The 56,906-nt window shown below is 61.9% G+C and carries 50 protein-coding genes (1 of these 50 only partly in view); 23 read left to right on the plus strand and 27 right to left on the minus strand.

Features of this window, described 5'->3' with window-relative positions:
- Positions 1-783: the 5' portion of a substrate-binding periplasmic protein gene (locus KZO34_RS11005; protein ID WP_308318801.1), read on the minus strand. The gene continues 42 nt to the left of window position 1, outside the view; 783 of the gene's 825 nt are visible here — the first part of the coding sequence; its start codon is at positions 781-783; its stop codon lies beyond the left edge, outside the window.
- Between the two features lie 106 nt (positions 784-889).
- On the opposite strand from KZO34_RS11005, the gene yfbR reads away from it, so the two are divergent.
- Positions 890-1,483: a 5'-deoxynucleotidase gene (gene yfbR, locus KZO34_RS11010; protein ID WP_219476394.1), complete on the plus strand. Its 594-nt coding sequence runs from the start codon at positions 890-892 to the stop codon at positions 1,481-1,483.
- Positions 1,484-1,508: 25 nt separating this feature from the next.
- Here yfbR and KZO34_RS11015 read toward each other — a convergent pair whose 3' ends face one another.
- Positions 1,509-2,543, minus strand: a complete 1,035-nt coding sequence (locus tag KZO34_RS11015) for an SPFH domain-containing protein (protein WP_219476395.1) — start codon at positions 2,541-2,543, stop codon at positions 1,509-1,511.
- Positions 2,544-2,545: 2 nt separating this feature from the next.
- Positions 2,546-3,004, minus strand: coding sequence for an NfeD family protein (locus KZO34_RS11020; protein ID WP_219476396.1), 459 nt, complete (start codon positions 3,002-3,004; stop codon positions 2,546-2,548).
- Between the two features lie 199 nt (positions 3,005-3,203).
- Here KZO34_RS11020 and KZO34_RS11025 point away from each other — a divergent pair, with 199 nt between their 5' ends.
- The 3 genes from KZO34_RS11025 to KZO34_RS11035 all read left to right on the plus strand — a co-directional run bounded on the left by KZO34_RS11025 (position 3,204) and on the right by KZO34_RS11035 (position 6,065).
- A complete protein-coding gene (locus tag KZO34_RS11025; RefSeq protein WP_219476397.1) occupies positions 3,204-4,019 on the plus strand; it encodes an SDR family NAD(P)-dependent oxidoreductase in 816 nt (271 codons plus the stop codon).
- A 104-nt stretch (positions 4,020-4,123) separates the two neighbouring features.
- The gene (locus KZO34_RS11030; RefSeq protein WP_219476398.1) at positions 4,124-5,230 is read left to right on the plus strand and encodes a GGDEF domain-containing protein; all 1,107 of its coding nucleotides are present in this window, start codon (positions 4,124-4,126) and stop codon (positions 5,228-5,230) included.
- Between the two features lie 52 nt (positions 5,231-5,282).
- Positions 5,283-6,065, plus strand: a complete 783-nt coding sequence (locus KZO34_RS11035) for a class II glutamine amidotransferase (RefSeq protein WP_219476399.1) — start codon at positions 5,283-5,285, stop codon at positions 6,063-6,065.
- A 47-nt stretch (positions 6,066-6,112) separates the two neighbouring features.
- Here KZO34_RS11035 and KZO34_RS11040 read toward each other — a convergent pair whose 3' ends face one another.
- Positions 6,113-7,018 carry a metal-dependent hydrolase gene (locus KZO34_RS11040; protein WP_219476400.1) on the minus strand — a complete coding sequence of 302 codons (906 nt, stop codon included), beginning with the start codon at positions 7,016-7,018 and terminating at the stop codon, positions 6,113-6,115.
- A 224-nt stretch (positions 7,019-7,242) separates the two neighbouring features.
- On the opposite strand from KZO34_RS11040, the gene KZO34_RS11045 reads away from it, so the two are divergent.
- Positions 7,243-8,349, plus strand: a complete 1,107-nt coding sequence (locus tag KZO34_RS11045; RefSeq protein WP_219476402.1) for an AraC family transcriptional regulator — start codon at positions 7,243-7,245, stop codon at positions 8,347-8,349.
- A 155-nt stretch (positions 8,350-8,504) separates the two neighbouring features.
- Positions 8,505-8,912 (plus strand): NINE protein, encoded by a 408-nt coding sequence (locus tag KZO34_RS11050; RefSeq protein ID WP_219476403.1) that lies wholly within the window; start codon positions 8,505-8,507, stop codon positions 8,910-8,912.
- Here the strand turns inward: KZO34_RS11050 and KZO34_RS11055 are convergent, their stop codons facing one another.
- A complete protein-coding gene (locus KZO34_RS11055) occupies positions 8,913-10,280 on the minus strand; it encodes a WS/DGAT/MGAT family O-acyltransferase (RefSeq protein WP_219476404.1) in 1,368 nt (455 codons plus the stop codon).
- 186 nt (positions 10,281-10,466) lie between these two features.
- Here KZO34_RS11055 and KZO34_RS11060 point away from each other — a divergent pair, with 186 nt between their 5' ends.
- On the plus strand, positions 10,467-11,546 hold the full coding sequence (locus KZO34_RS11060; protein ID WP_308318802.1) for an efflux RND transporter periplasmic adaptor subunit: 1,080 nt from the start codon (positions 10,467-10,469) through the stop codon (positions 11,544-11,546).
- Positions 11,546-14,722, plus strand: coding sequence for an efflux RND transporter permease subunit (locus KZO34_RS11065; RefSeq protein ID WP_219476405.1), 3,177 nt, complete (start codon positions 11,546-11,548; stop codon positions 14,720-14,722). Before KZO34_RS11060 ends, KZO34_RS11065 begins: the two co-directional genes overlap by 1 nt.
- Here the strand turns inward: KZO34_RS11065 and nirD are convergent.
- The 3 genes from nirD to KZO34_RS11080 all read right to left on the minus strand — a co-directional run bounded on the left by nirD (position 14,702) and on the right by KZO34_RS11080 (position 19,003).
- On the minus strand, positions 14,702-15,070 hold the full coding sequence (gene nirD, locus KZO34_RS11070; protein WP_219476406.1) for a nitrite reductase small subunit NirD: 369 nt from the start codon (positions 15,068-15,070) through the stop codon (positions 14,702-14,704). The genes KZO34_RS11065 and nirD overlap by 21 nt on opposite strands.
- Before the next feature lie 164 nt (positions 15,071-15,234).
- A complete protein-coding gene (gene nirB, locus KZO34_RS11075) occupies positions 15,235-17,742 on the minus strand; it encodes a nitrite reductase large subunit NirB (RefSeq protein WP_219476407.1) in 2,508 nt (835 codons plus the stop codon).
- Between the two features lie 28 nt (positions 17,743-17,770).
- Entirely contained in the window at positions 17,771-19,003 is a 1,233-nt protein-coding gene (locus KZO34_RS11080) for an NAD(P)/FAD-dependent oxidoreductase (protein ID WP_257900257.1), read from the minus strand.
- 344 nt (positions 19,004-19,347) lie between these two features.
- On the opposite strand from KZO34_RS11080, the gene KZO34_RS11085 reads away from it, so the two are divergent.
- Positions 19,348-20,646 carry a nitrate regulatory protein gene (locus KZO34_RS11085; protein WP_219476409.1) on the plus strand — a complete coding sequence of 433 codons (1,299 nt, stop codon included), beginning with the start codon at positions 19,348-19,350 and terminating at the stop codon, positions 20,644-20,646.
- Between the two features lie 9 nt (positions 20,647-20,655).
- On the opposite strand, the gene KZO34_RS11090 is transcribed toward KZO34_RS11085, so the two are convergent.
- From KZO34_RS11090 to KZO34_RS11100, 3 genes are read right to left on the minus strand one after another with little or no spacing between them, the layout of a single operon-like run.
- On the minus strand, positions 20,656-21,522 hold the full coding sequence (locus tag KZO34_RS11090) for an ABC transporter ATP-binding protein (protein ID WP_219476411.1): 867 nt from the start codon (positions 21,520-21,522) through the stop codon (positions 20,656-20,658).
- A gap of 11 nt (positions 21,523-21,533) precedes the next feature.
- The gene (locus tag KZO34_RS11095; protein ID WP_219476414.1) at positions 21,534-22,529 is read right to left on the minus strand and encodes an ABC transporter permease; all 996 of its coding nucleotides are present in this window, start codon (positions 22,527-22,529) and stop codon (positions 21,534-21,536) included.
- A gap of 23 nt (positions 22,530-22,552) precedes the next feature.
- The gene (locus tag KZO34_RS11100) at positions 22,553-23,869 is read right to left on the minus strand and encodes a CmpA/NrtA family ABC transporter substrate-binding protein (RefSeq protein ID WP_257900393.1); all 1,317 of its coding nucleotides are present in this window, start codon (positions 23,867-23,869) and stop codon (positions 22,553-22,555) included.
- Positions 23,870-24,464: 595 nt separating this feature from the next.
- Between KZO34_RS11100 and KZO34_RS11105 the strand changes: the two genes are divergently transcribed.
- Positions 24,465-27,167, plus strand: a complete 2,703-nt coding sequence (locus KZO34_RS11105) for a nitrate reductase (RefSeq protein ID WP_308318803.1) — start codon at positions 24,465-24,467, stop codon at positions 27,165-27,167.
- Positions 27,168-27,176: 9 nt separating this feature from the next.
- Here KZO34_RS11105 and KZO34_RS11110 read toward each other — a convergent pair whose 3' ends face one another.
- From KZO34_RS11110 to KZO34_RS11145, 8 genes are all read right to left on the minus strand, one after another.
- Positions 27,177-27,869, minus strand: a complete 693-nt coding sequence (locus KZO34_RS11110) for a hypothetical protein (RefSeq protein WP_257900258.1) — start codon at positions 27,867-27,869, stop codon at positions 27,177-27,179.
- 118 nt (positions 27,870-27,987) lie between these two features.
- Positions 27,988-28,506, minus strand: a complete 519-nt coding sequence (locus KZO34_RS11115) for an Hcp family type VI secretion system effector (RefSeq protein ID WP_219476417.1) — start codon at positions 28,504-28,506, stop codon at positions 27,988-27,990.
- A 210-nt stretch (positions 28,507-28,716) separates the two neighbouring features.
- On the minus strand, positions 28,717-30,444 hold the full coding sequence (locus KZO34_RS11120) for a bifunctional protein-serine/threonine kinase/phosphatase (RefSeq protein WP_219476419.1): 1,728 nt from the start codon (positions 30,442-30,444) through the stop codon (positions 28,717-28,719).
- A 73-nt stretch (positions 30,445-30,517) separates the two neighbouring features.
- A complete protein-coding gene (locus tag KZO34_RS11125; RefSeq protein ID WP_219476421.1) occupies positions 30,518-31,366 on the minus strand; it encodes a formate/nitrite transporter family protein in 849 nt (282 codons plus the stop codon).
- 320 nt (positions 31,367-31,686) lie between these two features.
- Entirely contained in the window at positions 31,687-32,409 is a 723-nt protein-coding gene (locus KZO34_RS11130; protein WP_219476423.1) for an energy transducer TonB, read from the minus strand.
- Positions 32,406-32,813 carry an ExbD/TolR family protein gene (locus KZO34_RS11135; RefSeq protein ID WP_219476425.1) on the minus strand — a complete coding sequence of 136 codons (408 nt, stop codon included), beginning with the start codon at positions 32,811-32,813 and terminating at the stop codon, positions 32,406-32,408. The genes KZO34_RS11130 and KZO34_RS11135 overlap by 4 nt, the downstream gene beginning before the upstream one ends.
- Entirely contained in the window at positions 32,810-33,160 is a 351-nt protein-coding gene (locus KZO34_RS11140) for an ExbD/TolR family protein (protein ID WP_308318804.1), read from the minus strand. Before KZO34_RS11140 ends, KZO34_RS11135 begins: the two co-directional genes overlap by 4 nt.
- A gap of 31 nt (positions 33,161-33,191) precedes the next feature.
- Entirely contained in the window at positions 33,192-33,998 is an 807-nt protein-coding gene (locus KZO34_RS11145; protein ID WP_219476429.1) for a MotA/TolQ/ExbB proton channel family protein, read from the minus strand.
- A gap of 206 nt (positions 33,999-34,204) precedes the next feature.
- On the opposite strand from KZO34_RS11145, the gene KZO34_RS11150 reads away from it, so the two are divergent.
- Positions 34,205-36,568, plus strand: a complete 2,364-nt coding sequence (locus KZO34_RS11150) for a diguanylate cyclase domain-containing protein (protein ID WP_219476431.1) — start codon at positions 34,205-34,207, stop codon at positions 36,566-36,568.
- A 4-nt stretch (positions 36,569-36,572) separates the two neighbouring features.
- On the opposite strand, the gene KZO34_RS11155 is transcribed toward KZO34_RS11150, so the two are convergent.
- Together KZO34_RS11155 and KZO34_RS11160 are read right to left on the minus strand one after the other, a co-directional pair.
- Positions 36,573-37,340 carry a sulfite exporter TauE/SafE family protein gene (locus KZO34_RS11155; protein ID WP_219476433.1) on the minus strand — a complete coding sequence of 256 codons (768 nt, stop codon included), beginning with the start codon at positions 37,338-37,340 and terminating at the stop codon, positions 36,573-36,575.
- A complete protein-coding gene (locus KZO34_RS11160; RefSeq protein ID WP_308318805.1) occupies positions 37,331-38,443 on the minus strand; it encodes a lysozyme family protein in 1,113 nt (370 codons plus the stop codon). Before KZO34_RS11160 ends, KZO34_RS11155 begins: the two co-directional genes overlap by 10 nt.
- Before the next feature lie 67 nt (positions 38,444-38,510).
- On the opposite strand from KZO34_RS11160, the gene KZO34_RS11165 reads away from it, so the two are divergent.
- Both KZO34_RS11165 and KZO34_RS11170 read left to right on the plus strand, forming a co-directional pair.
- Positions 38,511-40,004, plus strand: coding sequence for an amidase (locus KZO34_RS11165; protein ID WP_219476436.1), 1,494 nt, complete (start codon positions 38,511-38,513; stop codon positions 40,002-40,004).
- Positions 40,005-40,126: 122 nt separating this feature from the next.
- Positions 40,127-40,738 (plus strand): hypothetical protein, encoded by a 612-nt coding sequence (locus KZO34_RS11170; RefSeq protein WP_219476437.1) that lies wholly within the window; start codon positions 40,127-40,129, stop codon positions 40,736-40,738.
- Between the two features lie 85 nt (positions 40,739-40,823).
- On the opposite strand, the gene KZO34_RS18685 is transcribed toward KZO34_RS11170, so the two are convergent.
- On the minus strand, positions 40,824-41,081 hold the full coding sequence (locus KZO34_RS18685) for a DUF4331 domain-containing protein (RefSeq protein ID WP_257900259.1): 258 nt from the start codon (positions 41,079-41,081) through the stop codon (positions 40,824-40,826).
- A 186-nt stretch (positions 41,082-41,267) separates the two neighbouring features.
- Here KZO34_RS18685 and KZO34_RS11180 point away from each other — a divergent pair, with 186 nt between their 5' ends.
- Positions 41,268-41,825, plus strand: coding sequence for a sigma-70 family RNA polymerase sigma factor (locus KZO34_RS11180; protein ID WP_219476438.1), 558 nt, complete (start codon positions 41,268-41,270; stop codon positions 41,823-41,825).
- Complete coding sequence (locus tag KZO34_RS11185; protein WP_219476439.1) at positions 41,822-42,502, plus strand: anti-sigma factor; 681 nt, start codon at positions 41,822-41,824, stop codon at positions 42,500-42,502. Before KZO34_RS11180 ends, KZO34_RS11185 begins: the two co-directional genes overlap by 4 nt.
- A gap of 7 nt (positions 42,503-42,509) precedes the next feature.
- Here KZO34_RS11185 and KZO34_RS11190 read toward each other — a convergent pair whose 3' ends face one another.
- Positions 42,510-43,931, minus strand: coding sequence for an HDOD domain-containing protein (locus KZO34_RS11190; RefSeq protein ID WP_308318806.1), 1,422 nt, complete (start codon positions 43,929-43,931; stop codon positions 42,510-42,512).
- A gap of 201 nt (positions 43,932-44,132) precedes the next feature.
- On the opposite strand from KZO34_RS11190, the gene KZO34_RS11195 reads away from it, so the two are divergent.
- From KZO34_RS11195 to KZO34_RS11205, 3 genes are read left to right on the plus strand one after another with little or no spacing between them, the layout of a single operon-like run.
- Positions 44,133-45,140 carry a methionine ABC transporter ATP-binding protein gene (locus KZO34_RS11195; RefSeq protein WP_219476440.1) on the plus strand — a complete coding sequence of 336 codons (1,008 nt, stop codon included), beginning with the start codon at positions 44,133-44,135 and terminating at the stop codon, positions 45,138-45,140.
- A complete protein-coding gene (locus KZO34_RS11200) occupies positions 45,140-45,817 on the plus strand; it encodes a methionine ABC transporter permease (protein WP_219476441.1) in 678 nt (225 codons plus the stop codon). Before KZO34_RS11195 ends, KZO34_RS11200 begins: the two co-directional genes overlap by 1 nt.
- Positions 45,818-45,837: 20 nt before the next feature.
- Positions 45,838-46,626, plus strand: a complete 789-nt coding sequence (locus KZO34_RS11205; protein WP_219476442.1) for a MetQ/NlpA family ABC transporter substrate-binding protein — start codon at positions 45,838-45,840, stop codon at positions 46,624-46,626.
- 94 nt (positions 46,627-46,720) lie between these two features.
- Here KZO34_RS11205 and KZO34_RS11210 read toward each other — a convergent pair whose 3' ends face one another.
- Positions 46,721-47,374: a peroxiredoxin gene (locus KZO34_RS11210; protein WP_219476444.1), complete on the minus strand. Its 654-nt coding sequence runs from the start codon at positions 47,372-47,374 to the stop codon at positions 46,721-46,723.
- Between the two features lie 118 nt (positions 47,375-47,492).
- On the minus strand, positions 47,493-48,857 hold the full coding sequence (locus tag KZO34_RS11215; protein WP_219476446.1) for an alanine/glycine:cation symporter family protein: 1,365 nt from the start codon (positions 48,855-48,857) through the stop codon (positions 47,493-47,495).
- Between the two features lie 188 nt (positions 48,858-49,045).
- On the opposite strand from KZO34_RS11215, the gene KZO34_RS11220 reads away from it, so the two are divergent.
- Positions 49,046-49,477, plus strand: coding sequence for a CBS domain-containing protein (locus tag KZO34_RS11220; RefSeq protein ID WP_219476447.1), 432 nt, complete (start codon positions 49,046-49,048; stop codon positions 49,475-49,477).
- 29 nt (positions 49,478-49,506) lie between these two features.
- Entirely contained in the window at positions 49,507-50,352 is an 846-nt protein-coding gene (gene fghA / locus KZO34_RS11225) for an S-formylglutathione hydrolase (protein ID WP_219476449.1), read from the plus strand.
- 18 nt (positions 50,353-50,370) lie between these two features.
- Here fghA and KZO34_RS11230 read toward each other — a convergent pair whose 3' ends face one another.
- Positions 50,371-51,495, minus strand: a complete 1,125-nt coding sequence (locus tag KZO34_RS11230) for an HD-GYP domain-containing protein (protein ID WP_219476451.1) — start codon at positions 51,493-51,495, stop codon at positions 50,371-50,373.
- A gap of 264 nt (positions 51,496-51,759) precedes the next feature.
- Here KZO34_RS11230 and KZO34_RS11235 point away from each other — a divergent pair, with 264 nt between their 5' ends.
- On the plus strand, positions 51,760-52,788 hold the full coding sequence (locus KZO34_RS11235; RefSeq protein WP_219476452.1) for a GGDEF domain-containing protein: 1,029 nt from the start codon (positions 51,760-51,762) through the stop codon (positions 52,786-52,788).
- Here the strand turns inward: KZO34_RS11235 and KZO34_RS11240 are convergent.
- On the minus strand, positions 52,718-54,115 hold the full coding sequence (locus tag KZO34_RS11240) for an MATE family efflux transporter (protein WP_219476453.1): 1,398 nt from the start codon (positions 54,113-54,115) through the stop codon (positions 52,718-52,720). The two genes, KZO34_RS11235 and KZO34_RS11240, sit on opposite strands and share 71 nt — an antisense overlap.
- 189 nt (positions 54,116-54,304) lie before the next feature.
- On the opposite strand from KZO34_RS11240, the gene KZO34_RS11245 reads away from it, so the two are divergent.
- Positions 54,305-55,177, plus strand: a complete 873-nt coding sequence (locus tag KZO34_RS11245; RefSeq protein ID WP_219476454.1) for a carboxylate/amino acid/amine transporter — start codon at positions 54,305-54,307, stop codon at positions 55,175-55,177.
- 148 nt (positions 55,178-55,325) lie between these two features.
- A complete protein-coding gene (locus tag KZO34_RS11250) occupies positions 55,326-56,900 on the plus strand; it encodes a methyl-accepting chemotaxis protein (RefSeq protein ID WP_219476455.1) in 1,575 nt (524 codons plus the stop codon).
- Positions 56,901-56,906 lie beyond the last annotated feature (6 nt).

Consider the following 56,906-nt stretch of genomic DNA (forward strand, 5'->3'; position numbering starts at 1 on the left):
CAGGCCCCATTTTTCGACCATCAACCGGTAGGAGCCGTTGGCCACCAGCGGCGCCATGAGGTTAAGCACGTCGGTGGCGGTCACCGGCCCGTCTTTCCGGGCGACAATCCGTAACTGGTAACTCTGGTCAAGCTTGTCGGAGATCAGCAATTTGCGCCAGTCCTCGGGATTTTCCGAAAGGTGCATCTGCAGATAGGAGCGGCTGATGATGGCCACCTCCGCAATCGACGGTCGATCGGCTTTGATCAGTTGAAGATTTCGGCTGTGACTGTCGGAAAACTCAATGTTGAACTTTGCCTGAAGGGCTTGAGTATCGGTTTCCAGCTCGGCAAACCCATAGTGGTAACCGGACATCGCCACAATGTGATGGCGGCTGATGTCTTCGAAAAAGGACAGATCCCGGCCGGGCTTTTTCAGGGCCACATAGAGTTCTTCATCGGTCAGGATGGGCCGGCTCATGGTGACCTCCCGGTCGGACCAGCCCCAGTCGGCGCTTTCAAAGAAGATGACGTCGTAGAGACCTGCTTCGAAGTCCAGGTAGCGACGTTTGGGCGAGGTATAGAAGACCCGGATGTCCAGGTCGTCGTTGGCGGCTTCGAGTCCGTCAATCAGGTCGCCCAGCAACCCCTGGGGTTCATGGTTGTGATTGATGTCGGCAACCGGTGGGAAATAGTAGGCGCCGACGGTGATCTCGGTCTTCGGGAACGCCGCAGGCAGCCAGCACAAGGCGAGAGCGCCGGTGAGCAAAGCCAGTATTCTGGTGGATCGATAAATCGCTGGCACGCTGGATCCTGGATGTGTAAAAACTGAATACCCGTTCAGATTAGCACCGGAATCGGTGCGACTGAACAACTCGATTAAAAACTTCTGCAAAATGGAAGCCCGAACCATGGCCAATGCCGCTAGTCCCTTCTTTGCCTATGTCTCCCGCCTGCGCTGGATCAAACGCTGGGGGCTGATGCGCAACGCCATCGAAGAGAATGTGGCGACGCATTCGTGGGAAGTGGCCACCCTGGCCCACGCCCTGGCGTTGATCCGCAACCGGCACTTTGGTGGTCAGGCCAATGTCGACCGGATCGCGGCGGCGGCCCTGTATCACGATGCCACCGAGGTGATCACCGGGGACATGCCAACGCCGGTGAAGTATCACTCTAAAGTAATGCGGGAAGTCTTTGGGGATATCGAGCACAAGGCCGAGGCCGAATTGCTGGCTTTGTTGCCGGAGGACCTGCGGGACGATTTTTCACCCTATGTGCGGGAATCGAGACTGCCGGCGGAGGACAGGGAGCTGATCAAGGCGGCGGACCGTCTGTCCGCCTGGCTCAAATGCCAGGCGGAAATTCGCGCCGGTAACAAGGAGTTTGAACCGGCGGCGAGACAGATCCGGGCCCGCCTGGACGAGGACGGGCTGCGGGAGGTGGCCTACTTCATGAGCGTCTTTGCGCCCAGTTATGAACAGCCCCTGGATAACCTGCTGGAGTGATACTCGGGCAGGCTGTCGGTTGGGCTCAGGCGTCGGCGGCGGAGCCGACCAGGCCACCCTTCAGGCCATCACGGCGCAGGGCTTGGCGGACCGCATCTTCGGGGCTGCCGGCCAGTTCCCGGAACATGCCCATGGAGCCGAGCAGCGCCGACGATTCGTAGGGCACAAAGACCCGTTCACCGTCCTTCGCCATGGTCGGCAGGACCTTGATGTAGCTCTGGCCCAGCAGGTAACCGATAACGGTCTGTTTGTTGTCTTCGGAGTCGCCCATGGCGCTGAGAACCAGGCGAATGGACTCCTGCTCACCCTGCGCCCGGAGAATGGCCGATTCCTTGTCGCCCTGGGCGTTGAGGATGGCGGATTCACGCTGGCCCTGGGCCATGGCGATGGCGGCGGATTTCTCACCCTCGGCCTCGGTGACCGTGGCCCGGCGCTTACGCTCGGCGGCCATCTGCAGGCGCATGGCCTCCTCGACCTCTTCCGGCATGCTGATGTCCTGAACCTCTACCCGCGTCAGCTTCACACCCCACTTTGACGCCGGCTCTTCCATCTCGGCCTGGATGGCGTTGTTAACCTCGCTGCGGGATTCAAACAGCTTGTCCAGTTCCATCTTGCCCACCACGGAACGCAGGGTGGTCTTGGCCAGGACTTCCACCGCCTGGCTCATGTTGGCGACCTCGTACACCGCGCGACGCGGATCGATGATCTGGTAATACAGAGCGCCGTTGATCTTCACGGTCACGTTGTCGGTGGTCACCACCGGCTGGCCGGGGAAATCCATGACGGTTTCACGGCGATCGATGCGGGTCTCGTCACTGGTGACCGGGTGGTAGTCCTCGCCCATGCGCACGTAGCGAATCATGGTGATCGGTCGGGGCCGCTCGATGAACGGAATGATGATGTTGACGCCGCTTTCCAGGACCCGGTTGAAGGACCCCAGCCGCTCGATGACCATGACCTCGGACTGGCGAACGATAACCAGACCCTTGGCGATGATGAAGATGCCGATAACAACAAAGACGAGACTGAGAACCAGCCCCGGTGTGATGAACGATTCCATGTTTACTGCTCCGTATGAGTGTTCGTTTCGACGACGGCAGTGGTGCCGTCAAACTGCTTGAAGCTAACCTCGGTGCCTTCCGGAAGCTCAGTGGTGCCGGTGCTCTCGACCCTCAGCCGATAGAAATCTCCGTTCACCTTGATGCCGCAGGCGCCGTCAAAATCGCGCTTGAGGGTACGGTAGCACCGCCCGTGCTCAACGCCGGTGCCCGTGGTGCCGTAGGCGACTCCCCGTGGGGAGAAACGGGGCCGGATCCAGCGTATTGCGACCGGAACCAGAACACCGGAAAAAATGCCCATGCCAACCAGTTGCCACTCGAAGGACGCACCAAAGAACGCCAGCAGTGAGGTCAGTGCGGCCGCCACACCCAGGGCCAGCAAGAGCAGGACGCCAGAGGTAAGTTCGGCCAGGCTCAGGACCAGGGCGAGGATCAGCCAGAAATGCGTAAGGCTCCATTCCATATGCAAGTTCCATTGTTCCAGGGTGGTGGTCTGGCGACGGTTGCCGGCCAGCGGAATCGATTGTACCCAAATCCGGCGGCCGCGTCTTAGGGTGGCCGTAATGCCTGGTTGAGATATCGACTGCAGCCATATTCAGGGTCTGAGCAGCTGCTAAAGTGTCTACATTGCAAAACATTCAACAACAAGGGGTCGTGTGACCATGAAAGATCTGAACAACAAGGTTGCGGTTGTCACCGGCGCTGGCTCCGGTATTGGTCGGGCGCTGGCAATGTCACTCGCAAAGCGCGGCTGCCGTCTGGCGGTATCCGATGTCAATGAGGCGGGGCTGGCCGAAACCGTGGCCCTGCTTGAGGGCACGGAGGTGAAAAGCTACCACCTCGATGTGTCAGACCGGGACGCCATTTACGCCCACGCCGACGCCGTCAGGAAGGATTTCGGACAGGTCAATCTGGTGGTCAACAACGCTGGCGTGGCCCTGTCCGCTTCGGTTCGCGAGATGACCGACGAAGATTTCAAGTGGGTCATGGACATCGATTTCTGGGGCGTGGCCCATGGCACACGGGCCTTTCTGCCGCACCTGATCGACTCTGGTGACGGCCATGTGGTGAACATATCCAGCGTCTTTGGCCTGATTGGTGTGCCCAAGCAGAGCGCGTACAACGCCGCCAAGTTTGCGGTCCGCGGATTTACCGAGGCGTTGCGCCAGGAAATGAAGCTGGAGAATCAGCCGGTTGCCATCAGCTGCGTGCATCCGGGGGGAATCCGCACCAATATCGCCAATGCCGCCCGCATGGGCAAATCCGAGAACGCCGCCGCCCAGCGCAAGGGCTTTGACAAGCTGGCGATGACGACACCGGAAAAAGCGGCAGAAACCATCGTCAAAGGTATTCTCAGGGACGAATCCCGGATTCTGGTCGGCCCGGATGCCTGGGGCATCGAGGCCATCAACCGGTTGTTGGGGGCCGCCTACCAGCCGCTGGTGGAACGTTTCTCCCGCAAGAATCTGTATATCTGAGGCCTGACCGGAACGGCGGCAGGCACTATGGAAAGCGCCTGCTGTACATTTTACAGACAGTCAAAACGTCCTATACTTGGTGTTCATACAGGGAAAGAGTCAGCATGGACACGCCTAACCATACGGATCTGGGGGCGGCTCTGGAGCGGAGTCGCTCTGGCCTCAGGGATAGTCATCGTCGCTCGATAATGCGACTTCTGTTTGCCGTGACCGGTTCGGCACTGGTCATTTTTGCCTGCCTGCAGATCCTGAACGGATTCTGGTGGGTGGGTGCCGGAGAGCTGGCCGCCAGCGCGATTCTGTTCTTCGGTGTGTGGCGATTGCGCACCACACGTTACCTTCAAAGCTGGATCTACGCCTATCTGATTGCCCTCTTTTCCTTCTTCCTGGCCATTATGGTGCTGCCGGAAGCGTCCGTTTCGGCCTTTGTCTGGGTCCTGATGATCCCGGTGCTGGCGTACCTGCTGCTTGGCAAGCATGAGGGGATGCGCCTGAGTGTGCCGTTCATGCTTCTGGGTGGTGTGGTCTATTATCTGCACCTTGGCGATGTTGGCAGTCCCCGGGTGATGATTGACCTGCTGAACATGGTTCTTTGCGGTGTGCTTATGCTGTCGTTCATCCACGTCTACGAAATCCTGCGGGAGGAAGCGGAGAAGCGCCTGGTAGCCATGGCGGAGACCGATGCCCTGACGGGGCTGGCCAATCGGAGTAAATTCCAGAGTACACTTGACCGCACCATCGCCGAGAGCGCGCGTAGTGGTAATGAATTTGCCCTGGTGATCATGGATATCGACCACTTCAAGGTGGTTAACGACACTCTGGGCCACGATGCCGGCGACCACGTACTGAAAAACATCGCGCAGCGCCTGAGAGAGCGCCTTCGGACCACGGATTCCGTCGGGCGGCTGGGGGGCGAGGAGTTTGGCCTGATTCTCAGGGACGTGAAACCGGCGGTGGCGTTCGAATTGATGGACGAGTTACGGCAACGAATCGCCGACCGTGACCTGACCTACGGCCAGGCCCACATCCGGGTGACCGCTTCTTTCGGTATTGCCCAGTGGCCAGACGATGGCCGGGATGCCCAGACCCTGTTCTGCATGGCCGATCGCGGACTGTATTCCGGTAAACGCGCTGGCCGCAACCGTGTTGCGCGCCCCGAGGGGGCGGCACCGGCGCGACCACGGGAAATATTGTCTGGTCGGGCCAGTTAAATCCGGTACCCTTGGGGCATGAGCTATTCCCCAGAAGGAACCCCAGCCAGTCATGTGTGAACTCCTGGCCATGAGCGCCAACACCCCCACCGACCTGTGTTTCAGCTTTACCGGTTTGACCCGTCGCGGCGGCGACACTGGGCCTCACCAGGATGGCTGGGGGGTGGCCTTCTATGAGGGGAAAGGGGTCCGGGCCTTCCACGATGTTGACGCCAGTGCCAATTCCCGGATCGCGGAAGTGGTCCAGACCTGCCCGATCAAGAGCGAGGTGGCCATTTGCCACATTCGGCAGGCCAATGTCGGGGAGATCTGCCTGGCCAATACCCACCCGTTTCTGCGGGAGCTCTGGGGTCGCTATTGGGTTTTTGCCCACAATGGCCAGATTTCCGGATTCCGGGCGGGTCCGGGCTTTTACGAACCGGTCGGTAGCACGGACAGCGAGTCACTGTTCTGCGCTATCCTCAACCATCTGCGGCGCGACTGTGACCGCGATACGCCAACCGAAACCATCGTCGAACACCTGGTGGCGCTGGCTCAGGGCTTTGCGCGTCAGGGCGTGTTCAATCTCTTGCTCAGTAACGGCGACTGGCTGTTCACCTACTGCAGCACAAAGATGGCGAGCATCACTCGGCGCGCACCGTTCGGACCGGCGAGGCTGAAAGATGCCGATGTCATCGTTGATTTCGAATCGGAAACCACCCCCGATGATGTCGTCAGTGTCATTGTCACCGAGCCGCTCACGACGGACGAAGTGTGGGATATCTACAATCCCGGCGACTGGCGCCTCTGGCGCAAGGGCGAGGTGGTGATGAACGGTAATGCGGAAGCCGGGTAACATGGATTACCCGGCTGTGTCGGCGCTCACGGACGGTTTGCGCGGGGTTATTGCAGGGTCCGGCGGTTGCCGTTCTGGTACTCCGGTGCGATGTATTGCTGGACCTCGGCCTTGAATTCGGCAATAAGGTCACTGTTGTCCTTGTCCCAGGGGTGGTAATCCGGTTTGAAGTATTCCAGCCACGCGGGAATCAGGCTGGAGAAGGTCCCGTTTTTGCCCCACATGCGCCACAGCCCTTTGGCTGCGTCCTTCACCGAGAAGTTCTTGCGATCGTTGAGCATCATGCGCCCGGTGAACCAGGTCGCGACTACCCCGAGTACGCCGGTGCTCACCAGCTGATAGACCGCGCGTTCGGCGTAGGTGCCACCGGCCTGCTGGAACACATCGTAGGCCACGGCCTTGTGCTCGGTTTCTTCAATGGCGTGCCAGACCCAGAGCGGTCGCATGCTCTCATCCATGTCCTCGCGGATGTCATCCCGTTCCAGCAGCATGTCTGCCATCATGGCGGTGATGTGTTCAAGGGCGCAGGTTACTGCCAGTTGATGGCGTTTGGGCAGCAGGCGGACGGCGTCGAGCAGCACCTTGAGGTCCTTCTCCATGGCCTCAACCGGCATGCCCTGATCCCGCACGTGCCGATTCATGGCAATGTGCTCCAGGGAATGCATGGCCTCCTGGCCGATGAAACCGCGAACCTCATCCTTGAGCTTGGGATCCTGGATCCCGCTCCGGAAGGCACGTACCGAATCCACGAAGAACTGCTCGCCCTCGGGGAACAGCACGGACAGCGCGTTCATGGTGTGACTGATGAGGTAGTTGTTATCGACCCAGTACCGGGGAACGCGAGCGCCGAACTCGAAGCCCATGCGCTGGGGCGTGATGGTGACATGTTTGGGGGTATTGGAGGCCTTGTTGGCCGCTGCGGCCCGTTTTTCCGGTGTTTTGGTGCTCAGCATCTGTGTACTCCTCACTTTGGCTGATGTCATGGCTCAAGTTTGGGAGAGTCAGCGTCGGGAAGGAATGCGCGAAGGGGACGGCCATCGTTCAGGTTGGGCCATCGCGGTGGCAGCAATTGACTATGTTGACGGAGCCACACCTGCCCCCCGTCCCACTGTGGCGGCGGGGACCTTCTGATAGAGTCGGACTGTCGCGTTTGGAAACCTCCCGTTAAGGACCCTCTATGACAACAACCGGACCGGACAACGAGCGGCGGATGCTGGGACTGTTCCTGGTGCCCGGTGTCTACATGCGGGTACTGGCAGAAACCGTCCGGCAGCTTGGCCACAACGATCGCAAGCTGTACGAGGGCCTCAACTTTACCGCCGACGACCTGAAAGCCAATGACAGTCGGGTGTTTGTCACCGACGCCACCCTCATGGCCCGGCGCGCCCTGGACCTGGCGGGCCCCGATGGCCTGAGCTTTGCCCTCGCCCGGGAATTGCGGCTGACCATTCACGGCACGCTTGGCTTTGCCGCACTCACCAGCCCCACCTTTGAGGGGGCGCTGGATTCGGTGCGTCGCTATCTCCAGCTGCGGGCGCCCTTCCTGAGCATGAAGCAGTCCCTGGCTGGCGAACGGGTGCTGGTGCAGCTGTGTACCGAATTCGATGTACCCGAGCTGTACCCTTTCCTGGCCGAAACCGTCAGCGCCACCCTGATTCTTTTGACCGAACAGCTGCTTGACCGCGACGACGCCCAGAGCAAGGGGTTTGCCCTGGAACAGGGAAAACTCCCCGGCGTCACCGTGCGCCTGAGTTCGCCGGAACCCGATTACTACCGTCGGTTTGCCCACCATTTACCGGTTCAGTTCCAGTACGGTCAGCCGGAGGAGTTGCTGGTGTTCCCGCGGCAGCTGCTGGACGTCCGCATGCGCCTGGCGGATGCGGACGCCTCGGACATGGCCCGGGAGCAGTGTGAGTTTGAATTGCAGAAGGCTCTCAAGGAGCAGGGCGACATCACCCTGGCCATTCGCAACATGCTGAGGATGATGCCGGGGCCCTTGCCGTCACTGGAAACCATGGCCGAGCGCTTTTGCGTCTCGTCCCGGACCCTGAAACGGCGGCTGGCGGAGAAAGACACCCACTACCGGGAAATCGTCGAATCGGTGCTCAAGGATCGCGCCATTCAGTTACTGCGGTACACCAATCAGTCGGTCAGCGAGATTGCCTACGAGCTGGGCTATGCGGACTTGTCCAATTTCAGCCGGGCGTTCCGCAAATGGACCGGCAAGTCCGCGAGCGAGTTTCGGGAGGACGGGCCCGATCCGGCGCCGGAATTGGGGCCCTGAGGTTGGGCTTTGGTTCTTGGGGCCGTTAATATGGGAGCGTGGTTGCAGGGTGATTTTTATTTTCTCGAGAAAATAATCCCATCCCTGGCCAGCCACCAAACCCAAAAGGCTGGGGCCTTAACAGGGCGAAAATCAGAAGCCAGAAGGAAAGCACCATGGAAGCCAGAACAGACACCCACAGCAAACTCTTCGGTTACCTCCTCTGGATCTTCGGGTTCCTGGGGTCCCACCGTTTCTACTACGGCAAGCCCATCACCGGCACTATCTGGTTCTTCACCCTGGGCCTGCTCTTCATCGGCTGGATCATCGATCTGTTCCTGATTCCGTCCATGGACCGGGAGGCCGATTTCCGTTTCCGTGAGGGCGAAGTCAGCTATAACATCAGCTGGCTGCTGCTCACCTTCACCGGCGTCTTCGGTCTGCACCGGATGTACATGGGAAAATGGATCAGCGGCATCATCTACCTGCTCACCGGTGGTTTGTTCCTGCTCGGCGTGCTGTACGATTTCTGGACCCTGAACGAGCAGATCTCCGTTCGCAACCAGGAGCACCGGTTCGGCTGATCACAAACCCGCCGCCCGCTCCAGTTCCGCCAGACCATCCTCGAGGTAATCGAGCATACGTTGCAGGCTGGGCAGCGTGCGGCGGCAACCAACCAGGCCGAACTCTACCTGACCGTTATAGCTGGTCAGTGTCATGTTCAGAGCCAGACGATCCATCGCGATGGACACCGGGTACATGCCCTCAAGTCTGGCTCCGTTCCAGTAGCAGGTCTCCTTCGGGCCGGGCACGTTGGAGATCACCACATTGTAGGTCTGCCATTTTGGCGCCATGCCAGTCAGCAGGTGAAACGCCGCAGGGGCCAGCGTCAATGCGGTGTAGTTGATGATTTCTTCCGATGACATCGTGGCATAACGGTCTTTGGCTGTCTGAATCCCTTGGTGTATCCGGGTGAGCCGCACCGCAGCGTCGGGCTCGTCGGTGTGCAGGTTGGCAAGAATGACGCCCACCTGATTGCCTTCTGAACTGTCGTCCTTGCGGAGCGAGACCGGAACCATGGCGATCAGTGGTTTTGCCGGCAATGCATCCTGGTTCATCAGGTAGGTTCTCAGGGCCGTGGCGCACATCGCGGTAACAACGTCATTGACGGTGGTGTGGAAGGCATGACACACCGCCTTGATCCGGTCCAGGGAGTAGGACTGGGCTGCAAAGCGCCGTGACCCGGTAATCTTCTGGTTCAGAATACTGCGCGGCGCATGGAAGATGGAATCGTACGCCGGGTCCTTGCGGGCATCGTTGATGGTGCGAAGCAATTCCCGGGCAACCGTTGGCACCGTACCCAGCTGTTTGCCCGACTCTCCAAGCAGATGGCCAACACTCCGCCACAGGGATGGGCCGTCGTCACCATCGTCCCGGCCGGCCCGGACCGGCAGGTCCCAGATCGGCGGCATGTCCCGCTCGGCAGGGTTGGTGGTGAGCATCTGCTGGATCATCCGCATGGCCGAAATACCATCCACCAGGGCATGGTGGACCTTGATGTAGACCGCAAACTGACGCTCGCCCAGCCCCTCGATCAGATGAAACTCCCACAGTGGCCGCTCCCGGTCCATCAGGTGCGAATGCTCGGCCGAGACAAAGGTCAGCAGCTCCCGAATTCGTCCGGGCGTGGGCAGCGCCTCGAAGCGGAAATGGTGTTCCAGGTCCAGGTGTTCGTCGTGTACCCACACCGGTTGCGCCAACCGGGTGTCCAGACGGCGGTCAAAGGGCGTTGTCACCTGGGTGTGTCGACGCAGTTGTTCGGCCAGTTGGGCCACGTAGTCGTCCGGAGCGCCTTCCGGAAATGAAAACAATTGCAGACCTCCCACGTGCATGGGTTGTTGCCGTTTTTCAAGCCAGAGAAACAGCTGGTCGGTCGGGCTGAGTGGTTTCACGCTGCCATCCTTTTTATTCGTGGTATGCGCTGATAGTAGCGTACTTGTTGGCGGGCTTAATTGACCCATTCGCGAATTCGGAGGTTGCTGCCGGTCAGGTCTGGTCTAAGGTTCAATTCGTAGCACTTGATTCAGGTCATCAACGAGATCGGAGGATTCCGGGTGCGAGAGTCGGGAAGACGGGAAGTGAGCGCTGGCTTTGACTGTGTCCGTTGCTGGGCATTGTTGATGTTGCTGCAGGTCGCCGCCGGGGGGGCGTCGGCGCAGCAGGCGCCCGGGGTCCGGCTCGAAACGGTGTCCACCGAAGCCATCATCCAGGAAGTGTCGCTCAATGGCACCGTCAATCCCTTGCGGGTGTCCTCGATCTCGCCGGCGGTTGCCGGTTTGCTGGATACCGTGCGGGTAGAGGCCGGTGATCGGGTGTCCAGGGGTGACGTGCTGGTCGAGCTTGATGACGAACAGGCGGTGCACGAACTGGCGGCTGCCCGGGCCGAAACCGACCAGGCCCGGGCGTTGCTGGCAGAGGCGGAACGGCGGCTGAAGGAGGCGCGCTCGGTCGGCGCCGGCCGGAACATTGCCGCCACCGAGGTCCGTAGCCGTGAGAGTGAGGTGGTGGCGGCCCGGGCCGCCCTGGCCCGGCTCGAGGCCGTACTCAACCGGATGGACGTACGGGTTCGTCGGCATCACGTGCGAGCGCCGTTCGATGGGGTGATCAGCGAACGCAGCAGTGACCTGGGCGAGTGGGTCACTCCGGGCGATGAACTGCTCCGGCTAGTGGATACCACCAACCTGCGCCTGGACTTCGAGGTGCCACAGGAATATTTCAACCGACTGGATGAGCGTTCGATGCTGCTGGTGCGTCAGGGATCCAGCCTCGCCGAAGCGACCATCAACGCCCGGGTCCCGGTAACCGACCCCCAGTCCCGGACCTTCCTGTTGCGAGCACTGCAGCCGGAGACCGTCGGCTTCTGGCCGGGCATGGCGGTGCAGGCGGTGTTGAGGGTCAGCACGGGCCAGGAGGGGCTGACCGTTTCCCGGGATGCCATCAACCGCTATCCTGAGGGCCGGGTGACGGTGTGGATCGCCGAGGAAGCCGATGGCGACACCTACACGGTCCGTGAGAAACGAATTCGCCTGGGGACCGCCTTCAAGGGGCGGGTCGAGGTGACTGACGGTCTGAGCGGTGGCGAACAGGTGGTGACCCGGGGCAACGAGTCATTGAGCGAGGGCATTACCGTCCGGATCGCCGAGCGGGAGGCCCGTTGATGTTTGCCGGCATCATCCGTCACGGCACCCTCGTTGCTGTCATCGCACTGATTGTCGCGATTCTCGGGACGGCGGCTGCGTTCCGGATACCGGTGCAGATGATTCCGGACCTGGAAGTGCGCACGGTCACCGTGGAAACCCGTTGGCCGGGTGCCACACCCCAGGACATCGAGAAAGAGATCCTGATTGAGCAGGAGCGTTACCTGCGTAATGTGCCGAACCTCAGCCGTATGATGGCGACGGCGCAGAGTGGCTCGGCGGAAATCGAGCTGGAATTTCCGTTTGGCGTCGACATCACCGAGACCCTCATCCAGATCAACAATGCCCTCAGCCAGGTTCCCGATTACCCTCGCAACGTCGATGAGCCCCGCATCGTTGCCGCGTCCTTTTCCTCCAACTCCTTTATGTACCTGCGGGTATCGACCCTGGAGGGGAATCCCCGGGAGCTGGACATCGAGCTCATGCGCGATTTCATTGAGGATCGGGTACGCCCCCGTATGGAGAGCGTGCCCGGGGTTTCCGAGGTGGAAGTCGGTGGTGGCGCAGACCGGCAGATACAGATCATTGTCGACGCCGCGGCACTGGCCCAGCGGGGCCTGAGCCTGGTGGATCTGCGTGATGCCGTGACCGACCGCAACCGTGATATCTCCGGCGGCGAAATTGAGGCTGGCAAGCGTCGCTATCTGCTGCGGACGGTTGGTCGCTTCGACGATATCGAGGCGCTGGAACGGCTCGTGGTGCGACGCCAGGGCGACAGCGTGGTGCGTTTGAGCGATGTCGCCCGGGTGGAGCCCGGGCACTCTCGCATCCGGGAGCTGGCGGTGATCAATGGTCGGCAGGTGATTGGCCTGCAGGTCCGCCGCGAAAGCGGTTCCAACGTTATCGACATCAAGCACGCGATGATGGACGAGGTGGCCGCCATCAACGAGGAGGTGCTCGAACCCGCCGGTATGATCCTGGAGCTGACGGCCGACGATGCCCGTTATGTCGAAGCCTCCATTGCCAACGTCTGGACCAACCTGGGGATAGGTGCGGTGTTTGCCACCCTGGTGATGTACCTGTTCCTTCGTTCCGGGCGGGCCACCCTGGCCGGAGTCTGTGGTATCCCTCTCTGTGCCATTGCCGCCTTCATCGGGCTGCAGGTCACCGGTCGCACCGTCAACGTGATCTCGCTGGCGGGCATCGCCTTCGCCATCGGTATGACCGTGGATAACAGCATCGTGGTGCTGGAGAATATCGAACGTCACCGTCGACTGGGCCTGGATCGTTTCGAGTCGGCCCTCAAGGGGGTAAAGGAAGTCTGGCCGGCCGTGCTGGCCTCGACCGCCACCACCATGCTGGTCTTCCTGCCGATTCTGTTTATTGACGAGGAGGCGGGCCAGCTGTACTCGGACGTCGCCATCGCCATCTCTGCCGCCATTCTCGCGTCCATGCTGGTGGCCATCACGGTGATCCCGACCCTGTGTGCCCGCCTCGATTTTGGCCGCGGGGCGGTCCAGACCGACCAGTACGGCAATGAAACCGCCGGCGGCTGGGCCACCAACGTGATGGTGGCGGTGCGCTGGCTGGTGGACGGCTCGTGGCGGCGGGTTCTGGTGATCGTGATCACGGTGCTCGCCAGCGCCTGGGTGATCCTGTTCCTCACGCCGCCGGCGGAATACCTGCCCGAGGGCGAGGAGCCCAAGACTTTTGCCGCCATGAGCGCACCCCCCGGCTACAACCTGGACGAAATGGCCGCAATCGGGCGGCAGGTGGAGGACCATTTCCTGCCCCACGTGAACGCGGACGGTGCGGCCTACGCCATGGGCGAAACCGGCGTTCCGCCCATGGCCTACCTGAACCTGCAGATCACCCCGACCGGCCTGCGCATCATCGCGGAGACCCTGGAGCCCACGCACATCGAGGCGTTGATGGATGAGATCACCCGGGTCTACGAGCAGTTTCCGGGCATGCGCGCGTTTGCCGCCAAGGGCTCGATCATTTCCAGCAACGACGGCGGCACCCGCAGCATAAACCTGGATATTTCCGGCCCGGACCTGGTCTCGGTCTATCGGGCTGCCAACGCGGCCTACCAGCAGGCCGAGGTCATTTTCGACAACCCCAGGATCCAGAGCCAGCCGTCGACCCTGTCGCTGGCCCAGCCACTGATCCAGATCCGACCGGACTGGGACCGGGCGGCCGAACTGGGTCTGGATACCGAAGCCATTGGTTTCACGGTGGCCTCGCTCACCGAAGGCAGTTACATCGATGACTTCTTCCTGGACGACGACAAGATCGATATCTACCTGTACGGCCGGGAAGGTCGGGGTTCAAAGCTGGCCCGGCTGCCGGATGTCATGGTGCACACGCCGGAAGGATCGACCCTGCCTCTGTCCAGCGTCGCCGCCATTGAGGAGACTGTGGACACCAGCGTGGTCAGGCGGGTGGACGGTCGCCGAACCGTGACGCTCAATGTGATCCCGCCCGGGGATGTCCCGCTGGAGGCCGGGGTCGAACGGGTGCGGACCGAGTTGCTGCAGGCGATGCGGGAAAAAGGCACGCTCCCGGCCAGTGTGAACGTGGATATCTCGGGTGCCAGCGATCAGCTTAACGCCACCCGGGATGCCCTGGCCGGCAACTTCATCATTGCCATCGCGATCGTCTACCTGGTGTTGGTGGCGATCTTTGCGCATTGGGGCTTTCCTCTGCTGATCCTGACCGCCATTCCGCTGGGGGTTGCCGGCGGCATTGTCGGGCTGGCGCTGATGAATCTGGTCGGGGGCCTGCTGCCCCTGCTGGGCTTGCAGCCGCTGCGCCAGCCCTTTGACATGATCACCATGCTGGGTTTTCTGATTCTGATGGGAACGGTGGTGAACAACCCGATTCTGGTGCTGGACCAGGCCCGCCAGAACCTGCGCCACAAGGGCAGCTCGGTGGTGGATGCGGTCACCGACGCGGTCCGCACCCGCCTGCGCCCGATTGCCATGACCACCCTGACCACCCTGTGCGGCCTGTCGCCACTCGTGTTCCTGCCGGGCGAGGGCACGGAGCTCTACCGGGGCGTGGGGGCCATCGTTCTGTTTGGCCTGGTGGGTGCGGCTATCGTCACGGTGACGTTTTTGCCGGCGCTGACCATTGTGGTTCTAGGCTGGCGGGAGCGGTGGCGCTGCCGTTTTTCAGGCGACGGCGGAATCTGATTGGCTGACGGGGACTCCCAGGCGGATGGTGTCGCCGTCCAGCAGGACCGGGTAGGTCTTTACCGACACCGACTCGTCTTCCAGGCATTGGCCGGTGACCAGGCTGAAGTGCTGCTTGTACAGTGGCGACGCCACCACTGGTTCACCCTTCAAATCGCCGGTAATACCCCGGGCCAGAACGTTGGCCCCGCTGAATGGGTCGGTGTGACTGATGGCAAACAGGGCCGGTAGCCTGTGCGGCAGATAAAACAACGCCACCGGCCTATCTTCGGTCCAGACGGCAATACCAGATTCCGGCACCAGGTCCTCAACAGTACAAACGGCCTTCCAGTCAGTTCGAGCTGTCATCAGTAATCTCCTTCAATTTCGATCAGACAATATTCCCGAGCTCCGTGAGCGTGGGGTATGGGGGGTGCTTTTCTGACAGGGAAAAAGATGTCTGAGCGCAGCGAGTTATTTTTCCCAGAAGAAAAGCACCCCCGTGCCGCGCGCTCCAGCACGTCGTCAGCAGGCTAAGCGGACTCCAACACCGGCCTGCGCTGATCCCGCTCGGTCGTCCACTGCTGCACCGGATCTTTCTGCTCTGGCGCATTCACAAACTCCCGGAACCGCTTGCGCTTCTCCGGATCCTCCACCGCGGTCTTCCACTCACACTGGTAGGTGTCGACAATGCCGGCCATGTGCTCGTCCAGCTCCGCACCGATGCCCAGGCTGTCCTCCAGCACCACCTGCTTCAGGTACTCCAGGCCACCCTCGAGGTTCTCCATCCAGACGCTGGTGCGCTGCAGCCGGTCGCCGGTGCGCACGTAGAACATGATCACCCGGTCAATGGTGCGGATCAGCTCCTCGTCGGACAGGTCGGTGGCAAACAGGTCGGCGTGGCGCGGACGCATGCCGCCGTTGCCGCAGACGTAGAGGTTCCAGCCGTTCTCGGTGGCGATCACGCCAAAATCCTTGCTCTGGGCCTCGGCACACTCGCGGGTGCAGCCGGACACCGCCATCTTCACCTTGTGCGGCGCGCGCAGCCCCTTGTAGCGGTTCTCCAGGCGGATCGCCATGCCCACGCTGTCCTGGACGCCATACCGGCACCAGGTGCTGCCGACGCAGGATTTAACCGTTCGCAGCGACTTGCCATAGGCGTGACCGGTCTCGAAGCCGGCCGCGATCAGCTTCTCCCAGATGTCCGGTAACTCACTCAGGGTGGCGCCGAACAGGTCGACCCGCTGGCCGCCGGTGATCTTGGTGTACAGGTTGTACTGCTTGGCTACCTCACCCAGCACAATCAGCTTGTCCGGGGTGATCTCGCCACCGGGAATACGCGGCACGATGGAATAGGTACCGTTTTTCTGCATGTTGGCCATGAAGGTGTCGTTGGTGTCCTGCAGCGGTACGTGGTCGGTGGCCAGGATGTGGTCGTTCCAGCAGGTGGCCAGAATGGAGGCCACCGTGGGCTTGCAGATGTCGCAGCCGTGGCCCCTGCCGTGCTGGCTGATCAGGGTACGGAAGGTGCGAATGCCGTTGACCTTGACGATATGGAACAACTCCTGGCGGCTGTACGGGAAGTGCTCGCACAGATCCTTGCTGACTTCCACGCCGCGCTTTTCCAGTTCGCTGTCCACCACGGTTTTGAGCAGGGCGGTGCAGCCGCCGCAGCCGGTACTGGCCTTGGTCTCGGCCTTGACGCTGCCCAGGTCGCTGCAGCCGGCGTCGATGGCGCCGCAGATATCGCCCTTGCTCACGTTGTGGCAGGAGCAGATCGAGGCGGTTTCCGGCAATGCATCCGGGCCCAGGGCCGGGGCGCCGCCCCGGCTTTCCGGCAGGATCAGGGTTTCCGGGTTGTCCGGCAGGGTGATCCCGTTCAGGGTGTACTGAAGCAGGGTGTCGTAGTGGCTGTTATCGCCCACCAGGATGGCGCCCAGCAGGGTTTTGCCGTCCTCACTGACCACCATCCGGCGGTAGTGCCCCACCTGTTCGTCGTTGAAACGGATGTTGCGGGCGCCCGGCGTCTGGCCGTGGGCATCGCCGATCGAGCCGACATCAACGCCCAGCAGCTTGAGCTTGGTGCTCATGTCGGCGCCGGTGAAGGCCGCGTCGCTGTCGCCGTTGAGGACCGAGGCCAGGGTCCGGGCCATGGTGTAACCGGGGGCCACCAGGCCGAAAATCCGCTGGTCCCAGAGGGCGCATTCGCCAATGGCGTGGATGTGCGGGTCCGAAGTGGTGCACTGGTCGTTGACGACAATACCACCACGTTCGCCGACCTCGAGGCCACTGGATCGGGCCAGGGCGTCCTGGGGCCGGATACCGGCGGAGAACACGATCAGGTCGGTTTCCAGATGGCTTCCGTCGCTGAAGTTCATGCGCAGCCGCGCGTCCTCGCCGTCCACAATGGCGGTGGTGGCCTTTTCGGTATGCACCTGCACACCCAGTTCCTCGATCTTGTGGCGCAGCAGTGCGCCGCCGTCGGTATCCAGCTGCACCGGCATCAGCCGGGGCGCGAATTCCACCACGTGCGCCTGCAGGCCGAGGCTTTTCAGGGCGTTGGCGGCCTCCAGGCCCAGCAGGCCGCCGCCGACGACGACGCCGGATTTGCCGGTCTGGGCGCTGTCGCGGATGGCGTCGAGGTCATCCAGGGTCCGGTACACGAAGCAGTGCGGGTGCTCTCGACCCTCGATCGGTGGCACGAACGGATAGGAACCGGTGGCCAGCACCAGTTCGTCGTAACGGTATTGGCCTTTGGGCGTGGTCACAATGCGCTGGTCGCGGTCGAGGCTGATCACGGCCTCGTTCAGGCGGAGCTGGATGCCCTGCTCGGTGTACCAGTCGGCGGTGCCCATGGCGAGATCCGCGTGGGTGGAGCCGGCGAAATAGTCGGACAGGTGGACCCGGTCGTAGGCCAGCTGCTTCTCTTCACCGAAGACGAGCACGTCGTACTCTGCCGACGCGGGGCTGGCGACAAACTGCTCCAGGAAGTGGTGGCCAACCATGCCGTTGCCAATCACGATCAGGGTTTTCTTGCTCATGGTCATATCCTCTCTCATGGATAGCGGCTCAGGCCGCTACCTCGCAAAATTGTCTGCCAAAAGGCAGCTGGGCCCGGAACCGGGCAATGTTGGCCTGCTCGGTGATCAGCTCCTGATACCAGGTGCCCTGGCCGGTGTCGCCCACCAAAATGGCGCCGACCAGGCGGTTATCGCGGATCATCAGGTGGCTGTACCCGCCGGTCTCGAAGTCCTGCCAGATCAGGGATTCGGTGGTCTCGTCCGGGGTTTGCACGCCGCAGGAGAAGACCGGAACGTCGCTGATCTTGAGGCGGGTGGCGATCACCGAGCTCCGGTAACTGGCGGTACTGGTGTCGTCCGCCAGTACCTGAGCCAGTATCCGGGCCTGCTGATAGCCCGGTTCCACCAGGCCGAAGGTCTCGCTGTTCAGTTCGCAGCATTCCCCCAGGGCGTGGATGTGCGGGTCGCTGGTGCGCAGCTGCCGGTTCACCCGGATGCCGCGACCACAGTCCAGGCCGGCGGCTTCCGCCAGCTCCCTGTTCGGCACAATGCCCGTGGCAACCACCACCAGGTCGGTGCTGAGGACGGTCTGATCGCTCAGCTGAACCGCCCGGACACCGTCCCGGCCCAGAAACTGGACCGGAGAGGTCGAGGTCAGAATGTCCATGCCTTTGGCGGTCAGGGCGTCGGCGAGCAGCTTGCCTCCGGTAGGATCCAATTGACGGTTGAGCAGGTGCCCGCTGCGATGCAGGACGGTCACGGCGACCCCGCGACGCATCAGGCCGGCGGCGGCCTCCAGGCCGAGAAAACCGCCGCCCACAACCACGGCCCGTTGCCGGGTCCGACTTTGCTCAATCAGATGACAGGTGTCGTTGAAATTCCGAAACTGGGTAACACCGGACAGGTCTTCGCCCGGAATACCCAGTTGACCGGGGCGGGATCCGGTAGCAATGACGAGGTGGTCGTATCGCTGGATGCGCCCGGCGCTGGTGGTCACCGTCTGTTCCTGGCGGTCGATGGCGCTGACCGACTCGCCGGAGTGAACCTCAATGCCGTGGCGGGTGAACCAGTCACCGGGTTTCAGGGTCAGGCTACCCGCGTCGGCATCGCCGCTGAGCAGTGCCGACAACTGGATCCGGTTATAGGCCGGACGGGCTTCGCCGTTGAAGACGACGATGTTCAGGTCGGGGGCAGGCTCCCGGGCCATCAGTTCTTCCAGGAACCGTTGCGCCACCATGCCGTGGCCACAGACCACCAGCGTGCGTTCTCTGTACCCGGCCATAGCTGCTCCCCTTACTTTCTGAACCAACAAAAAAAGCCGGAGCATCTCATCCCCGAGGGGAATCGATGGTCCGGCGCCAATGCCAACAACAATGATCTGATGGTCCGGCCGAATCCTTGGCCGGGACGTTCATCCTTACTTAGCTCTTAGCGATCTTCGTGCCACTTTTTCAGTGCCTTTAAAATCAACAACATCCGTCCGTCACGCCGCCGCAGGCGAGGTGCAATTCCGGATTGGCTGCCCCTTGCTGGGGCGGTTTGCACGACTTTGAGGCTTTTGATGGCGCAGTAATTGCTGAGCTATCCGGTATCGAGAAAGTACGGCCACCGGCCCGGAGTATTGCCATGAACACCAGACGAAAGCCGAAGAACCCCACCCCGCCATCTGCCGCGGACTACCTGATTGCCTCGCGACAATGCGAATTGATGAACCTTCAGTATTTTCTGCAGATGGGCAAGGTGGTCCAGAGCATCAGCAACCTGGTTCACGGCCTGCAGCGGGAACGCGGTGCGTCCAACGTGTTTCTCGGGTCCGGCGGCGGAAAGTTTGCGTACGAGCGGCGGGCGATGATCCAAGATTCGGACCGCCTGTCGGGTATCTTTGAGCAGGCCCTGGCGGAGGTACACGAGGCGCTGACAGCGCACCCGGTCAGCAGTCATCTGCTCAACCACATCGCCAGTGCCCTGCACGGGCTGGAAGAGCTGCCATCGATTCGGGCCAGGGTTGAGAATCAGGAGATGTCTGCAGAAGAAGCCACCGACAGCTACAGCAACCTGATCCACGAATTCATCACGGTGGTTTTTGAAGCCGCCGATACCGCGGTGGACCCCTCCATTGCCGGCCTGCTGGTGGCCATGGTGCACCTGATGAACGGCAAGGAATTCTGTGGCCAGGAGCGGGCCGTGGGGTCCGCCGGGTTTTCCAGTGGCGGCTTCGACAGTGCACTGTCGAAGCGCATGATGCACCTCGTTGAGGCGCAGGAACGCTGTTTTGAGGTGTTCGTCGGTTTCGCCGACGACCATAGCCGCGAATTGTGGCAGTCCCTGCGCGCCAACGAGCGGGAGACCGAGATCGAGCGTCTGCGTCAGCTCGGATGCTCGGTGGGCCGTTACAAATCGCTGGACCCGGAACTGGCGGATCACTGGTTTGCCCTGATGTCCGAGCGCATGGACGAGCTCAAGAAAGTGGAAGACGCCGTGGAAGGCAGTTTTCATACCCGCTGTGTCGAGCGCTTTGCCGAGGCGCGTAATTCCCTGGCCCATCAGGAGATCCTGATTGCCTCCCTGGACCAGCCGGACAGTTCCTCGCAGCCCCTGCTGGTATTGTGCGATTCCGCTGATGATGCCCGGGCAGGTGAATCCTGGAGCAGCGAAGGGGTTGGTCAGCAGTTTGGCCGGTCCATTTTCGATCTGGTTCAGGCGCAGACCCGACGGTTGCAGCAGATGAACGACGAGTTGCAGAGTGCCAAGGAAGCGCTGGAAGATCGGAAAACCCAGGAGAAAGCGGTGTTGTTGCTGATGGAGCATCGCAAGATCGGTAACGACGAGGCTCACCGCGTGTTGCGAAAACTGGCCATGGACCAGGGCAAGAAGCTTCCGGACGTTGCCCGGGCCCTGGTCTCTATGGCCGATGTGCTGACGTGAGCCAGTTGCTCAGGCCCTGACGGCCCGGGCGGTGTCCTTCTTCGAGTCGGTCGCAGCGGACTGACTGCCACGACGTGGCGCAATGTTTTCCAGCTTGCGCTGTTTCTCGTAGAGGAACTTCAGCACGTCCTGGCGGTAGTGCACATAGGTGGGATCGTCGGCCAGGGTGACCCGGTTCCGGGGCCTCGGCAGGTCAATGTGCAGGTCTTCGCCGACGGTCGCCGCCGGGCCATTGGTCATCATGATAATGCGATCGGACAGCAGCACCGCTTCGTCGACATCGTGGGTAATCATGATCACCGTATTGTTCAGTTCCTGCTGGATGTCCATCAGTGAGTCCTGCAGATGGGCCCGGGTGAGGGCGTCCAGTGCCCCGAACGGCTCGTCCATCAGCAGCACGCTGGGTTTCATCGCCAGGGCCCGGGCGATGCCCACCCGCTGGGCCATGCCCCCGGAGATCTCCCCCGGCCGCTTGTTCGCGGCGTGGGCCATGTTTACCAGTTCCAGGTTGTGGTGAATCCAGTCCCGGCGTTCCTGCCTGGCCATGGATTTGCGGAACACCTGCTGCACCGCCAGTTCGACGTTCTCGTACACCGTCAGCCAGGGCATCAGGGCATGGTTCTGGAAGACCACCGCCCGCTCCGGACCCGGGGAGTTCACCTCATGGCCGTCCAGTACGCAGCCACCCCGGGTAGCCTGTAACAGCCCGGCGACGATGTTCAGGACCGTGGATTTGCCGCAACCGGAATGGCCGATCAGCGACACAAACTCGCCCTTCTTGATCTTCAGGTCGACGTTGTCCAGGGCGACAAATGAGCCCTTGGGGGTGTCGAAGGCCATTTCGACCCCGGTCAGTTCCAAATGCGCTTTACTCATGATCATCTCCGTTATTCGTTCCAGGCGACTTTCTTCTGGATCAACAGCATGATGCGATCCAGCAGGAAGCCGATAAATCCGATGGCCAGTACCGCCACCATAATCCGGCTCAGGGACTGGCTGCTGCCGTTCTGGAACTCGTCCCAGACAAACTTCCCGAGGCCCGGGCTCTGGGCCAGCATCTCGGCGGCAATCAGCACCATCCAGGCAATGCCCAGGGATACCCGAAGGCCGGTGAAGATCATCGGCACCGAGGATGGCAGCACCACTTTTCTGACGTGGGTCCAGAACGACAGCCGCAGGACCCGGGACACGTTCAGCAGGTCCGGATTCACCGCGGCCACGCCAACGCTGGTGTTGATCAGGGTGGGCCAGAGGCTGCACAGGGTCACCGTGATCATCGAAGTCAGGAACGACTTCTCGAACATCGGATCGTCACTGACGTAGGTGGCCGACACCACCATGGTCACCAACGGCAGCCAGGCCAGGGGCGAAACCGGCTTGAAGATCTGAATCAAGGGGTTCACGGCCGCCTGAAAGTAGCGGTTCAGGCCAAACACGATGCCCAGTGGTACCGCGATGACCGTGGCGAGCAGGAACCCCGCCAGTACCGTGATCAGGCTGGTGACCACCTGGTCGAGGAAGGTCGGGGCACCCGGGTAGGCGCGGATCCTGACCTCTGCCTCCGGATTGTCGGCCAGGATCCGGGCATTCCGCTCCTCCTGCATGGTCACGAACTTGTCCGCCCGGTCACGCTGGTTGCTGTGCTCCTGCCACAGCTGGCCACCCTGCTCCCAGACCTGGGCCGGCCCGGGAAAGGTCCCGAGTGACGTGTCCACCTGGGGCGCGGCCAGATGCCAGAAGCCAAGGAAAATCAGGATGCCGATGGTCGGCAGCAACAGCTGCTTGCCGGTCTGGGCCAGCTCGACGCCGGTAAATCGGTCGGCCAGAGCTTTGAGCCAGCCGGATGCACTGGATCTGGACGTGGGGGTGGTTAACGTACTCATGTCGTTCTCCTGGAGTCTCCCGGTTACGGCGTCTCGGAGCCTTTGAGGCCGATGTCGAAGCTGTCTATGTAGGCATTCGGCTGGCGCGGCGTGAAGGCGATGCCATCAATCAGCTCACCCTGGTCCGGACGGGCGAAGTTTTCCTGGCCGAAGTCGGGGAAATCCTCAGCATTCATCAGGCCATCCTCGATCAGGGACTTGGCCGCCTCGGCATAGATGTCACCCCGGTAGACCCGGGCCGCAGTCTCCATGTACCAGTCGTCCGGCTTGGCTTCGGGAATCTGGCCCCAGCGACGCATTTGTGAGAGGTACCAGATGGCGTCGGACGGGTACGGGTAGGTGGCGTGGTAGCGGAAGAACACATTGAAGTCAGGCACTTCACGAACATCGCCCTTTTCGTACTCGAAGGTACCGGTCATGGAATTGGCAATGACTTCGGCATCGGCGCCGACGTAGCTGGGACGGGCCAGAATCTCGACCGCTTCCTCACGGTTGGCGTTGTTGTTCTCATCCAGCCAGTGGGCGGCGCGGATCAGGGCGCGCAGCAGGTGCAGGTGGGTGTTGGGATTCGCATCGGCCCAGGTCTGGGTAACGCCGAAGACTTTTTCCGGGTTGTTCGGCCAGATCTCGTAGTCGGTGATGACTGGCACCCCGATGCCCTTGAATACGGCCTGCTGGTTCCAGGGTTCGCCCACACAGTAGCCCTGGATGGTGCCGGCTTCCATGGTCGCGGGCATTTGCGGGGGTGGGGTCACCGACAGGTGCACGTCAGCGTCCAGGGTGCCGCTGGTATCGCCCCGCTGGGGCGCGTAGTAACCCGGATTCAGGCCGCCGGCGGCGAGCCAGTAGCGCAGCTCATAGTTGTGGGTGGAGACCGGGAACACCATGCCCATGCGGAAGCGTTCGCCCTGGGCCCGGGATTCCTCCACCACCGGTTTCAGTGCGCTGGCGCTGATCGGATGAACCGGGCTGCCATCCTGATCGGGGATGTGCTGGCTCATGGTTTCCCAGACGTCGTTCGACACGGTGATGCCATTGCCATTCAGGTCCATGCTGAACGCGGTGATGATGTCAGCCTGGGTGCCGTAGCCGATGGAGGCGCCCAGGGGTTGGCCGGCCAGCATGTGGGCACCGTCCAGTTCACCGGTAATCACGCGGTCCAGCAGGACTTTCCAGTTGGCCTGGGCTTCGAGTTCGACAAACAGGCCCTCGTCCATAAAGAAGCCCTGTTCCCAGGCGACGGCCAGGGGTGCCATGTCCGTCAGTTTGATGAAGCCGAGTTTCAGGTCCGGCTTTTCCGGCGCCCCGATTTCGGCCTGTGCCAATCCGGCGCTGGTCATCAGGGCGACCGCGGTGGCCAGCCCGGCCAGCTGTCTGAGTGTTCCGGTGACGGGTGTCAGGGATCTCTTCATGGTTCCTTACCTCTCGATGTTCTTTCAGGCAAAAAAAAGCGCCTGCTCTCCGTTTCCGGACAGCAGGCGCCTATGCCTGTCGAATCTGTGATGTTCTGAAATGTGCACTGGTCTGGTTTGCACAGCCTGTGCCAGTGATTAAAAGCGCTTCAAAAACAATGGGTAGGAAACATTGCCGCTCTCTCGGGTTGTTTTCGAGACGAGTTCGTGGGGTCGTTTTAGTGCGTACTGGTGGATTTTTGCACCATTGTGAATCGGTTGGCCGGGCACGGGAGCCGGCAGTGATCGGAGGCGCCCGAGTCAACAAAGCCCGTGAGCCACAGGTGTCAGGGCATCGAGCCAGAACCGCTGCACTCGGCTCGCGCTGGCCCTGTTATTGCAGAGGCTTCTCTCATTGCAAAGATAACTGCCAGAAAAACTGATCAATCATCGAAACCAGGCAAAGAAGCCCCTCCCCTGCCCAGCGAACTCTCCGCGTGCAGCCGAGGGGCTTTTTGTTTGTGGGCAAAAAAGAGGACGACACGTGGAAACCAAGCTTCACTACGACGCCGGGATTCAGACCACCTGCCCCTATTGTGGCGTCGGCTGCGGTGTCGTTGCCGGTCCCGGTCCCGATGGCGTTGCCGGCGATCAGCGTCACCCGGCGAATCAGGGTCGTCTGTGTGTCAAAGGGTCTGCGTTGCATGAAACCCTCACACCAACGGGCCGGCTGCTGGCGCCCCGGGTGGCGGGCGTGGAGTCCAACTGGCCGGACGCCCTGAAGGCTGTATCGGGCGCCATTCGAGAGGCCGTGGCCAAACACGGGCCCGGCTCGGTGGCCTTCTATCTTTCCGGCCAGCTGCTGACCGAAGACTATTACGTGGCCAACAAACTGGCCAAGGGGTTCATCGGTACACCCCATGTGGATACCAACTCCCGCCTGTGCATGTCGTCGGCGGTGGCGGCTCACAAACGGGCTTTCGGCGAGGATTGCGTGCCCGGCTGCTATGAGGATTTCGAGTTGGCGGATCTTCTGGTGCTGGCCGGCAGCAATGCGGCCTGGGCCCATCCGGTGCTGTATCAGCGGATGAAAGCCGCAAACCGGCCCGGGCGGCGGGTGGTGGTCATTGACCCCCGCCGAACCGCGACCGCCGAACTGGCGGACCTGCACCTGAAGCTGAAGCCGGGTACCGACACGATTCTGTTCAACGGGTTGCTGGTGTGGCTGGCCCGGCACAGGGCCATTGACCATGGTTATGTCGCCCGGCACTGTCACGGTTTCAAAGAAACTTTTGCCTCAGCCCTGGAGGCTGCGCCTTCGGTGGCGTCCGTCGCCGGGCACTGTGACCTTGAGGTCCGCGACGTTGAAAGCTTCTATCACTGGTTTGCGGAGACTGCGCGTACGGTCACGGCTTTTTCCCAGGGCATCAACCAGTCGGTGGCCGGCACGGATAAATGCAACGCGATCATTAATTGTCACCTGGCCACCGGTCGGGTCGGATTGCCCGGTGCCGGTCCCTTTTCGCTCACTGGGCAGCCCAATGCCATGGGTGGACGGGAGGTGGGCGGCCTGGCCAATACCCTGGCCGCACACATGGACTATGACAGCCCGGATGCCCGGGACCAGGTCGGCCGGTTCTGGGGCACGGAGGCCATCCCACAGGGGCCTGGCCTGAAGGCGGTGGATCTGTTTGAAGCGGTCCATCGGGGCGACATCAAGGTGCTCTGGATCATGGGCACCAACCCGGCGGTCAGCCTGCCCCGATCCTCGCGGGTGCGTGAGGCATTGGCCCGCTGCCCCACGGTGATCGTGTCCGACTGCATGGCGGAGACCGACACCACCGCGTTTGCTGACATCCTGCTGCCAGCGGCGGGATGGGGTGAGAAAAACGGGACCGTGACCAATTCGGAGCGCTGTATCTCGCGCCAGCGGTCGTTCTTGCCCCTGCCCGGCGAAGTGCGACCGGACTGGTGGATACTGAGTGCGGTGGCCGGGGCATTGGGCCATGGTCGGGCCTTTGATTACCGGACTCCGGCGGAGATATTCCGGGAGCATGCGGCGTTGTCCGGTCTGGCTGCCCGTGAGGCCTATGGCCAACGGAAGTTTGATATTGGCGCCCTGAGTGACGTGAGCGAATCCGCATACGACCGGATGGTGCCGCTGCAGTGGCCGGTGTCCGCGGACGTGGCGGGAAAGCTGTACGGAACCCGACGGTTGTATGCCGACGGCCATTTTTCAACCGTAGACGGGCGGGCACGGCTGGTCCCGGTGGCCTCGATTGTACCGGGGCAGATGCCGTCGACGGCCCATCCGATCGTGGTCAACGCGGGTCGGGTTCGCGACCAGTGGCACACCATGACCCGGACCGCCCTGGCGCCCCGTCTGCTGGCCCATCGCCCGGAACCGTTCATCGAGGTGCATCCGACGGATGCCCAGCGTCTGGGACTGCGGGAGGGTGAACTGGGTCGACTGACCGGCAGCGACAAGGGGGAGTACGTCGGGCGAGTCCGGATCACCACGGATCAGCGGCCGGGTGAGGCGTTTGTGCCTATCCACTGGAATCAGCAGTTTGCCTCCCAGGGCACGGCGACCAGCCTGATGATGCCAGTGACCGATCCGTTCTCCGGGCAGCCGGAAGGCAAACATGGCGTGGCCAGCCTGCAACCGGTGCCCAGCCGCTGGCATGCGCGATTGATGCGGCGATCGGGCCAGGACTGGCGGCCGGAACAGGCCAGTCCGGACGGTTACTGGAGCCGGCAACCGCTGAGTCACAGTGACAGTTGGTGGCTGGCGGGCAATCAGCCCGTGGACTGGGAACGTGAGGTGGACCTCTGGCTGGGTGGTGCACCGCAGATGCTGATGGGGGACCCGGCCTGCGGGCGCTTCCGTGCGGCCCGGATTCTGAAAGGCCAGCTCCAGGCGATTCTGCTGGTCGATACGGTGGTCACAGCCTTGCCGGATCTGGCCTGGCTGGATCAGTGTTTCGGGGCTGAAGGGTTGAGCCGGGAACAGCGCCAGTGTCTGCTTGCCGCGCGCTCGGTGGAGACGGAAGATACCGGGGCGCTGGTGTGTAGCTGTTTCCAGGTCGGTGAAAAACAGATTGCGACCGCCATCCGTGGCGGTAAAGACAGTGTCGAAGCCCTGGGCAAGGCGTTGAAGTGTGGCACCAACTGCGGCTCCTGTGTCCCGGAACTGCGCAGTCTGTTGAACGAAACCCGACCGCAACAGGCGACCGCAGCCACCTGACCCTGGCCCTCAGTTCAGCTTGCGGAGCATCTGGATCGGCACCCGGTAACGCGCGCTTGGGGCACACCCCGTCGCCCTGACGGTACAGGTCTTGCGGTTGACCCGGAGAATGTTGCCGCGGACCTCCCGGGGCCCCGAGCCAAAGGCGACGGCCTCGCCCACCTGCCAGTGGGATCGCTCCACCACCGGATCCGGCAATTCGAACGCGACATCGGACAATGCCACGCCACACTCGGCGGCCCGGTCAGCCAGTGCCTGCCGGGTCGCATCGGCGCCTCCGCTCTCGTACAAGCCATCCAGAATGCCGTAGAAGTGCCGGTTATGTACCGAGCCCCGGAATCGTTGCCCGGCGCTCTGCTGCAGCAGATGGGCAAATTCATGGCAGCAGGTGTGCGCCAGCAGGTTCAGTGGGCTCAATTGCCCACCGAAATAACCCCGACGCCGGATTTCCCGACTGGATAGCCAGCCACTGGCGGTATGGGGCTGGTGCTTGGCCTCAATCATTCGCACGCCGTAGGTGATGAGGTGTTGTTGCTGCTGCGGGTCAAAGCGATGGTAAGTGGCCTGGCCAGAACCCACCCGACAGATCAGGAAGCTGCCCGGAGTCCGGTCCCGGACCCAGCCAGCGGCGGGTCGCCAGAGCACATCAACGGTGGTGTCGCACATCAGTTGGCCGACTTGCCGGGCCTGGGCACTTTTCATCAAGCGGGTACTTTATTCAACGGCATTGGCCTTCATGATACCCGTTGCCTGTTCCGGGGTAAAAATCAAAACGGCCGGCCCGGAGGCCAGCCGCAGAGTCGTTGTCGCCTCCGAAGAATCAGGCTTCGAACGGCGAACGCCAGTCGTCGGCGCCGGAGGTGCCGGCAACGGCATGCTCCCAGGTTACCTTGCGGTAGGACACGGACACGGTAACCAGCTGGGTGAAATCAGCGTTGCTGGCATCCTGGCAGTGGGGCATGTTGCAGTTGATGTCGATGATGGTGGCATCCTCGAGGATGGTGGAGAAGAAATGCTCCTGCTTGCCTTCAACGGAGGTGCGATACCACTTAAGCTCAACCTTGGGCAGCATTTCGCCAGAGGCCAGGGCGTTGTACATCAGCGGCGTAGCCTTGTTCAGCGCAGAGGTGAATTTGAATGGCTTGTGTACCCGCTGACCGGAGGGCTGGCCCGATTGCGGGTCCGTCGGCACGGTGACCACGTGGCTGAATTCCTGAACCAGGATTTCGTCTTCGTGACCTTCCACGTAGATGTTGCCCACGGAATCGGAAGTGAATGCACCGGCGGTGATGTTGCCCTGAGTCTGGCCTTCGATACTGATGTAACAAGGAGTTGGCATAGTCTGCTCCATGACGTGTGAATAAAAAGCTGTCCCTGAGGTCTGTCCCTGGACGCCGATGCCGGTACAAGTGCTGTGCCAGCTATGGAAAAGGCATATAAATCAATAATAAATGGGCTTCCTGGGTAGGCAGGGACCGGTGCGAGGCAAACCCCTACCCGCGTACCGGGCCAGCGATTGCTGGCCGGGCAACAATTGGCCCGCTGGGTCTCAGTCGAAGGCGAGGGTGGCCAGCAGTGCCAGAAACAGCAGTGCGGACACACTTTGCCAGAAGGTCACCGGGTGTCGCTCCATCAAGGGCGGCCGGCGCCGGGTCTGCCAGTCCGTTCCGGGCTGGCGCAGGTCGTGGAGAAATTCGGACAGGGCCGGATAACGGCGGTGGGGTTCGGGATGCAGGGCCCGGCCGAGGGCGTCATCGACCCACACCGGTACATCCTCGCGGTAGGGTCGGGCGGACTGGTAGGTGAGCCGGCGCTGGTGGCTGCGGTTGCGAATCCGCGGCACTTCGGCCTCGTAGGGCAACCGGCCGGTAAGCAGCTGGTAGGCGATAACCGCGAGTGAGAACTGGTCGGCGCGCCAGCTGGCGGGTTCCCCCAGGAAGGTTTCCGGAGCACTGTACAGGGCCGCGCCCCGGGGATGCGCGGCTTCTTCGTGGTCGTTCAGTTCCTGCAGGCCGGCGACCCGGGTGGCGCCGAAGTCGATCAGGGTAACGGTGCCCTCGGCGTCCACCAGTATGTTCTCCGGTTTCAGGTCCTGATGCACCATTTCCAGTCGGTGGAAGGCTCGCAGCCCCCGCCCGACTTGCTCGATGAGGCCGCGGACGGTTTCCAGATCCGGGGCCGGGTGATCCAGCATCCACTGCTTGAGGGTCCGACCCGCCACAAAGTGCGTCACCAGGTACATACAGCTGCGCGGTCGTTCCGGGGCAAACGGTCGAACCACGTGGGGATTGCTGATGCGCCGGGCAATCCACTCCTCGGCCGCGAACTGTTCCAGGTATTGCGGGTCTTCGCGTAAATCCATGGACGGCGTCTTGATAACCACCGGTGTCTCGCTGGCCTCGTCCACCGCCTGGAAGACGTGACTGCGGCCGCTGGCGTGGATCTGCCGGACAATGCGGTAGCCATCGATGATCTGGCCGGGCGTCAGCTCCGGGGCAAACGGCAACTGACCCAGCTCCCGGTAGAGCTCGCCGGCCTCGCGCGCATCCGGAACGGCATCAATCCGGACAATCTGCACCGTCAGATTGTCGTCGCTGCCGGCTGCCAGGGCGGCCCGGGCAATCGCCTGGGCCGCGGTAGTCAGGTCGTCACCTTCGTGCTGGAGCAGGCGGGTGATCTCGGCTTCCGGCAGGTGCTCGTAGATGCCGTCGGTGGTGAGCAGGAACAGGTCACCGGCGCGCAGTGGTGTCTGGCGGTAATCAATGTCGAGCCGGTGTTCCATGCCCATGGCCCGGGTCAGGCAACTCTCGGTACGGGACAGCCAGAGCCGGTGGTCCGTGCTCAACTGTTCCAGTGCGCGGTTCTGGACCCGGTATACCCGGGAGTCGCCGACATTGAAAATGTGCGCCGTGGTGGACTTCAGGACCATCACGCTCAGGGTGCAGACGTAACCGCGGTCCCGGTCATACCGGTACTGGCTCTGTCGGGTCTGGGCATGTAACCAGGCGTTGGTCGCCCGGAGCACGCGCTGGGCCGACTGCTTCACCGACCAGGTTTCCGGGGTCGAGAAATAGTCGCTGAGGAAGCCTGCCACGGCCGATTCGCTGGCCACCTGGCTGACATTGCTGGAACTGATGCCGTCCGCGATGGCAATGGCGATGCCTTTGGTGACCCGCTGGTGATCATCCGGAATCATCAGGCCGTGGAAATCCTGATTCACGGCTTTCAGGCCCTTGTCAGAATACTGGCCGACCGAAATTTCCAGGGCAGCAGTCATAAATCAGCCCCCGTCCGGCTGTGAACCCGGCGGGGGCAATCCGGCCTGCGCGGCGGCCGGGACAGTGCAAGGATCAGGCACGGTTGGCCAGAGCGGAGTCGTCATAGGCGGCTGGAGCTGGACGCTTCGGAGCTGTGCGTACGTGCGTGGTGTACAGCGTGAGGCCGGTAAAGGCGAGGCCGCCCACCAGGTTGCCCAGTACGGTCGGAATCTCGTTCCACCAGAGGTAGTCCATGACCGAGAATTCACCGCCCATGATGATGGCCGACGGGAACAGGAACATGTTCACGATGGAATGCTCGAAGCCCATGAAGAAGAACAGCATGATCGGCATCCACATGGCCAGCACCTTGCCGCTCACGTTGGTGGAGATCATGGCGCCAACGACACCCATGGAGACCATCCAGTTGCACAGCATGCCGCGGATGAAGATGGTGGCCCAGCCTGCCGCCCCGTACTCAGCGTAACCCAGGGTCCGGGCCTCACCGACGCTGGCGATCTTGGCGCCAACGGCGCCGGGGTCGGTGTTGAAGCCGTAGGTGAAGATGAAGGCCATCATGAAGGCGACGGTCAGGGCGCCACCGAGGTTGCCCAGAAAAACCCAGCCCCAGTTACGCAGGATGGCTTTCGGCGTTACCCCCGGACGTTTGTCGAGCAGCGCCAGCGGGGTCAGCATGAACACCCCGGTCAGCAGGTCGAAGCCCATGAGGTACAACATGCAGAAACCGATCGGGAACAGAATGGCGCCGATCAGGAAGACACCGGTCTCGACGGCAACGGTGATGGCAAACGCGGCCGCCAGGGCCAGGATGGCACCGGCCATGAAGGCCCGGATCAGCGTGTCCCGTGTCGACATGTAGATCTTTGATTCACCGGCGTCCACCATCTTGGTGACGAACTCCGAAGGTAAAATATAAGACATAACTGGTTCCTCTCGCCCACAAAAAAACGGCGCTACCCTCCCCATGCCGCGTTCGAGAGTGCAGGGGGTGAGCAGACGCCGTCGTCTGAAAAGTATTCTGTCGCTGTGAACAGAGCCCACGTTGGCTCCGTTAGCTGAGGATTTGCAGAGACCGTGCCAGAGTAACTGTCGGCTTGTGAAAGGTTTTGTATTTCAGAAGGTTGTCAGAGTTGCTCGGGCGCGATGCGGGCGGTGCCGGGCTGGCGCTCCAACACCGGTCGCACCGGTTCAGTGCGTTAATCATTGCCATGCTGCACGCTGGAACAGATGTTTGAACGGTGTCAGCGAAGCCGGAACCGGACCGGGAGGGCGTAGCTGAAACGTTCGCCCGGCATTTCTGCTGGGACCGCCGGTAGCGGGGCCGCCTGCTCCAGCATGTCCAGTGCGGCACCGTCGAGCAGCCGGTGCCCCGAGCCGGTTTCAAGGCGGTGTGTCAGCAGGGAGCCGTCGCGCTGGAAACTGAAGACCACCACCGGCATGCCTTCCTGGCCCAGACGGCGGGCTCGCCTGGGGTAGTTGTAGAAGCGACTGAGGTGTCGGCTCAGACGGGTCAGGTAGTTGTCGACCTTGGCCGAGCGTCCGGCGGTGAGTTCAACCTGCTGAGTTGCGGGCTGCTGCGTGGGATCGGCGCTGGCGTTGGACGGAACCGGTTCTGCCGGCGTTGTCGGGGCTTTCTCGACAGTCGCCGGTGTTGGGTCCGGCGCGGGTTCGGGTACCGTTTCTGGCTCTGGCTCTGGCTCTGGCTCTGGCTCTGGCTCTGGCTCTGGCTCTGGCTCTGCGGGCGGAGTCGGTTCGGCTCGCTGGGGCATGGGGCTCGGCTTCCCGGTGGGCGCGGGCTCCGACGCCAGGCTGATCCGGATGGCTGGCGCCGTGCTGACGGCGGCATCCCCCAGTACCGGCAGTCGCAGGGGATGATCCGGGGTGATCAGCAGACCGGTCAGCAGGGTGATCAGGATGGCGAACAGCAGCAAACCGACACGCACAAAACGGGGAGAATCGATCATGATGCCGGTTCCGTCAACAACACAAGCTCGGTGAAACCACCCCGCTCAAGAACCCGGAACAGGGCTTCCAGGTCGGTCATGGCGATGGAACCGGCGGCGGCGATTTTCAGGGGGCGGTCGGAATCGGGTGGCGGCAGGCGCCGGATCAGCTTGTCGGCGGGGAGTGAGTCACCGACAACCTGCCAGTCGCCGCTGGCGGTGACCAACAGATCGGCATGGGGTGCCTGCTGGGTGAGATCCGAGGCGCCCGGCAGCTCCGGTAAGGGTTCATCCGCAATCTGACCGGCGACAATGAAGAACATCAACAGCAGGAACACCAGATTGATCAGCGGGAGCAGCGCATCTTCCACGCGCTCCATCAAGGTCTTGCCGGAGGTCGACGGCGGGGGAACCAGGTGGGTCATGGCGTCTGTGTGGTCGCTCGTTTCCAGTGGGTTTTGATACCGGCGCTGTCGAGTCCGCTAAGGGTCCGGGTAAAATTCCCAAGCCGGGTGTCGGGGCGGGTGCTGAGATTTACCTCGGCGATGCCGCTGGCTGTCAGTTCAGTGATCAGATCCTCCAACCCAAGGGTTTGAGCCTGCCACTTCACCTCGCCGTTTCCGGTGATGATCAGTTCCGGAATCGACTGCCCGTCCGCGGACGGGCCTTCCGGACTGGCATTTGCGAGTTCCAGAAAACCGACCGGCGACAACCGGCTGGTGAGCATGAAGAACACCAAAAGGATGAACACCACGTCGATAAGCGGGGTCATTCGAATGGGGATGGGCCGCCTCGGGCGAGGTTCAACCAGTTGCATGGGCGAAGCGCTGTCGGCCTTGGTGCTGATCGTCCTGGGCGGTTGCCGGAGGCCTTCGGTCACTGACCGCGGAGGCTGGTTGCGCTGCTGTGGTCGGTGCCGTGGGCGCGGCCGCGTCGGCGTTGTCGGCGGCATTCAGTACCGTGACGAGGGTGCTGTCGATGGTCTTGTGAATCCGCCGCAGCCGGAATTCGATCCAGGCCGCCAGCGCCGCAAAGGGGATGGCGATGATCAGGCCCGCGGCGGTTGTGGTCAGGGCCTCGTAGATTCCACCGCTCAGCTGGGCGGCATTGGCGCGGCCTTCCGTCGCGGCCATGGCACTGAAGGCGTCCATCATGCCCATGACGGTTCCCAGTAACCCGAGAAGCGGGGCCAGGGCCGCGATCACTTCAATGATTTTCAGGGGCGCCTCAAAAGGTTCCAGGGCCTGTTGGGCGTCCCGTGCCGCCGTGCTTCGAATTCGCTCGCTGTCCTGCTGTTGCTGACAGGCTTCGATGGTATTGGCAACAAGGCGGAACAGGGGGTTCAGCCGAGCGAACCCACTGACCTGTCGGCGCAGTCTTGCCGGTTGCACGTCCGCGGGTGTTTGTTGCCACATTGTCACAATTTTTTTAAGTCTGGTGGTCAGACGGGGCGCGTACAACGTGCCCATAAGCATCAGATAGACGAACGTAATTGCCCCTGCCATGGCAATAGCCAGAAGCACCATCATGACCGGTCCGCCCATCTCGAACAAACGGGAGAGCAGGTCGCGAAGCGGTTCGGTTGAGGGGTGCAGGGCCGTGTCGGGCATGGTATTCGCCTCGAATTGAAATTGGTGATCTAAATAATAACGATTATCAATAACTTTGCAAGGTGTAACCTGACATTCCCGGAGGCTCTGTTAAAATTCGTACAAATAACAGCCATCAAGACACGCTGCCATCAGAGGTGCGGCGACCAGGAGTGGAGAGTCTCTATTTACCGTAACGCCCACGTATCCGGAGCCGGATTTCTGCGATGATTAAACGCTGGTTCGGGAGCCTCGTTAATCGCGCGGTGGCTCTGGTGGTTCTTGTCATCCTGTTGGCCGCGGTGGTGGTCACCATTGCCGGTTCCCTGCTCAGTCGCGGTGAACTGGAGCAGCAGGCGAAAAACCAGGTCGAAACCATGGCCCGGCTGGTGTCGGGGGAGCTGGACGACAAGCTCGCCCTGAGACTGGAGACGCTCAGCCACGTCGCCGAGAGTTTCACTATGGATGAGGCGGCTCTGGATGTCCGCGCCCGGATCCTGATTCGCCAGCAAACCGCGCTCCAGCACCTGTTTGATGGCCTCTACCTGATTGATGCCACCGGGCGGGTTCTCGCCGAGTATCCCGAAGCATTCGAGCAAACCGGTCTGGATGTCAGCGACCGGGAATATTTCCAGAATGTGTCTCAGCACATGACGCCGGTGATCAGCGATCCCTACGTGTCCAATTATCAGGACAAGCCGGCGGTCATGATCGCTGCGCCGGTTTTTGATCACCGGCAAAAGTACCTTGGCATGATCGGAGGAGCCATTCTTCTCAAGGGCTCCAACTTCATGGAGGAGTTCGCCGGTCTCCGGATCGGCAAGACCGGTTACCTCGAGATTGGCACCCGTAGCGGGGTTACCCTGGCCCATGGCCGCACCGATGAGGTGATGGTCCCGGTACGGGTGGAGAATCCCGTGCTCAAGGACGCCATGGGGGGCTTCGAGGGCACCCGGCAGACCCGCAATGGCAATGGCGACACCACCATCATGTCGGTGCAGCAGATGGCCCAGGTGCCCTGGTACGTGGCGGCGGTATGGCCGGCCCGGGAAGCCTTCGCCCCGATTACCCGCATGGCGGATGCGTTTGTCTGGACCCTGCTCGGGGTATTGGCGGTGATTGCGCCGCTGGCGCTGTGGGTTTTCCGCCGCCTGATGGCGCCGCTCCGGGCCCTGGGCAGGCAGATCAACGAACGTCATCTGGGGGTGCGTAACAATCCGGTGGATGTGTCCGGTGGCCGGGAAATTCGTCAGGTTGCCCAGATCTTCAACACGGTGATGGATGAACGGGAGGAAGTCCTGGGCTCACTGGCGGAGCGTGAAGCCTTCTTTCGATCACTGACCCAGAGTGCCCCGATCGGCATCGTCCAGACCGATGTCCTTGGCCGAATTGACTTTGTGAACCCTGCGTTTGAAAGCATCATCGGGCGTCCGGCCTCCGAGCTCCAGCATACCCACCTGATCAGCGGCATTTACGAGCCCGACCGTGACGCTGTTCTGGCCGGCTGGAAGCAGGCCCTCAGGAACAAGGAAATATTCCGGGGACGGTTCCGGATTCCGAGCCGGGGCGCGCGTGATCTGGTCTGGGGTGACGTCATGACGGCTGTCATTGAAACCCCCGACAAGGCACTGGGAAGCATAACGGTGGTTCGGGATATTTCCCGGGAACTGGAGGTTGAGGAAACACTGAGGGAGGAGCAGCAGCGGGCGGAAAACATCCTCGGCGTGCTCCAGGAAGGGGTCCTGATGGTGGACGTGCAGGGGCGCATCCGCTACGCCAACCAGGCCGCCTGCCGGTTCCTGGGTACCGACGGCAACTGCGTCAGGCGCAATTTCTTCGACCTGGTAATGATTGAGGCTGACGACAAGGCTCTGGCTCACACCGATTTCCTGACGGGTGAGGACGTGGACAGTCTGTACGGGACGCTGCGCAATCAGAAGGGTGAGATCTTCGACATTGACCTCACCATGCTCCACATCCGCAAGGGCAAGCAGAACGAGCGCATGGTGTTCGTGATCCGGGATGACAGCGAGCGCCGCCGCGAGGAAGAAAGGCTGTCCTGGGAGGCAAGCCACGACAGTCTCACCCAGCTGCTTAATCGTCGGGCATTCAGCGCGTCCCTGGTGAAATACCTGGCGGAAGTACCGCAGCAGTCTGTGCGCTCGGTGTTGATGCTGATCGATCTGGACCATTTCAAACCGGTCAACGATGAGGGTGGCCACCTGCTGGGTGATGACCTGCTGAAGCGGCTGGCGGACCTGTTCAAGGACGCGGTTCGGCAGTCGGACATCGTGGCCCGGTTGGGAGGGGACGAATTCGGTATCATTCTGCCCGCCTGTGGCCTTGAGCGGGCGGAGGCGCTGGCGGAGCGCATCCGTGCCCGGGTCCAGGACCTGCGTATTGAGCAGGATGGCCGAACCTTCGGGGTGACCGCCAGCATTGGCTTGACCGAGCTGACCCCGGGCGACAGCGGCCCCCGGGAAGTGGTGTCCCGTGCCGACGAAGGCTCTTACATCGCCAAGTCCCGTGGCCGTAACGCCGTGGTGGTGGTTCCCGCGCCCTCGGACGATCCGGGGCCGGCCCTGCCCTGAGCCGTCAGCCCCACCAGCCTGCGGCGTTGGCCGCCTGCCACAACAGTCGCAACGCCAGTAGGGTCAGAATCAGATCAAAGGTGCGATGGAACCAGCGGTTGCTCAATGACCTGAGCAGATGCAGCCCCAGCCAGGTCCCGGCAAAGCCGCTGGCAATCATGGCCAGTATGAACGGCAGCCAATCCGGAAAGACAAAACCCGCGACGGTGAACACCAGAGCCTTGGGGGCATGCTGCAATGTCATGGCCGTGGCAAAGGTGGCGACCGTGGTGAACCGGTCGACATGGATCTGCTTGATGAAGGCCGCCACCAGAGGGCCGGTGGCGCCGACAAAGAGACTGACAAAACTGGTGAGCCCCGAGGCCAGAAAAATGCCGGGGGCACCAAAGGATGCCCTGGGCAGCGGCGGTCCCCAGCACAGGTAGAGAACAAACACGCCAATGGTCAGTTGCCACACCGGCGCCGGCAGGTCCACCAGCAGCCAGGCCCCGAGGGCCGCACCGACCACCACGCCCGGGGCAAACGCGGCAATTACCTTCCAGTCCACGTGCTTGCGAGTCAGCAGGGCCCGCCCGCCGTTCGAACCGAGCTGGATCATGCCATGGACCGGGATGATCGCGGCCGGCGGCATCCAGGTGGCCATCAGCACCAGCAGGAGAACGCCGCCACCGGCGCCAAGGCTGGCAGTGATCATGGACGTCAGGATCGAGCAGGCGAGCAGAAACACCGCGACAGGCATGCTCAGACTGTCCGGCAGCAGGGTTAATTCCATTCACAGAATTCCGTGGTGGCCAGCCGGGGGGACCGGCACAGGGCTTCCGTGGCCAGTTGAACGTCTGCCACGTAGTAAAGCGAGGCCAGCCCCAGGCGATCGCGGCCCAGGTTGTGGAAAACCATGCCGAAGGCGATGTCACCCGCGGTAAAACGCTCATGATGCTCGGCAAAGTAGGCAGCGGGTCTGGACAGATCGTCATCCACCAGCAGCGCTTCAACCCGGCCCGCACCGCCATGATAGGCCTGAACCAGCAGGAGGGTGAACAGGCGCTGTTGCTTGTTCTCGGGCAGATCGCCAAATCGTTCCTCAAAGACGGGCCGGAGGTTGCTGGCGTTCTGGTCCATCAGTCGCAGGGCACAGTCAATCTGCGCCAGTCGGTGCCAGTAGTTACGGGGTTTGATCCGGCAATCTGACAGCGCAGACGGTGACAGTTGCAGAATGCCGCGGGCATTGGCACCGGAGTGGGCCCGGACCTGCCCCCCGCTTTCGATCAGGATCTGGCCGGCGAGGTAGCGTGGCAGGGCCCGAGGCAGATTGAGCCGGTCCTGACCCATGCGGGTCCGGTACACATACATCAAGGCCTCGTGCAGCGATCCGGGCTTGTCGCCGGAGGCGAACGAGAGATCATCCCAGGCGCCCCAGAGACGATCGGCGGGCAAGGTGCCGAGATAGCGGGCCACGGCTTCGTCCAGGTTCACATGGGGCTGGTTGCAGGCGAGTGCGAACGGGTAGCCGGTCTGGCCGGTTTTCCCCGGCACCCAGGTGTCGGCCCGCTGGTTGTCATGCAGTGAACGCCGGGTCTCGTTCAGGCGTGCCTGGGTTTCGTCCCGGTCTGCACCGTCGGAAATCCAGGCCAGAAACTGTCCCCGCATATCGAACAGGATATGGCGATCGATGTCGGCGCAGTAGCCGGATTCCCGGAGTACCCAGCCACGAATGGTCAGGATGTTGCTGTAAACCCCCTGGCTGGCCCAGTAGGGCGTGTCGCGTACCACCCGGGTCCAGTCGGCCGGGGTCGTCGGTGCCTCTGCTTCGGCGCTGGCTTGATTCAGGGCAACGCACGCCAGGATGAAAATTAGCCAGAGCTGTCGTAAGCTCATCAGTCTCCAGTTCATACACGTTACATCCGTGACCTTCCCGATAACACAATAACAAACGGAACCTATGATGAAGCAATCAGAATATCTGAGGTACGACGCCACGGCATTGGCCGATCTGATCCGCCGTGGTGAGGTCACCTCACGGGAAATCTGCGAGGCGGCCACGGAACGGGCCACCCGGGTAAACGGTACCCTGAATGCCATCTGTTACCCACAGTTTTCCGAAGCGCCGGGCCAGGAATTTCCGGAACAGGCGACCTTTGCAGGCGTTCCACTTCTGCTCAAGGATCTGGCTCAGGAGCAGGCCGGTCATCCCTGTACCTATGGCAGTCGCGGATTTACCCGGAATGTGGCGGCCCAGGACTCCGAGTTTGTCCGCCGTGCCCGGGAAGGTGGCCTGGTGTTTCTGGGCCGGACGGCAACGCCCGAGTTCGGACTGAAGGCGGTCACCGAATCGGAACTGTGGGGCGCGTCCCGCAATCCCTGGAATACCGACCTCACGCCCGGCGGCTCCAGCGGCGGCTCCGGGGCGGCAGTGGCGGCCGGCATCGTGCCCATGGCCGGGGCCAATGATGGCGGTGGGTCCATTCGGATCCCGGCCGCCTACAACGGTCTGTTCGGCCTCAAGCCCTCGCGCGGGCGGGTGTCCAGCGGCCCGCTGGTCGGTGAGGCCTGGACCGGCGCTTCGATCGACCACGTGGTCACCCGCACGGTGCGGGACAGCGCGGCCATGCTGGACGTGGTCAGCGGCCCGGCGGCCGGCGATCCCTTTGCCATTCCCGCGCCCGCCGGGCCCTATGCGGAGTTGAGCCAACAATCTCCGGGCGCGTTGAAAATCGGCGTGTTCACCTCATCGCCCTACGATACCGAGGTTGCGCCGGATTGCGTTGCGGCGGTCGAGGCGACAGCCCGGGTGCTGGAAAATCTGGGTCACAAGGTGGAGTATGCCCGGCCCGAATTTGATGGCATGGCCCTGGCCCGGTGCTACCTGGGGCTCTATTTCGGTGAGGTCTCGGCACTGATGGAACAGGCCCGGGAGCGCTTCGGGGCCCGGGACGAGGACTTTGAACTGGATACCCGGCTGATCGGCATGCTGGGCAATACCATGCCCCTGCCCGACTACGTCCGGCGCCGACAGCAGTGGAATGACTTTGCCCGCGCCCTCGGGGCGTTCTTTGGCAGCTACGATCTGTATCTGTGTCCCACCGCCGGTCAGCTCCCGGCCCGGATCGGCGAGCTGGACACACCGGCGCACCTGAAGTTCGCCGCCAAGCTGATGTTGACGCTGAAAGCGGGCAAGCTGGTGCACCGCACCGGTCAGGTTGACCAGATGGCCCTGGAAAGCCTGGCGCGCACTCCGTTTACCCAGTTGGCCAACCTGACCGGGACGCCTGCCATGTCCGTCCCCATGCACTGGACGGCATCCGGCCTGCCGGTGGGCGTCCAGTTCGGTGGTCGTCATGGCGACGAGGTGCGCCTGCTGCAGCTGGCGGCCCAGCTGGAGGAAGCAAACCCGTGGTTTGGCCAGTATGAGCGCCTCGAGGACGCCTTCGACGATTAGGGCTTGTGATCCGCTTGCCAAAACTCCACGTTTATCTTTGTATGCGGAACAGGCTATGCTGTTTGTCAGGAAGACCCATTCTTCCTGATAGACCCTGATGGCATCGAGGAGGCGAGCGCATTATGAACCAACCGATGGCAATCGACGATCTGGTATCTGTAGCACAGGCCGAGGCCATGGGGGAGCTTGACGCCCCGATGATGGCCATAGTTCTGTCCAGCGAGCAAAGCTACGACTTGCCCATTAATTCCCTTGAAACCGATGCCGACAAGGCCCGCTGGGGATTGATCCTCCGCGCTGCCCGCGAGCATGTGGAAGCGGACGCGGTGGCGGTGCTGTACCCGGCCTGGACCACCATCCGTCAAAAGAAACCCGAACCGGAGGCGGAACAACTCACGGAGGATCCCGCCGAGGACTCCGGTGACAGCGACAACAGCCCGATAGACACCCTCTTCGTCCAGTTGCACACCCGCGATCACGTGTACTGGCGAGGGTTCGAGCAGATTCGCGACCCCAAGCACCAGCGCATCATCGGCTTCCGCCGGATCAAGGCGCTGTCGACCGACTACAAACGGGACGAGGCGCCGTCGGTCACCGCCTGGCTCAGTACGCTCTTTGAACCATTGCCGGACGAGGGTGAGGAAACCGCTGTTGACCGGGAGCTGGCCGACCTGCTGGAAGAGCCGGAAGTCACCGCGGCACTCTACCCGCGTCAGATGCGCGCTCTGCACTGACTCTCTCAAACCCGCCGCCGGCGCCACGTGCACCGGCGGCACGGACACTCTCCCGGCTGTCGTCAGATTGAAGCCGCACGTTCGATCACCCACACCAAACTGATAGCGCCGACGCCGGCCAGCAGGGCGGGCACCATGGCCCGTCGGTATCCCCGAACAGGATTTCCAGGAGCTCCGGCAGAGTCGGGTGAGTCAGGGAGGTCGCGAACTGGCGGTCGTTATCCACGTGAATCTCGTATACGGCGTCGTCATCCAGATCGAAATAGTTCGGACCGCCACAGGCATCCTGCGGGGGGCAGATAATTGGCAATAAGGGCCAGATAACCTCCGCGCCCGGATTCATAGCTGCGAAACATGTAAAAAATCGGTTCCATCCACTTCTGGGATTTCGGTGATGAAGGGTGCTTCCCGGTGGCTGGATGCATAGCCGTTGGTGGCACTCAGGCAACACCCGGTAATGGTCAGACCTCGCATCCCGATGCCAGGTTGGAGCGTATGGGAACAGAAGCCAATAATAAGTGGAGATGTTATGAATCCAGGCCAGACCGATCAGGAGGACCTGATGCGCTTACTGTTCTTGGTAGCGCGCCAGGACCGAAGGGCGTTCGAGCAGCTGTATGAGAAGATCGCGGCGCGCATGTTCGGATTGTGCGTGAAATTGGCAGGCCAGCGGGAGCTGGCGGAAGAAGCCCTGCAGGAGGCTTTCATCCAGATCTGGCATCATGCCGCTGAGTATCACGAGGGCCGTGGCACGCCCATGGGCTGGATGATGACCATTGCCCGTTACCGGACCCTGGACCTGATCCGGGCCCGGAAAGTCCGTCAGACGTCTGGCGATGATCACCTTGAGCACATTGAGGACCAGCGTGCCGGTCCCCTCGATGATTCTTTGCGAACCGCCGGCTCGGCCCAGCTGACGGGCTGTCTGGAGGAACTCACCGACGTTCAGCGGGATAGCATTCTGTTGTCGTACTACCGGGGATTCACCCACGAGGAACTGGCACAGGCCCTGAGCTCGCCGATTGGTACGGTGAAAAGCTGGATTCGGCGTGGTTTGCTGGCGTTGAAGAGGTGCCTGGAACAATGAAAAAGACACCGGAACGTATCGAAAGCCTGGCCGCCGAATATGTGCTGGGTTCATTGAAGGGGCAGGCCCGGGCCCGGTTCGAGCGCTGGATGATGGAATCGGCCCGGGTCCGGCAGGAAGTCTGGTTCTGGGAAGAAAAGCTGGGCCAGCTTTCCTCCGAAGTGCCGGCGGTGACCCCGCCCAGGTCCACCTGGCACGCCATTGAGCGCCGGCTCTGGCCGCACGCGGGCCGGAGCAATAAGGGACTGAGCTGGCTGTGGCCGGGCTGGAGCCTGGCGGCAACGGCCGTCGCCGTTGTGCTGGCGTTATTGCTGGTACGGCAGCCTGGGCCCGCGCCCCAGTTGTCCGGCGCCATTGTCCAGGCCGATCTCAGCGATCCGCTCTGGCTGGTCAGCGAATCCGGGCAGGACAACTTGCTGAAATTGCGATCGGTCGCCGCCAGTGCCGCTGATGCGGGCAAGGACTACGAGTTGTGGATCGTGCCGGAGAACGGTCAGCCGCTCTCGCTCGGGGTGATTCCCGCCGGCGGCGTGCATCAGGTGACACTGACCGATCAGGCCCGGACGGCGCTGTCGCAGAGTCGGACGCTGGCGATCAGCCTGGAGCCCAGAGGCGGGTCTCCGACCGGGGCACCAACCGGCCCGATTCTGCACGTGACCAAGCTCTACGAGCTCTGACGCAGCCTTACTTGGCCGCGATCAGGGTCAGGCACAGCTGGGCGTTCTGGATGAAGTGTCCGAACGCTGACAGCTGTTGCTCGGACGGGGTGTATCCGCCGGCCGCATTGTCGGCATAGAACAGGCCCACCAGGCGGCCGTTGGCCCGGAGTGGACCCACCAGCGCCGGAACCCGGCCAAGCCAGCGGTCATCGCCGGTTTGGCCGACATCCGCGTCAGGCCGGTAGATAAAACAGCCGTCGTCAGGCAGCAGCCTGCCCAGTGGGCCAGAACCGTCCCTCGGGATGGTAAGCTGGTCGCGCCAGTCATCGGTTCCGCGCCCGCTCAGTTTCCGTGGCACCAGTTCCCGCCCACTGCGATCGCCCATTAGCAGTGCCACCCGCTGCATGCCGATGGCCCGATGAATGCCTTCAATCACCAGTTGGCAGACTTCGTTGATGTCCGGCCTTTCGGCCAGGCTCTCGGTCAGGTCACGTAGAATCTGGAGTTGCAGCTCCGCATCCATGTCGGGTGCCTTCGCCGCCGCCTTTTCGCCGTCCTGCTGGTTGCCGGGCATCAGTGCCGTGACTTGAGGGATGCCCAGGGAGACAGCGACGCGGGCCGCCTCGGTGGCATTGACCTTGATCTGGTCACGAACCGTTGCCGGGTTTTCGCCGATGTCGTCACCCAGCTTTTCCAGCACCCTGTCCATGTCGGCGCCACGCCAGCCCTGCTCGGACAGTCGCGCCATTTCCACCGAATGCCGTACCAGGCTGGCATTGGGGGAATTGGCCTGCCCGGGCGCCACCACGTCCTTGATGAACGGCCCGAGTGACCAGGCCTCCACCAGACCCCGGGTAATCTCGGTAAAGGTCGTGTGCAGCACGGCCTTCTGGGCGTCTACCGACGGCTCTTCCAGGCGCAACCGCTGTTCCAGTTCGGTGGCCTGTTCGGTCTCGCACGACCAGAACGCGAGCTCCCCGATGTTCATCAGCAGGGCCCCGATAAAGACTTCTTCCAGCGCCGTTTCATTCCGTTTCGGCATCAGGCAGCGGGCCTGAACCGCGGCGTGGATGGCCCGGGCCAGACATCGCAACAGGTGCGGCCGGTCATTGCGCTGCAACAGAGCGTCCACGATCAGGGAGGAGATGGCCATGGATTTCACGGCATCAAAGCCGATCAGGGTGATGGCCCGGCTGACGGTGCTGACCTGGGTGCGGGTCTGGTTATAGAACACCGTGTTGGACAGTCGCAGCACCTGGGAGGTGAGCTGGGCATCGTTGAGAATCACGTTGGCCAGTTCGTTCACGGTGCTGTTGCGGCTGTCGGTCAGCTCGTTGATGCGCCGGAGGGTGTTGGCCAGTACCGGCAGTTCGACTTTGCTCAGGTAGGTGATCCAGGCCTGGGTCGAGGTCATCCGGGACGGGCTCGTATCGTTTTCGGTGGTCACTTGGGTGGCCTCAGGGCAGCGCGCTTCTGGGAGCATGGACGTTAGTGTTCAGGGCCCAGTTTAGTGCACTGTCCGATACGGTGTCAGGTAACCGTTTGTGTAAGGGCAACTACCCACGGGTATCGGCACCTGCGGATTCGGGTTTGCCAGGGGAATCGGCTATAATCGCCGGTTTTAACGCTGCACCCACAAGGCGCTAACGTGATTGTATTTGACCAGGTACAGAAGTCGTATCAGGTAGGTGGCCGGGCGATCCCCGCGCTGCACCCCACCGATATGACCATTGAAACCGGCGAGGTGTTCGGCATCGTCGGCCATTCCGGCGCAGGTAAATCCACGCTGGTGCGTCTGATCAACCTGCTGGAACCGCCCACTGGCGGCCGGATTCTGATCGACGACGAAAACATCACCCATTACAACGCCGCCGAGTTGCGGGCCTTCCGGCGCAAGGTCGGGATGATCTTCCAGCACTTCAATCTGCTGTCGTCCAAGACCGTGGCGGACAACATCGCCTTTCCCATGAAACTGGCGGGGATTTACTCCAAATCCGAGATCCGTAACCGGGTACAGGAGCTACTGGCGCGGGTCAGCCTGACCGATCACGCCAACAAGTACCCGTCCCAGCTGTCCGGCGGCCAGAAACAGCGGGTGGGGATTGCCCGGGCCTTGGCATGTCGGCCCACCATTCTGCTGTGCGACGAGGCCACCAGCGCCCTGGATCCGCAAACCACCCAGTCGGTGCTGAAACTGCTGGCGGATATCAACCGTGAGCTGGGCCTGACCATTGTGCTGATCACTCACGAGATGGATGTGGTTCGCCGGGTCTGCGACCGGGTGGCGGTGATGGACGCCGGCGAGGTGGTTGAAATGGGGCCGGTCAGTGAGGTGTTCCTGCACCCCAAGCATCCGACCACCCGGGACTTCGTGTTCGAGAGCGAGAGCATTGACCGGGACGAGCTGCAGGAAGATCTGAGCAAGGCCGACGGCCGTATCCTGCGGCTGACGTTCAAAGGTGAATCCACCTACAAACCATTGCTGGGCAGCGTCGCCCGGGAGTCCGGCGTGGATTTCAGCATCCTGTCGGGCCGCATCGATCACATCAAGGATACCCCCTACGGCCAGCTGACCCTGTCGCTGGTCGGGGGTGATCTGGAGGTGGCCATGGGCGCTCTCGAGGCCGCCGACGTTCACGTGGAGGTGCTGCGCTGATGGAAGCCTTGATGGATGGATTGCTGAGCAACGTAGACTGGAGCGAAATTGGCTGGGCCAGCTGGGATACCCTGGTGATGGTGGGCATGTCCCTGCTGTTCAGCGTACTGATCGGCCTGCCCGTTGGTGTGCTGCTGTTCCTTTTCGGCAAGCGCCAGTTACTGGAACAGCCGGTGGCCTACGCCGTGTTGTCGTTTGTGGTGAACGTGCTGCGGTCGGTGCCCTTTATCATCCTGCTGATCGTGATGATTCCGTTCACGGTGATGCTGATCGGCACCTCCCTGGGGGTGGCGGGTGCCATTCCACCGCTGGTGGCAGGCGGTGCGCCGTTCTTCGCCCGGCTGGTGGAAACCTCGTTGCGGGAAGTGGATCGCGGCATCATTGAAGCGACTCAGGCCATGGGCGCGAGCGTCAAGCAGATCATTTTCGGCGCTCTGCTGCCCGAGGCGCTGCCCGGCATCATTGCCGGGATCACCGTTACCGCGATCACCCTGGTGTCCTACGCCGCCATGTCCGGCGTTATCGGTGGCGGTGGCCTGGGTGATCTGGCCATTCGCTTCGGATATCAACGATTCCAGACCGATGTCATGGTTATTACCGTGGCGTTGTTGGTGATTTTCGTTCAGGTGCTGCAGATGGTCGGTGACCGTCTGGTGCTGTATTTCAGCCGTAAATAATTCAAACAGGAGAACGTAGAATGAATCTCAAGAAATCCCTGGTGGCGCTGGCTGCCGCTGCAACCGTTTCTGCCGCTGCAACCGTTTCTGCGGAGGAGCTGTCGGTGGCGGCGACGCCGGTTCCCCACGCCGAAATCCTGGAGTTTGTGAAGCCGACCCTGGCGGAGCAGGGTGTGGAGCTTGATGTGAAGGTCTTTACCGACTATGTCCAGCCGAACATCCAGGTGGACCAGAAGCGGATGGACGCCAACTTTTTCCAGCACAAGCCCTACCTGGATGAGTTCAATGCCGGACGCGGCACCGATCTGGTGACGGTAACCGGGGTTCATGTTGAGCCGTTCGGCGCCTACTCCAGCAAGATCAATTCCCTCGAGGCACTGGAAGACGGTGCGGTCGTCGCGATTCCGAACGACCCCACCAACGGCGGTCGCGCCCTGCTGCTGCTCCAGAAAGCCGGCCTGATCACGCTCAAGGATGCCAGCAAGATCACGGCAACACCCCGTGACATTGCCGAGAATCCGAAGGGCCTGGACTTCAAGGAACTGGAAGCGGCGACCCTGCCCCGGATTCTGAACCAGGTCGACATTGCGCTGATCAACACCAACTACGCGCTGGAGGCCGGTCTGAACCCGACCGAAGATGCGCTGGTGATTGAGGGCTCCGATTCTCCCTATGTGAACATCCTGGTTGCGCGTCCGGACAACAAGGACAGCGAGGCCATGCAGAAGCTGTCTGACGCTTTGACGTCCGACGCGGTCAGGGCGTTCATCAAGGAGAATTATGAGGGCGCCGTGGTTCCGGCGTTCTGAGCAGGGCCGGCCCATGGGGCCGGACGGAAGGATTAAAAAAGGCCGGGCAGCTCAGCTGCCCGGCCTTTTTTGTGGGCTGGATTGGCGCCGGTGATCAGTCGCCGCTCCAGTTGGATTTCGGATCCGGGGTCATCCGGAGGTAGGACTTAACCGCCTTATACCCCTGCGGGAAACGTTTCTTGATCTCGTCCTCATCCTGCAGGGACGGAACAATCACCACATCACCCCCGCGCTCCCAGTTACCGGGCGTCGCGACCTTGTGGTCGTCAGTAAGCTGCAGGGAATCGACAACCCGCAGGACCTCGTTGAAGTTCCGCCCGGTGCTGGCCGGGTAAGTGATGATCAGACGCACCTTCTTGTTCGGGTCGATCACGAACAGGGAGCGAACGGTGAGGCTGCTGTCGGCATTGGGATGGATCATGTCGTACAGTTCAGACACTTTCCGATCCTGATCCGCGATGATCGGGAAATTGACCGAGCAACCCTGGGTCTCGTTAATGTCCCTGATCCATTCCTTATGGGAGTCGACCGGATCCACGCTCAGGGCAAGGGCCTTGACGTTGCGTTTGGCGAATTCATCCTTGAGTTTGGCGGTCAGGCCCAGCTCAGTGGTGCACACCGGAGTGAAATCGGCCGGGTGCGAAAACAGAATGCCCCAGCTATCGCCAAGCCAGTCGTAGAACGAGATTCGGCCTTCACTCGAATCCTGCTCGAAATCCGGTGCGGTATCTCCAAGACGTAAACTCATAAGCTACTCTCCTTTTCCTGCAACGTTCGGCAGTTATCATTGGCCGGCGGTGGGTGCGCCGGCACGTTTCCTCAGTCTATACAACAAACGTGGGTTGTGTCGGACCGGAAAACAAGGGCTAGGTGTTGCCCGCGGTTTTTTGCCGGTCAAAGTGTTCCCGGGTCAACTTGAACACCACCGGGCTGAGCAACAGCAGGGCGATCAGGTTGGGCAATGCCATCATCGCATTCAGGGTGTCGGCCACCAGCCAGACAAAACCCAGGTTCAGGGTTGCGCCGACCGGAATCGCAAGGATCCAGACCACACGGTAGGGCACAATGGCCTTCACGCCGAACAGGAACTCGATGCAGCGCTCGCCGTAGAACGACCAGCCCAGGATGGTGGTGAAGGCGAACACCGCCAGGGCAATAGCGACCAGGTAATTGCCGACACCGGGCAGGGCCTCGGCAAAGGCCATGGAAGTCAGTTCGGCTCCAGAAACCCCGGATGTCCAGGTGCCAGAGGTGATGATTACCAGCCCGGTGATGGTGCAGATGATGATGGTGTCGATAAAGGTGCCCAGCATCGCCACCATGCCCTGGTTGATCGGGTTTTTGGTCTGGGCGGCGGCGTGGGCGATGGGCGCTGACCCGAGGCCGGCCTCGTTGGAGAAAATGCCCCGGGCGACCCCGAAACGAATGGCGGCCCAGACGGCCGCTCCGGCAAAACCACCCTCGGCAGCAATCGGGCTGAAGGCATGCTCGAACACCAGCCCCAGGGCGGCCGGAATTTCGGCCGCGTTGACGGCCAGAACCACCAGCCCGGCGGCCAGATAGGAAATGGCCATCAGTGGTACCAGAGCACTGGCAACGTGGCCGATCCGGCGGATACCGCCGATCAGTACAGCACCAACAAGTACCATCAGGGTCAGGCCGGTGGCCCAGTGCGGTACCTCGAAACTGGCTTCCATCACGTCCGCGACGGAGTTCGCCTGCACGGTGTTGCCGATACCGAAAGCCGCAACGGCGGCAAACACGGCAAACAGGACGCCCAGCCAGGCCCATTTACTGCCCAGGCCGTTGCGGATGTAGTACATCGGACCACCGACGTGATCGCCACGCTCATCCACTTCCCGGAAACGCACCGCCAGCACGGCCTCCGAGTATTTCGTCGCCATCCCGACCAGAGCGGTCAACCACATCCACAGCAGGGCACCGGGTCCACCCAGGAACACGGCGGTGGCCACGCCGGCAATGTTGCCGGTGCCCACCGTCGCCGAGAGGGCCGTCATCAGTGCCTGGAACGGGGGTATCTCACCGGCGGACTCGGCGTCGGCAGCCTTGCGGCCCTGCCACATCAACCGGAAACCGGCACCCAGTTTCAGAATTGGCATCAGCCGGAGCCCCAGACTGAGAAACAGTCCGACCCCGAGAATGAGAACCAGCATGGGTGGCCCCCACACCAGTGAATTGATCTGTCCGACGAATGATGAAATGGCTTCCATGGGGATCTCCCGTAGTGAGCAGTTGGAGCCCTTTTGGGGCGTAACCGTATGAGTCTAAGCAATTATTTTGATCTGTAAACGGTTCACCGCGTTTTCTGTTTTCCTTTCTGTGGTGCATTGCCTATGGTTATAGACAGAGGTTCCGTTTGGGGCCAGCGCAACCGGATTTAGCGGGAGGAGGCCTGCCCATGCGCTCATTGAAAGTCTCTGATGTCATGTCGAACCACATTGAGCCCATTCGATGTGGTACGCCGTTGACCCGTGTGGTGAAGTCATTGCTGCAGAATCACGTCACCGGGTTGCCCGTTGTCGATGATCAGCGCCGCGTTCTGGGCTTTGTGTCGGAGCAGGATTGCATTCATGCCCTGCTGGTCAGCAGTTACCATTGCGAGGGCGATCCCATCGTGGACGATGTGATGTTTCGGGAACCGGTGACGATTTCGCCGGAGATGGCGGTGGTGGACCTCGCCCAGAATCTCGGGGCAAGCAAACCCAAAGTGTATCCGGTCGTTGACCATGGAAAACTGATTGGCATTGTTACACGCACTGCCATCCTGGCCGAACTGGCCCGGGCCGGCTGCGGGATTGAGTTGCCAAAATACGCCAACGCCGACGACTGAGACCACCCTTTTCCCAAGGCGAGGATGTTATGGAACTCCTATCCACAAACCTGTGTTTCGACGGCGAGCACCGACGGTACCGGCACCACTCCGCGACTCTGGAGTGCGATATGGAATTTGCCGTCTTTCTTCCCTCGGGGGCCGTGGCCAGGCAGCCGCGCAAAGTACCGGTGTTGTACTGGTTGTCGGGGCTGACGTGCACCGACCAGAACTTCATGCAGAAAGCCGGGGCCATGAAGCGGGCGGCGGAGCTGGGCCTGGCCATTGTCTGTCCGGACACCAGCCCCCGGGGCCTGGGCCTTCCGGGTGAAGATGACGAATACGATTTCGGGACCGGCGCCGGGTTCTACATCAATGCCACCCAGCAACCCTGGGCTCCGCATTACCGGATGTACGATTATGTGGTGAAAGAGTTGCCGCAGCTGGTTGAGAGCGAACTGCCGTTGACCGATCAGCGTTCGGTGAGCGGTCATTCGATGGGGGGGCATGGCGCCCTCATCGCCGCGCTGAAAAATCCGGGTCGCTATGCCTCGGTGTCAGCCTTCGCCCCGATTGCCAACCCGACCGAGTGCCCCTGGGGCCAGAAAGCGTTCACGGGTTATCTGGGAGAGGATGTCCGGGCCTGGGAGGAATGGGACGCCACGCTATTGATTCCGACCGCGCGGGAACGGTTGCCCCTGCTGATTGACCAGGGCACAGCCGATGAATTCCTCGACACCCAACTGAATCCGGATGCCCTGGCGGAGGCCTGCGAGACCTTCCACCACCACATTAACCTGCGCATGCACCGGGGCTATGACCACAGTTATTTCTTTATCGCCTCATTTATTGACGATCACCTCGTGTACCACGCCCAGGCACTCGGGCTTCGCTGAGCGGGGCCCGGTCCGGGCTCAGGACCCGAACCCCCAGATCCGGCTGAAATCCATGGAGGGCATGATTTCGGGTTCTTCCAGGGCCCGGATGTTGAACTCCAGTACGCTGGTATCCCGCTCAAAAGTGCCGTTGTAGCGATTGCCCCGGGGCCCGAAGATGGCCTTCACGAACGGCCCGCGGGCCCGGACCGGGCGGCCGGTCACCACCCCTACTTCGTTGTTGTCGAGCCGCACCAGGATGCCGGGCGGGTAGTCCCCCAGCACCTGGAGCAGCGCCTTGGGAATGGCCGGGCGGAACTTGCCGTCTGCAAGCGTGGCGATCAAGCGACGGGCATCGGCCACGTTCATGCGGGCGCGGTAGGCCCGCTTGGTGATCATGGCCACATACCGTTCGGACAGCGCCAGGATTTCAGCTTCCGGGCGTATATCGGTGCCACTGAGCCCCAGCGGATAGCCGGTGCCATCCGCCTGTTCGTGGTGCTGGGCGATGATCGTGGTCATCAGCGGATTGTCGATGCCGGCCGCTTGCAGAGCCTGAATGCTGCGTAACGGATGCTTGCGGATCACGCTCCGCTGGTCGTCCGTCAACACCTTGTTGGAGGCATTAAGTTGATCGGCTACCGGCACCAGCGCCAGATTGGCGGTCAGGGCCGCTCCGGTGAGGACGCTGAGACGCTTTTCCTCCAGCCCGAACTGGCGCCCGATGAACTGGCTGAGAATGGCATAGAACAGCGTCTGTTCGAGGATGGTCGGGCCAATGGAATACAGGTGGATCAGTGCCAGACTGGCGTCGGGCGCCTCGGTGCAGGTTCGCTCTACCATCCGGGTCAGCCCCATCAACCGCTTCTGGGCCGAGGGGTCCGTCTCGGTGATGGCGTCCAGCGTGGTTTCCAGGGCCTGGAGCAGATCCGGGTAGTCCGCGAAAGGATTGCGTTCGCGAGTATCCTCGAAAATCTCCTCCTGCGGCCGCTCGATCTTGCGTGGTTTGAACCGACCGCGCTCGAACAGCTGTTCCAGCTGGGAGTTGGTCTGAATCACGTAACCCTGGCGCAGCAGTACGTTGCCGTCGGCATCGTAAACGTTCCACGGCAGGGGGCGGCCCAGCTCGAGGGCGCCAGGGGCGATTCGGACAAGGTTGCGCACGATCGGGTGTCCTGATGACGGATGTAACAGGGTACAAGTGTACCCCCGAACAGGCTCCGGCCTCCATATCTCCTTGATGCCGTGGGCTTCTTTTACCCGATTTGACAGTGTGGAAGTGGGGCCGGATTCAAGGAATGAGTGTTCTTTCACGTTTTGTGACGGTGCGTCACGGATTTGTAAAATCTGGTGGTGGTATGGCGAACCTTTGCAAGCCTTGAGCTATGCTACCGCACTAAATAACTCTATCGTCGGTTCACACCCCAGATGTTCTACCGCCTCAAGACGGATTTCCGCCTGTCGATTATTACGCTGCTCGGTGCCAGTGCCATTCTGGGTATCACGCCGTTTGCGATATTTCGATTCGTTCAGGGCAATCTTCTGGCGGCAGTGGTCGATGTCACCATCCTGGTCGGGATTGTCGCCAGTGTGACCCATGCCTGGCTGACCGGCCGCACTGAACGCAGTGGCCTGTTCCTCGCGGTAACGACGTCTTCCAGTGCGGTTGTGGTGGGTGCCGTGACCGGAGAGCCCGGACTGTTCTGGGTGTTCCCCTGCCTGGTCACCAGTTTCTTCCTGGCGCGGCCCCGTCTTGCCATCGTGATCAACATGGGCGCCATCCTTGCCCTGATGGTCCAGGTCGATATCTTCCGGTCCCTGGTCCAGATGTGGTCTTTCGCCGCCGGTGCGGTCGTCGTCAGTGCCTGCGCCTACGTCTTTGCCTACCGGAACGAAAGCCAGCGTGAACGGCTGGAGCATCTGGCGACGATTGATCCGCTCACCGGGGTCCTGAACCGTCGTTCCATGGACCAGGAGCTGGCTCTGGCGGTGGCCAGCGCCAATCGCAGTGGCCAGGCCTGTGCCATTGCCCTGCTCGACCTGGATCGGTTCAAGGCCATTAATGACGAGTATGGCCACGGGGTCGGCGACAATGTGCTGGTGGAGATGGTGGCGCTGATTCAGCAGCACACCCGGCGAACCGACCGTCTGTTCCGATACGGTGGCGAGGAGTTCGTGCTGCTGTTGCCTGGCACCCGCGACGCCGGGCTGACAACGGTACTGACCAACCTGCAGCAGATCCTCCGTAAACACCTGAAGCACCCGGGTGGTCCGGTCACCGCGTCCTTCGGTGTCGCCCAGCTTGCCTACCGGGAGACCGTCGACAGTTGGCTGGCCCGGGCCGACGCCGCTCTGTACGAGGCGAAGGCCTCGGGGCGTGACTGCATCATCTATGCGGATCTGGAACCGGCGCAAAGCGAAACAGCCGCCAGCCCAGAAGAATGCTCGCTGACGTAAGCCCGCCGGTCAGCCCTACCCAGAAGCCCGCCGCGCCCATGGCCGGTCGGATCACGTCGGTGAAGGTCAGCAGATAACCCAGCGGCAGACCCACGCCCCAGAACGAAAACAGCATGATGAACATCGGGATCCGGGTGTCCTTGTAACCCCGCAAGGCACTGATGCAGGTCACCTGGATGACGTCCGCAATCTGGAACAAGGCGGCAAAGAGCAGCAGCCGAATCGTGACCTGCTGCACTTCGGCTTCACTGGTATAGAGTGCTGCGATTTGCTCGGAGAAAACCCAGAGCAGCACGGCGAAGACCAGTGCCGTGGCCGCTGCCAGTATCAGTGAGCTGCGGGAAATCAGCCGGGCGGTGTCGGGTGTGCCGGCGCCCATGAGAAAACTCACCCGCAGGGTCAGCGCCATGCCAATGCTCAAAGGTAGCATGAACAGTAGTGAGACCACGTTCAGGGCAATCTGGTGGCCTGCCACCACCACCGGACCAAGCGGCGCCAGAAACAGGGCAATGACCGAGAACATGCTGGCTTCGACAAAGATGGTGAAGCCGATGGGCACGCCGAGCTTCAGGATATAGATCAGGCCGGCCAGGTCCGGTTTTACCCAATCGGCGAGCAGATGGAACCGACGATAGGCCTCGCTGCGATTGAGGTACACCAGCAGTGCGACGGCGGCCACGCCGTTGGACAGGGACGTGGCCCAGCCGCAGCCAACGCCGCCCATTGCCGGCACGCCCAGCTTTCCGTAGATGAAAATATAGTTGAGCGGCAGGTTGATCAGGGTGCTGAGGACGGAAAAGGCCATGATCACCCGGGTATGTCCAAGCCCGTCGGTGAGCCCCCGTAAGGCGGTCATCATCAGCATGGCCGGCACGCCCCAGGCAAAGGCGTCGAGGTACCCCTGAGTAATGTCGGCGGTATGGGGTTCCAGGTTCAGCCGGGCCAGAACCGGGTGCACATGGGTCAGCAGCAGGATCATCACCACCGATCCGGCAGCGGCCAGATACAGGCCCTGCCAGGTAGCCGGCATGATCCGCTCCGGCGTCCGGGCACCGTTGTAGCCGGAAATGATCGGTTGCAGGGCGCCGAGCAGCCCCATAAAGAACAGGAACAGCGGCATCCACAGACTGCTGCCGATGCCGACGGCTGCCAGGTCCTCGGCGCTGGCATGGCCGGCCATGACGGTATCGATCACGCCGTTGGCCATTTGCGCAATCTGGGCAATCAGGATGGGGCCGCCGAGGATCGCCAGGGTCCGCCATTCACCCAGGGTCTGGCGCACCAGCGGCTGGCGGGGTTCCGGTAGGGGCTGGTGGGTTTCGTCCATAGCGTGGCGGGTCCGGGTGTCCGTTCATGGTGTTGTTGGTTCCTGCCCAGAGCAAGCAGGGCAGGCATGGTAACTCATTCGTGGCGGGTGCGGGCATCGGGGTTTTTGCGTCTGGTCCTCTTCCTTACCTGAAAATTTCGGCCAAAACGGTTAAAGTACGCGCCTCGATTTTCAGGGGTGGCAGTCACGATGGGATTACTGGTTTTTGTTACCGTTCTGTGGGCATTCTCGTTCAGCCTGATCGGCGAGTTTCTGGCCGGTCAGGTCGACAGCGATTTCGCGGTACTCAGCCGGGTCCTGCTGGGCGCCCTGGTGTTTCTGCCGTTTACCCGCTGGCGTGGCGTACCCTCCGGCATGAAGCTGGGCATCCTGGTGACCGGCATGCTGCAGTTCGGAATCACCTACCTGTGTCTGTACCGTTCGTTCAGCTACCTGACGGTGCCGGAAGTCCTGCTGTTTACCATCTTTACCCCGCTTTATGTGACCCTGATTGATGATGCCCTGTTCCGGCGCTTTTCACCGGTCGCATTGGTGGCCGCGGGCATCGCGACCCTGGGCGCGGGCATCATCCGCTACGATGGTCTCAGCGAGGATTTCATCACTGGTTTCCTGCTGTTGCAGGTTGCGAACTTCACCTTTGCCGCAGGTCAGGTGGGGTATAAGCACATCATGCGGCATTACCCGCTTGAGCTGCCGGCGTTCCGGACCTTTGGCTATTTCTTTTTCGGGGCACTGCTCATTGCGTTGCCCTCGTTCCTGATCTTCGGCAATGCCGAACGCCTGCCGTCCACCTCCCTGCAATGGGGCATTCTGGCCTGGCTGGGTCTCGCGGCCTCGGGTCTCGGCCTGTTCCTGTGGAACCGGGGTGCCTGTTACGTGGATGCCGGTACCCTGGCGATCATGAACAACGCCCTGGTGCCGGCCGGTTTGCTGGTCAACCTGCTGATCTGGAATCGGGATGCGGATCTCATGCGCCTGGCCATCGGCGGGGGCGTGATCGCCTTTTCCCTGTGGGTCAATGCCCGTTTCCACCCCCGCGCCCGTCTCGTCGCGCCAGCGTGAGTATTTCCCCGTACTAAGGTTTCACCGGTTGTTGCCGATACCGATCGGATTGCAGGATCGTGCATGACGACTACCATGGGTGGCACAGGCGCGGCTCCTCGCGGTCCGACGTTTCGTTTTCAGGCCTGAATCAGAGAGCAACCAGTTTATGCGCAAGAATCTCCCGGTAACCCAACGTGAAGTCAGAATGCGCAAGGGTGGGCGACTGATCACCACCACCGATCTGAAAGGTGTGATTACCTACTGCAACGAGGAGTTCGTTGAAATCAGCGGGTTCTCGAGAGACGAACTGATCGGTCAGGCCCACAACATCATCCGCCACCCCGATATGCCGGCACCGGTGTTCCGGGGTATGTGGGAGTATCTCAAGGCCGGCAAGGCCTGGATGGGCGTGGTCAAGAACCGGGCCAAGAGCGGTGATCACTACTGGGTCAGCGCCTACGTGACGCCGATCCGGGAAAACGGCCAGCTGGTCGGCTACGAGTCCGTGCGGGTCGAGCCGACCCGGGAACAGGTGGCGCGAGCCGAGGCCCTGTACGGCCGGATCTCCGCCGGTAAATCCGTGCAGAGTGCGGGTCACCGCGTGGTGTCGGCGCTCAAATCCGGCTGGCCGATGCTGTTGTCCCTGGTGCTGAGCCTGGTCGCGCTCGGGTTCGATCAGACCTGGCTGGCGGTGGCGCTCGTGGTGACGGGGCATGTGCTCGGTGGCGGACTGATCCTGAATTCCACGACCGGACGACTCAACCGATTGCTGAACCTCCGGCCCGATGCTTTCCGGGACCCGGTCGTGGCGCGGACCTACAGTGATGAAAGCGGATTGTTTGCTCAGCTGGGCCTGGTGCTGATGAGCGAGGAGGCGCGGATCCGGACGGCGCTGGCCCGGATCGACGATCAGGCGGAGTTGCTGTACGAGCAGGCCCGGGCCTCCCATGGCTACATCAGTGACGGTGCCGCGGCCATTGCCCGCCAGCGAGCGGAAACCGACCAAACCGCCTCTGCCATCAACGAGATGACCGCCTCCATACAGGAGGTCACGGAATCGGTCTCCAGCAATGCACGGGAAGCAGAAGAAGCCAATCGCCTGGCGGGTGTGGGCAGCGAACGCAGCGCTGAGGCGCTGGTGGCCATTGAGCAACTGGTCAGCCGGGTGAACGGGATTGGCCAGACCATCAGCAAGCTGGGTGAGTCCACCAACAGTATCGGTGAGGCGGCAAGCCTGATCTCCGAGATTGCGGAACAGACCAACCTGCTGGCGCTGAATGCCGCGATCGAGGCGGCCCGGGCCGGTGAGCAGGGCCGGGGCTTTGCCGTGGTGGCGGACGAGGTCCGCTCCCTCGCCCGCCGGACCCGTGAATCCACGACCCGTATCCAGGACGTGATTGATGATTTCCGTCATCAGGTCGATTCCGCCGTCCAGGCAACCCAAGACGGTGAGGCGGTTGCGGGTGAAGGCCTGGAGAAGGTTCGCGGCGCCGAAAGCTCCCTGCGCGATATTGTCACCTCCATTGAAACCATTTCGGACAGCTTCATCAGCATGTCGGCGGCGTTCGAAGAGCAGAGCCAGGTGTCGGACGAGATCAATCGCCAGATCACCAACATTGCCGAACTGGCCGATCACAGCGACGAACAGGCTGATGCCGCCAGACAAAGCAGCGATCACCTCAGTGGCATGTCCCGGGGTCTGAAGGACCTGGTGACACGCTTTATCAGCAAAAATAGCTAGTTAGCT

This window comes from Marinobacter sp. F4206, from assembly GCF_019392195.1.
In the GTDB taxonomy this organism is placed as follows: domain Bacteria; phylum Pseudomonadota; class Gammaproteobacteria; order Pseudomonadales; family Oleiphilaceae; genus Marinobacter.

What these genes read in the sequence shown, in the direction of transcription:
- yfbR (WP_219476394.1), top strand. Translation starts at nt 890, where the DNA reads ATGGCCAATGCCGCTAGTCCCTTCTTTGCCTATGTCTCCCGCCTGCGC.
- KZO34_RS11015 (WP_219476395.1), bottom strand. Translation starts at nt 2,543, where the DNA reads ATGGAATCGTTCATCACACCGGGGCTGGTTCTCAGTCTCGTCTTTGTT.
- KZO34_RS11020 (WP_219476396.1), bottom strand. Translation starts at nt 3,004, where the DNA reads ATGGAATGGAGCCTTACGCATTTCTGGCTGATCCTCGCCCTGGTCCTG.
- KZO34_RS11025 (WP_219476397.1), top strand. Translation starts at nt 3,204, where the DNA reads ATGAAAGATCTGAACAACAAGGTTGCGGTTGTCACCGGCGCTGGCTCC.
- KZO34_RS11030 (WP_219476398.1), top strand. Translation starts at nt 4,124, where the DNA reads ATGGACACGCCTAACCATACGGATCTGGGGGCGGCTCTGGAGCGGAGT.
- KZO34_RS11035 (WP_219476399.1), top strand. Translation starts at nt 5,283, where the DNA reads ATGTGTGAACTCCTGGCCATGAGCGCCAACACCCCCACCGACCTGTGT.
- KZO34_RS11040 (WP_219476400.1), bottom strand. Translation starts at nt 7,018, where the DNA reads ATGCTGAGCACCAAAACACCGGAAAAACGGGCCGCAGCGGCCAACAAG.
- KZO34_RS11045 (WP_219476402.1), top strand. Translation starts at nt 7,243, where the DNA reads ATGACAACAACCGGACCGGACAACGAGCGGCGGATGCTGGGACTGTTC.
- KZO34_RS11050 (WP_219476403.1), top strand. Translation starts at nt 8,505, where the DNA reads ATGGAAGCCAGAACAGACACCCACAGCAAACTCTTCGGTTACCTCCTC.
- KZO34_RS11065 (WP_219476405.1), top strand. Translation starts at nt 11,546, where the DNA reads ATGTTTGCCGGCATCATCCGTCACGGCACCCTCGTTGCTGTCATCGCA.
- nirD (WP_219476406.1), bottom strand. Translation starts at nt 15,070, where the DNA reads ATGACAGCTCGAACTGACTGGAAGGCCGTTTGTACTGTTGAGGACCTG.
- nirB (WP_219476407.1), bottom strand. Translation starts at nt 17,742, where the DNA reads ATGAGCAAGAAAACCCTGATCGTGATTGGCAACGGCATGGTTGGCCAC.
- KZO34_RS11080 (WP_257900257.1), bottom strand. Translation starts at nt 19,003, where the DNA reads ATGGCCGGGTACAGAGAACGCACGCTGGTGGTCTGTGGCCACGGCATG.
- KZO34_RS11085 (WP_219476409.1), top strand. Translation starts at nt 19,348, where the DNA reads ATGAACACCAGACGAAAGCCGAAGAACCCCACCCCGCCATCTGCCGCG.
- KZO34_RS11090 (WP_219476411.1), bottom strand. Translation starts at nt 21,522, where the DNA reads ATGAGTAAAGCGCATTTGGAACTGACCGGGGTCGAAATGGCCTTCGAC.
- KZO34_RS11095 (WP_219476414.1), bottom strand. Translation starts at nt 22,529, where the DNA reads ATGAGTACGTTAACCACCCCCACGTCCAGATCCAGTGCATCCGGCTGG.
- KZO34_RS11100 (WP_257900393.1), bottom strand. Translation starts at nt 23,869, where the DNA reads ATGACCAGCGCCGGATTGGCACAGGCCGAAATCGGGGCGCCGGAAAAG.
- KZO34_RS11110 (WP_257900258.1), bottom strand. Translation starts at nt 27,869, where the DNA reads ATGAAAAGTGCCCAGGCCCGGCAAGTCGGCCAACTGATGTGCGACACC.
- KZO34_RS11115 (WP_219476417.1), bottom strand. Translation starts at nt 28,506, where the DNA reads ATGCCAACTCCTTGTTACATCAGTATCGAAGGCCAGACTCAGGGCAAC.
- KZO34_RS11120 (WP_219476419.1), bottom strand. Translation starts at nt 30,444, where the DNA reads ATGACTGCTGCCCTGGAAATTTCGGTCGGCCAGTATTCTGACAAGGGC.
- KZO34_RS11125 (WP_219476421.1), bottom strand. Translation starts at nt 31,366, where the DNA reads ATGTCTTATATTTTACCTTCGGAGTTCGTCACCAAGATGGTGGACGCC.
- KZO34_RS11130 (WP_219476423.1), bottom strand. Translation starts at nt 32,409, where the DNA reads ATGATCGATTCTCCCCGTTTTGTGCGTGTCGGTTTGCTGCTGTTCGCC.
- KZO34_RS11135 (WP_219476425.1), bottom strand. Translation starts at nt 32,813, where the DNA reads ATGACCCACCTGGTTCCCCCGCCGTCGACCTCCGGCAAGACCTTGATG.
- KZO34_RS11140 (WP_308318804.1), bottom strand. Translation starts at nt 33,160, where the DNA reads ATGACCCCGCTTATCGACGTGGTGTTCATCCTTTTGGTGTTCTTCATG.
- KZO34_RS11145 (WP_219476429.1), bottom strand. Translation starts at nt 33,998, where the DNA reads ATGCCCGACACGGCCCTGCACCCCTCAACCGAACCGCTTCGCGACCTG.
- KZO34_RS11150 (WP_219476431.1), top strand. Translation starts at nt 34,205, where the DNA reads ATGATTAAACGCTGGTTCGGGAGCCTCGTTAATCGCGCGGTGGCTCTG.
- KZO34_RS11155 (WP_219476433.1), bottom strand. Translation starts at nt 37,340, where the DNA reads ATGGAATTAACCCTGCTGCCGGACAGTCTGAGCATGCCTGTCGCGGTG.
- KZO34_RS11160 (WP_308318805.1), bottom strand. Translation starts at nt 38,443, where the DNA reads ATGAGCTTACGACAGCTCTGGCTAATTTTCATCCTGGCGTGCGTTGCC.
- KZO34_RS11165 (WP_219476436.1), top strand. Translation starts at nt 38,511, where the DNA reads ATGAAGCAATCAGAATATCTGAGGTACGACGCCACGGCATTGGCCGAT.
- KZO34_RS11170 (WP_219476437.1), top strand. Translation starts at nt 40,127, where the DNA reads ATGAACCAACCGATGGCAATCGACGATCTGGTATCTGTAGCACAGGCC.
- KZO34_RS18685 (WP_257900259.1), bottom strand. Translation starts at nt 41,081, where the DNA reads ATGAATCCGGGCGCGGAGGTTATCTGGCCCTTATTGCCAATTATCTGC.
- KZO34_RS11180 (WP_219476438.1), top strand. Translation starts at nt 41,268, where the DNA reads ATGAATCCAGGCCAGACCGATCAGGAGGACCTGATGCGCTTACTGTTC.
- KZO34_RS11185 (WP_219476439.1), top strand. Translation starts at nt 41,822, where the DNA reads ATGAAAAAGACACCGGAACGTATCGAAAGCCTGGCCGCCGAATATGTG.
- KZO34_RS11200 (WP_219476441.1), top strand. Translation starts at nt 45,140, where the DNA reads ATGGAAGCCTTGATGGATGGATTGCTGAGCAACGTAGACTGGAGCGAA.
- KZO34_RS11205 (WP_219476442.1), top strand. Translation starts at nt 45,838, where the DNA reads ATGAATCTCAAGAAATCCCTGGTGGCGCTGGCTGCCGCTGCAACCGTT.
- KZO34_RS11210 (WP_219476444.1), bottom strand. Translation starts at nt 47,374, where the DNA reads ATGAGTTTACGTCTTGGAGATACCGCACCGGATTTCGAGCAGGATTCG.
- KZO34_RS11215 (WP_219476446.1), bottom strand. Translation starts at nt 48,857, where the DNA reads ATGGAAGCCATTTCATCATTCGTCGGACAGATCAATTCACTGGTGTGG.
- KZO34_RS11220 (WP_219476447.1), top strand. Translation starts at nt 49,046, where the DNA reads ATGCGCTCATTGAAAGTCTCTGATGTCATGTCGAACCACATTGAGCCC.
- fghA (WP_219476449.1), top strand. Translation starts at nt 49,507, where the DNA reads ATGGAACTCCTATCCACAAACCTGTGTTTCGACGGCGAGCACCGACGG.
- KZO34_RS11235 (WP_219476452.1), top strand. Translation starts at nt 51,760, where the DNA reads ATGTTCTACCGCCTCAAGACGGATTTCCGCCTGTCGATTATTACGCTG.
- KZO34_RS11240 (WP_219476453.1), bottom strand. Translation starts at nt 54,115, where the DNA reads ATGGACGAAACCCACCAGCCCCTACCGGAACCCCGCCAGCCGCTGGTG.
- KZO34_RS11245 (WP_219476454.1), top strand. Translation starts at nt 54,305, where the DNA reads ATGGGATTACTGGTTTTTGTTACCGTTCTGTGGGCATTCTCGTTCAGC.
- KZO34_RS11250 (WP_219476455.1), top strand. Translation starts at nt 55,326, where the DNA reads ATGCGCAAGAATCTCCCGGTAACCCAACGTGAAGTCAGAATGCGCAAG.